The organism is uncultured Microbulbifer sp. (assembly GCF_947504145.1).
Lineage (GTDB): Bacteria > Pseudomonadota > Gammaproteobacteria > Pseudomonadales > Cellvibrionaceae > Microbulbifer.
Window position 1 is genome coordinate 575408 of the sequence record NZ_CANNGQ010000002.1, and the last position, 57290, is coordinate 632697.

Below are 57290 nucleotides of genomic sequence, written 5' to 3' on the forward strand. Positions count from 1 at the left end.
CAACGCGTTCGTAAAAGAAACCTTCGGCCTGGACGCCGACCCGGCCACCATTGAACCGGTGGATCTCACCAGTGCCGCCGAGGCCGATGAACAGCAACTGCGTTTTGCGCTACTGAATGCGGCGATCGAAGAGGCTGCAGTAGGTGGTGACGTTGCCGCACAGCTGCAGGGTCTGAGCGCCGGCTTCGCCTCCAACACCGTTAATGCGGAAATGCTGTCAGCCGTCACCGAAGCGATTGATGCAGTGGCCACCGCGACCAGCGTCAATAATGAAGACCTGGGTGGTGTTGCCGATGCCGCGGGCGCGGCACAGGACGATGCCGAACAAGCGGTTGCCGACAACTGCGGTGACAGTGCTACCTGCAAGCCTCCGGTGCAGGTGGTCGGTGAAGACGCGACCAACCTGGAAGCCGCAAAAGCGCTCGTAGCGACTGCGCGTAAGGTTTCTATCGAGGCCATCGAAGCAATTGAGTCCGAGCTGGACGAAGAATCCGAGTCGTACAACCAGGACAACATCATCGCCAAGCTGCAGGGCACGGAAGACCTGTTAGACGAATCGACACTTGATGTGATTACCGCTTTCCGCGAAGTCAGCGATGTACTGGTAAACCAGCTGTCTGCAGTTGAGCTGGGCGATGAACCGGAATTGAATACACCACTTGAGAGCCTGGGCGATGCCGCTGGCTATCTGTGGGATAAATACGACTATGAGTTCTACAACGACACCGACTACGCTACCCGGGAGGACGCGATTGCACACTTCCCGGCAGGTGACGTGGCCAATACCGGCAACGTCTGGAGTGTAACCAACGGCATATACGACCTGGATGGCGACGCGGAAACCACAACCGATCAGGTTGCCGTAAATATCACTATCACCATTCCGGAGCTGTCCGGTGAGCCGGGAAGTCTGGCGCTCGCCGCGGGTGAAAATGTGCTCGCCATTGAGGGTGAGGCAAGCCTTGGCGATTCAAGCTTTGCCCTGTCGCAAACGGCTGACTCACAGCTTACGCTGGTACTGAGTGAGGGCTTTGGTGAAGAAAGTGAGGGCGAACCTGCAATCGATCGTATCGGACTGCTGGTGAACGCCACCCTGGCAAACGCCGATTACAGCTTTGACGGTATCGTGGAACTGGGTGTTCGCAAGTCCACCGGCCTGGAATCACTTTCACCGCAAAATGATCATCTCTCCCTGTTGCCGGAAAAAGTCGCACTGCAAGGTGTATTCAGCGACCTTGGCGAGCAGACGTCTATCGAAGCTGCGGTATCGCTAACGCTGGACAATGTGGATGACTTTGCTTTCATTGCTGAAGGTCGTGTGCGCGACGATCTGACTACCTTTTCTTACGATGAAGAAAGCAATACGCTTACCTTGGTCCATGGTCTGGAAGGTAATCAGGCTACCGTCACATACGCGCACTCGAGCGTTGAGTACGAAGGCTACAGTGAGCATTTCGTTGATGTTTCCTGTGTGACTGAAGGTATCGCCTACTGTCCCGGCAATGGGCAATACGGAATCTGGGGCGTAAACACCCTCGTGCCTGAGGCGACAAACGCCTTTGACTGTGAGAGCGAACCGCATTGGGGTTGGTGGGACTACGACAGCGAGCAGTGTGTACGTGGCGCTACCCCGCAAGAGGCCGGTATCCCTGAAGATATCCGTATTCTCTTTACTGCAGACTATGAGTATTTGTTGTCCGATGTAGAAGCGTATGTTTCTGGTGAAGGCTGGTACAACCCGGGCCCGCAGAACTGGTGGGATGAAGGCTACTGGACTGAGTCCGTATTTGGCACGGCCGATAGCGGCTCGCTCACTTCCTATCTTGATGCGTCAGACCTCGATGTGGATGCAGAAAACCGTTACGCGAAAGCAACCCTGCGGGTAAACGCTGCAGGCAAACTTTCTGCCGACCTGCCGGAAATGGACATGGAGCTGGTGGCCAAGCGCACCGGATACGAGCTGGGTGAAGTGGCCCTGACCCTGTCCTGGGGCGCGGACCTGCTGCGCATCGATATCGACTACACCGGTGAAGATCTCTCCGAAGCCACCCTGACGGACGGCACAGGTGCAGCATTTATGGTGGAGTTCGCAGATAGCGACGAAGACGAAACCCTGCGCGGATATATCACCAAAGACGGCACCGTTTACGGTACCCTGACCAAAGAAAACGATATCTATCTGATTACCTGGATCGACAATGCAATCGAGACCCTGCTCTAAGCAGTGTGACTCACGCAGAAACGGAACGGGCCACCTTGGGTGGCCCTTTCTGTTTCTGGGGCTGATGAATGTGCCTCTACAGTCAGTCGCACTGCCCAGCCCCGAAGTGACACTGAATTTTTACAGCCGCACGGTAAGTGAGGCACTGCCGATTAGAGAGTTTGCCGGAAAGTGGGAAAACGCCCCGGAATCTGGAGACAGCACCTGGACGCGGAACCGCGTGGATGCCGGAGGCTGGCTCGGCGACTGGGGGATGAGTTACACCCTGCGCTATGACTATCAGTTGCAGTACAACCACGCCACCGCAGACCTCTATTACCGCGATGAAGCGGACCTTGCACCACCAGAAGGTGCCGTACCGGTTTACCTCGACGCGCTTCAGCTATTGGCCGATGGCATCAAGCTTCGCCGCCGCTGGAGTTTCTACAATGGTCTTTTCCTGCAGGCCGATCTGAGTGTGCTCAAGGCGCGGGAATTTCAGGACGGTACCATCGACGGCATGATGAGTGCCGGCGAGCAGTTTTTTAGCGGCAACGCCTCGCTGGATTACCGCTATACCGACGACCTGCTGCTGGAGCATCAGTTTGAGCAGCCGGAGGGCGAGGGCATCTCCGTGGATATTATCGCGGGCTATCGGGATAACGACCGGGTGCTTTCGCTGCAGGTTCAGGATGCCTATAACGTGATGCGTTTTGAGCGCGCGCCCTATACTCACGGAAAGTTCGATACCGCCGACCGGGATATTGAAGACGAAGTGCAGTTGGCTCCGGTATTTTCCGGCTGGCGCGAATTGGAAGACCACGAGTTTTCCATGCCGGTTTACGCGCTCGGCCATTACTCGGAACAGCGCAATGGATACCAATGGTCCATGGACCTGGAGTATTTTCTGGGCGATCTGTTTTACCGGCCCGGTATGCGATGGGGAACACTGCCCGGCAATCCGTATATCGGTTACGAGGGTAGCCGCGGACAATGGCTGTTGGCATTTACCGATGACCAGCAGATCTGGAAGCTCCAGCTCGGGTTTGATGACGTCAATTTCGCTGAGGCTCACAGTCTGACGGTCAGCATGGGAATGGCGGCACGCTGGTAACTGTTGTCAGTCGCTACAGGCGCCGCCGTCAGGACTCTTTGCCGCTGTGATCGGGTTCATCGTTTGATCGGGATAGGCTGCGTGTGCTTTGCAGCTGATATACCCAGCGAAGATTATTTTCGGCCGCCGTATTTTTGTCGTCCAATGCCAGCGCACGGGTATAACTGAGCTCCGCTATCTCCAGGTTGCCGGCCTGCCGGTACGCGTATCCCAGGCTGTTCCACAGCAGGCTGGCGTCCGGTGTCAGCGTCAAGGCTTCCTCCAGCAGCGACAGTGCATCGTCGTGCTGTTTCAGTTTGACCATTTCCAGTGCCCGGTTATTCAGGTAGAGCGACTGCACTGTCGCATCGCTCAATACCTGATGCCGGTAATTAAAGCGCGGTTCGAAGTTGAACTCGAATATCCGCGTGGTCCAGCCAAGCGAGACTTCTGCGTTGATATGCAGGAAATTCTGAACCAGTAGCTGGCCGCGGCCACTTGAAATGGTTCGGCGCTCCACTGGTGCATGTACCTGATTGAAGTGCGCTTCCAGTCCCACCTCTCGTGCCAAAGCTACGATCAAAGCTGCAAACGAAATACAGTTCCCGCGCTGTAGTGCAAACGCTTCCGACGCAGTGGTGGTGCTATTCAGGTCGTACTCTAGTTCAAAGTGCTGCATTTTCAATGTGCGAAGAAGTCGCCGAAACCGCTGCTTTGGGCTAAGCGATGGGTCGATCGAATCGACCAAGGCTTTCATTTCCGGGCTGAGCGACAACAGTTCTCGCGCATGGGTAGTACTTCCGTTTGTAGAGCGGGTGCCAGCCCGTTCTACGGGTTTCGGCGCGTCCAAATTTCTCGCCAGCACCGTATCCAATGAAGTGGATGTGCGCTGCTCAGGCGTCGGAAAGGTCGCTGGCAGTTGACCGTTTGCGCAGCCAAACTGGAATACCGCCATCAATACCGCCATCCATCGCATTGGTTGATCCTCCTGTTGATGCGACTATAGACGCACAAAAATTTTGCTAAAGATGCATTCGGTCGATGAACCTACCGATAAATCCGTTGAGTCGCACAGGTGGCACGGTGGTACCAATTTCTGCTGCGGCGAATGGAGGAGGTGGGTCGGTGGACGGTAAAGCCGATACAGTGCGCTAGCGCGGATATTCAGCGGTTTTGTGCCCTGCTGAACAAAATCCAAATAGTTCACCTGCACCGTGTAACTTTTTTGGTGGTAAATCTTGTGTAGGATGGTCGCCGCTTGGCGGTACACACACTCTCAGCAGCGCTGGCTATTCGCGAACTGAATGGGGCCTGGCTGACTGTTTAATTCGTAGATTTACAAGGATGAGGAAATGTTGGTTGAAAACCTGAAAGGAATGCCTGGTTTTATCCTAGTGTGGGCATTCATCGCGGCGGGGAGCTTGATTGCTGGTTGTGCACCAGACACCGATACGCTGGACGAGATCAAAGCGTTCTCTCAGCGCACCGAACAACTACTGGAGCAAGATCGGGCGTTAACTGAAGAATACAGCGCACATATGGCGGAGCTGACACGAACGCTGGAAGAAACCGGCAGCGCAAAGGCCGCGGTAGAGTCTGGCGTGTACAGCCGTTTGGCCAACAATATGGATAAGGCGCTGGCCTTGGGTACCCAGTACCAGCAGGAACTTGAAGTGTTATTCGGAAAGCTCGACGAAGAATCTCCGTGCTATTTCCCTGAAATTGCTGCGAATCTAAAGGGTGTTATCGCGGAGAAGCAACGGGTGGCCAATACCTTGCGAGAATTCCAGAGCGCCGGTCTGGAAGAGGGCGGTGCAGTACTGGCAGGCCTCAGTGGCTCGACCGCCTCATTCGCAGCGGGCATGAGTAACTTGACCGAAATGTTCAAAATTTGCATGGTGCCGGCAGCCATGGGGTTGACCAAGTCGGAGATGGAAGCGCGCTCAGAGCGGGCGGCAGATGAAGAAATTTCAGACGACGATCGTTTTGAACGAGGCGCTGAGCCGCTGGAAGTTGAAGAGTACACCCGCAAGCGCAGCGTCTTGCCGATGCGTCCGCTATGGTTGGGGCGACAGCTGCCGATCGATGTCAGAGATCCATCTGACATAAAGAACGTCGAGTTCAGTGACGGTGTGACTGTAGACGAAAATTTTGAACTGGTACTGCCAGAGCCCTTTCGCAGTGATTCGAGCAAGCTCTTTAGTTTTCGTATCACTGGCACGGTCGCCGATGAGTACAATAAGTATATTCTGGATGTGGAAGTGAGCCGGGTTGGTTATACACCTATGGCATCGCTGCGCGTCAACAATGCAGCCTTGGCAAATTGCATCGATACGATTGTCGCGAAAGAAGGCTTCCAGTTTATGGAAGAGTTCACCGAAATATCCTGCCTGGCTCAGGAGAACTCACAAATATCCTTGGATGAACTTTTTCAGTTCAAAAATCTGGACGAAGCCACGCTGACTAATTTTGATATCGAGGGTATTGCAAAAACATCGTTGCCGGAAAAACTCTCAGCGCTGATGTTCTACCGCTCCAAACTCGATGGGTTGCCCAGGTTTACCAATACCAGTGCGCGCATGGAGCTGTGGGATTCCGAAGTGAAGGACTGGTCGGGGATTGCGCAAATGTCCATCGAACATCTGATGGTGGATACTGAAACCGCTGATTGCGACCTGGTGCGCTCCTGGGACCAGGATCGTTCAGACCTGGTAATCGTACACGACGGCTTGAGCGTCGAAGAGAAGATGGCGCGCAGAATTCGCATACAGGATGATGACGCGGTTACCGGTGTCCTTTCGCGGTGTACCCTGTAGCAGGATCATGCGCGACACCTTTAAAAACGCTCTATAGAAAGGCCACGCACGCCGGGCTGCGTACGCGCAATATGGACTCCTGATTGAAGGTGGTTTTGTAGGCTTCGACCGCGGCAGTGATGGAGGTTTCCGTCTCGGGCGTTCCGGGGTGAACGAGAGATAGTACGTGGCTGCCCTCGCGCACGATGGCCCCAGAGCTGGAACGCCACTGCCCGGTACCCGTCAGCACGGTCAGGCCGTCGGGGAAGTGGCGGGTCAGCACTTCCCCGAGAAAGACATTCCATTCAGCCGTGGTGACAGTGTGCTGCCCGCCATCGCCTCTCGAGGTGCCGAAATACAGCAGATCGTGAAACTGTAACCTTTGCCCCGATTCGCAGCGCAACACCGCCTGAGAACTGCAGCCCGCAAGGGCTGCAACCATTATTACGCTCGCCAGCCTCTTCATCCGTGCCCTGTGCATGGTTCTGTGTAAGACTCCTTCGACATCGTTGCGCACGGCCTACTCGGCGGCGCCCTATCAAGTTAGCCCACAATCTGCGAATTTGTATGCCCGCCACTCCCGAGCCAGACACTGCCCGCCAAGTAGAAAATGCCAAATCGGATACTGCCGCCAGCATGAGCGCAGGTCAGATGATGTCGGCACTCTGGCATTTCATGCGCCCCTATAAATCGGTTCTATTGGGTGCCGGCGTGGCGCTGGTGTTTACCGCTGGCGTTACTCTCGCCATCGGACAGGGTGTTCGCCTGCTGGTCGATAGAGGGCTGACCGGAGATTCCAGCGAAGCTCTTGCGCATGCAGTAGTGATCCTGCTGATACTGGCTGGCTTGATGGCCCTCGGCACCTACGCGCGCCACTATCTCGTCTCCTGGCTGGGGGAGCGGGTGGTTGCTGATCTACGCAAGGCGGTGTTCGATCATATCGTGACCCTGCACCCGAGTTATTTCGAGACCAACCGCAGTGGCGAGATCATGTCGCGCCTCACTACTGACACTACCCTGCTGCAGCATATTATCGGTACCTCATTTTCCATGGCGTTGCGCAGTTCGCTGATGTTCGTGGGCGCACTGATTCTGCTGCTGATTACCAATCTGAAATTGAGCCTGATCGTGCTGATTGGTGTGCCGCTGGTGCTGTTGCCCATCGTGCTCTACGGCCGCCGGGTGAGAAAGCTTTCCAAGGCCAGCCAGGACTCCATCGCCGATGTGGGCAGCTACGCCGGTGAAATCATCCAGCACATCAAAACCGTGCAGAGCTACACCCGCGAGGGTGCAGAGATGCGGGCGTTTGGTGCGGAGGTGGAAACGGCATTTGATGTGGCCAAACGGCGCATACGTCAGCGCTCACTATTGATTGCGGTAGTGATCCTGCTGATGTTTGGCGCAGTGAGCGGGCTATTGTGGGTTGGTGGCAACGATATGATTGCCGGGCGCATGTCCAGCGGCGATCTGGCTGCGTTTGTGTTTTACGCGGTGATGATGGGTTCAGCCGTGGCTACCACTTCCGAAGTGTATGGCGAATTGCAGCGGGCTACCGGTGCCACCGAGCGCCTGATGGATCTGTTACATGTGCAAGCGGATATACCCGCCGGCAGTCTCGACGAGCCGCTTCTGCACCCCGGCGGCGGCCCGGGGCAGGTGGTGTTTGAGGCGGTGGACTTCTGCTATCCCGCGCGCCCCGATCACCCCGCGATCCAGAAACTCGAGTTGAATGTGCCCGCCGGTAAAAGCCTGGCATTAGTCGGCCCGTCTGGCGCCGGCAAGTCCACCCTGCTGGAGCTGTTGCAGCGTTTCTACGATCCCCAGGGCGGTCGTATTACGCTGGACGGTACGGATATCCGCGAACTGGATACCGGGGCCCTGCGCCGGCAGATTGCCGTGGTGCCTCAGCAGCCGGCCCTGTTTACTGCTGATGTCTGGTACAACATCCGCTACGGAAAGCCAGAAGCGAGCGATGAAGAGGTGATAGCCGCCGCCAAGGCCGCCCATGCCCACGAATTTATCGAACAGCTGCCGGGTGGCTACAACAGCCATCTCGGGGAGCAGGGTACGCGCCTGTCTGGTGGCCAGAAACAGCGCATCGCCATCGCCCGCGCGATTCTCAAAGACCCGAAAATCCTGCTACTGGACGAAGCCACCAGCGCGCTGGATGCGGAAAGCGAGTACCACGTGCAGCAGGCCCTGCAGGCCCTGATGGAAAACCGCACCACTATCATCATTGCCCATCGGCTGGCGACCATTCTGCACGCGGACAGCATTGCCGTTCTGGCGAATGGGGAACTGGTGGCGCAGGGCAGTCATCGGGAGCTGGTCAAAATGTCGCCGCTGTACAAGCGGTTGGCGGAGCTGCAGTTTCAGGACTCGGAGCGGCAGGTATCACCGGGGGCGTAGGTCGAGGGGGCAGGGAAATAGAGCGGTGGAAAGAAAATCGAATCGAGCACAAACAAAAACGGGCCCCGAAGGGCCCGTTTTCACATCCGAAGGGTAATTAAACCACTACGATGTTTTCAGCCTGCGGGCCTTTTTTGCCTTGAGTTACGGTGAACTCAACGGCTTGGCCTTCGGTCAGGGTGCGGAAGCCAGTGCTGGTGATGGCGCTGAAGTGAGCGAATACGTCTGGACCAGACTGCTGCTCAATGAAACCAAAACCTTTTGCTTCGTCGAACCATTTAACGGTTCCAGTAACTGTATTAGACATAACTAATTCCTGAATTAAAAAGAGTGTTGCCTCGAAAGGCGGGTAGTGCTTGATGTAAAGGCTCTTAATAACTGCAGGACGTAGTAAAACCAAATCTGGTAAAACCAGATCATGGGATTACAAATACGACAGTGATATAGCGGTATAAATAAAAGTCTTTCTTTCTAGCAGGGCGTACTCTATACGCATATCGCCCCCCTGTCTAGAAATCGTTCAGAGACTGTCCAGTGTTGTTCAAGTGGCGGGGAGTGGCTCCCCCGTGGTCTGCTAGGCTGCTATTCAGCGGATTGCCTCGCCGCATGGCTCAAATTGCGCCAAACGGCGTGGAAAAGCTCGTAAACATGGCCCATCAGCAAAGTCCGTAAACGAAACCCGTAAACAGAGGCCTGTGGGTATCGGTAGACGGTCGGAACCGTTCATACAGACAAGGGATTATCGTGAAAGCATCGGATCTGTTCGTGCGTGCGCTGGAGGCGGAGGGCGTCGAGTTTGTGTTCGGGATCCCCGGTGAGGAAAACCTGGACCTGCTGGAATCCCTGCGCGGCTCCAAAATCAAACTGATCGTCGGCCGTCACGAACAGGCCGCGGGCTTTATGGCCGCTACCTACGGCCGTCTCACCGGCAATGCTGGCGTCTGCCTGTCGACACTCGGGCCTGGCGCTACCAATCTGGTCACCGCCGCGGCCTATGCGCAGCTGGGCGCCATGCCTATGGTGATGGTCACCGGCCAGAAACCCATCAAAAGCTCCAAGCAGGGCCAGTTTCAGATCATTGATATCGTCGACATGATGCAGCCGCTGACCAAGTTCACCAAGGTCATCGTCAGTGGCGACAATGTGCCCGCCCATGTGCGTGAAGCATTTCGCCTGTCTGAGGAGGAGCGCCCTGGCGCCACCCACCTGGAGTTGCCGGAAGATATCGCTCGCGAACAGTCCACCATGCCGGTGCTGGAGCCCACCTTCACCCGTCGCCCTATTGCCGAGTACAAAGCCGTGTGCCAGGCCGCCCAGGCGATCGCCGCTGCACGAAAACCACTGCTGTTGATTGGTGCCGGTGCCAACCGCAAGCTCACCGCGAAAATACTGCGTGAATTTGTCGCCAAGCTGGGTGTGCCGGCGGTGACCACGCAGATGGGCAAGGGCGTGATTGATGAGGTGAGCGCACACTTCATTGGTAACACCGCGCTGTCCGATGGGGATTTTGTTCACCGCGCCATCGACCAGGCCGACCTGATCATCAACGTCGGTCACGACGTGGTAGAAAAGCCGCCGTTCTTTATGCGCCCCGGCGGTCCGGCCGTGGTGCATATCAACTTTAATTCCGCCCAGGTGGACCCGGTGTACTTTCCACAGATCGAAGTAGTGGGGGATATCGCCAACAGCTTATGGCAGCTGAAGGAGAAGTTGGAGCCGCAGGAGCACTGGAGCTTTGCCGACGCACATCGCATTCGCAATGCACTGCAAAAACATATTCACGAAGGGGCGCAGGACGACAGCTTCCCGGTTAAACCGCAGCGGCTGGTCAAGGAAGTGCGCGAGGCGGTGCCCGCCGACGGCATCATCGCGCTGGACAACGGCATGTACAAAATCTGGTTTGCGCGCAACTACCAGGCTCACGCGCCGAATACCGTGCTGCTCGACAATGCGCTTGCCACCATGGGTGCCGGGTTACCCTCTGCAATGGCGGCGAAGCTGGTCTATCCAGGGCGTAGTGTGCTCGCCATCTGCGGCGACGGTGGCTTTATGATGAACTCTCAGGAGCTGGAAACGGCGGTGCGGCTGAAGTTCGACCTGGTGATACTGGTGCTGCGGGATGACGGTTACGGCATGATCAAGTGGAAGCAGGCGCAGATGGACTTTCACGATTTCGGGCTGGATTTCGGCAACCCGGATTTTGTCGCTTACGCGCAATCCTATGGTGCCAGTGGTCACCGAATCGAGGCCACCGCGGAAGTGCGCCCCACCATCGAGCGCTGTATGCAGGAAGGTGGGGTGCACCTGATCGATGTGCCGGTGGATTACGCGGACAACGACCGCATCCTTAACCGGGAAATCCGCGAGCTGTCGCGCAAGCTTTAGGCTGCCTGGGCTTCCAGCCTCGCACGGTCCGCCAGGTACTCGTTATAGGTTCCCTGGAAGTCGTTCAGCTTGTGATCCTTGATTTCCAGCACTCGGGTCGCTAGCGAGGACACGAACTGGCGGTCGTGACTGACGAATATGAGTGTGCCTTCATACTGTGACAGCGCCTTGTTCAGCGCCTCGATGGATTCCATATCCAGGTGGTTGGTGGGTTCGTCCATCACCAGCACATTGGTGTCCATCATCATCAGCTTGCCGAACAGCAGGCGGTTCTTCTCACCACCGGAGCAGACCCGTGCCTTCTTGTTGGCGTCGTCGGCGGTAAACAGCAGGCGGCCGAGCATGCCGCGCACGGCGAGGTCATCGTGCTTGGGGGTGCGCCACTGGGACATCCATTCGAAGATGGTGAGGTCGTTGTCGAACTCCGCGCTGGCGTCCTGCGGGCAGTAGCCGATGGCTGCATTCTCCGACCACTTCACCACGCCACTGTTGGCCTGTAGCTGGTCCACCAGGCAGCGCAGAAAGGTAGTCTTGCCCACGCCGTTCTCGCCGATTACTGCCAGGCGCGCGCCTGCTTCCAGGATCATCTCGCCACCGGCAAACAGCGGCTCGCCTGCAAACCCGTGGGACAGGCCTTCGAGGGTCAGCGCCTGGCGGTGTAGCTTCTTGCTCTGCTGGAAGGTGATATAGGGTTTTATCCGGCTGGAAGGCTTCACCTCGTCCAGCTTGATCTTCTCCATCTTTTTCGCGCGCGAACTGGCCTGTTTGGCTTTGGAGGCGTTGGCGGAGAAGCGGTTTACAAACGACTGAAGCTCTTCCAGTTCCGCTGACTTCTTGGCGTTCTCCGCGTGCAGTTGTTCCTGAATCAGGGTGGATGCCGCAACGAAATCCTCATAATTGCCCGGGAATACGCGCAGCTCGCCGTAATCGATGTCTGCCATATGGGTGCAGACCTGATTGAGGAAGTGGCGATCGTGGGAAATGATGATCATGGTACTTTTGCGCTGGTTCAGCACTTCCGCCAACCAGTGAATGGTGTGGATATCCAGGTTGTTGGTCGGTTCGTCCAGCAGCAGAATGTCCGGGTCGGCAAACAGTGCCTGTGCCAGCAGCACCCGCACCTTCCAGCCCGGTGCTACCTGCTTCATCGGGCCGAAGTGCAGGGATTCTTCGATCCCGGCTTCCAGCAGAATCTCGCCCGCGCGGCTCTCCGCACTGTAGCCGTCCAGCTCTGCAAACTGGACCTCCAGGTCGGCCACACGCATACCTTCTTCTTCGCTCATTTCCGGTAGCGAGTAAATACGGTCGCGCTCCTGCTTGATCTCCCACAGGCGGGTGTCGCCCATGATCACCGCATCGACCACCGAGTACTCCTCAAACGCAAACTGGTCCTGGCTCAGAACGCCGACCGTACAGCCGGGCTCGATGGACACATTGCCTGCGCTGGGTGCCAGCGCGCCGCTCAGGATCTTCATAAAGGTGGACTTGCCACAGCCATTGGCCCCAATCAGGCCATAGCGGTTGCCGTTGCCGAACTTGGCAGAGATGTTTTCAAACAGCGGCTGTGCACCAAACTGCATGGTGATATTGGCGGTGGTGATCAAGAGAGTCTTCCCGGGGGCTTGCAGGTGAATGGAGCGTGGCTGTGTACGCGCGCGGATAGCCAGCGTCGCCATAACGCAGAGGTACGGCGGGCCGCGCACTATAAGGGCTTGGGGGTGGTATGTCGAGCAAGTTGTCTATAAAGCATCCAGCTCGGGTGGGTGACAGTTACTTTTTCCACACTCCCGTATGAGGTATTTTGCGCTGCTCGATTTCACTTACATAGTCACAACCTGACAGGAGTCTCCATTGAACCGATTGGCCCATCTGGATGCGCTGCGCGGTATTGCCGCCTTGCTCGTGGTCTGGCAGCACACATCAGAATCTTTTGTGAAGCTCCCCGGTGTTGCCGAACGAGGCAGTTGGCTCGCGGATGTGGCTTGGAGTGTGGACTTCGGTCGAATCGGTGTCGTCTGCTTTTTCCTGATATCGGGATTTATCATCCCGTACAGTTTTTCGTCTGGACCAGGCGCTGTGCGAACATTTGCTATCCGCCGTTTTTTCCGCCTCTACCCTGTGTACTGGGCTTCCGTGGTGCTGGCTGTTTTGGTGGGTTCCGCCTTCGCCGCGCACAGTTGGGATACGGCGACCCTGGTCGCTAACTTCACAATGATACAGAAAATCATCGGCTACTCGCACATCCAGGGACTGTACTGGACGTTGCAAGTCGAGTTGATCTTCTACCTCTTGTGCGGGGGGATATTTTACTTTGGAAAAATGCGGAGTGTGCCATTTCTAATTTTAGCGACGGCGCTGCTATTGGTATTGTTTGTCGGGGCTGAGTTGGCTTTTCGGACAGTATTGAAAGGCAGTGATTTCCCATCCGAACTGCAGTATATCCCTTACTTTCTTTCGATCATGTTCTGCGGGGCGATTATTCGAGAGATATTCCTGGGTGAGCATTCCCTCCATAATCGACTCATATTTGCGCTTGCACCAGCGGCCGTATTTGGTATCCCCGCGATGGTGCTCTTTCTTTATTCGCTCGGGTTTCAATTCACTCAAGAGCCGATACGATTCGGCGTATCTTATTTGATGGCACTGGGTATTTTTATTGCGGCTATGTTTGTCAGATGGCCTGTGCCAAAACCGTTGGCGTGGCTTGGGTTGATCAGTTATTCCATTTACCTATTTCATCCGGTTTCCATGGTGCTTATTCGTTGGGCGCAGAGGCAACCTTGGGCTGGGTTTACCGAATCATGGGGACTCTGGATGTACATGTCAGTGGCTGCTGCGATAACAATCGTGTTGGCTACCGTCACTTATTACGTCATTGAGCGACCTTCTATTCGCCTGGGGCGATACTTTAGCCTGCGAGGGGCAACCCCCTCGACTCATATGATCGTGCAACGTGGAACCTAGTGGTCTGGAAATCTGTACAGTTACTTGGGTATGTCTGGCTGTATTCGATTTTACGTATCAGCATCCACCATCCTGGTGAAAATATTTCTGTTGGTGGTATCCGCGGAAAGCAAAGAGTATGGCGGCGGGGCAGTAAAATTTGTCCGGTTTTTGAACAGCTGGGGTGTGGGCTTTGCTAGTATTGGGACAGCTTGCATCGGTCCAATCTGGAGACACCATGAAATCCAACTGTATGCATCTCGCCATCCCCGCCGGAGATCTGGATACTGCCAGGAGGTTTTACTGCGACATACTCGGCTGTAAAACCGGCAACAGTGAAGCGGGACACTGGGTGGATATCGATTTCTGGGGCAACGAGCTCACGCTGCACCAGAGCAGTGAGCAGTTGCCCAATGTGCGCCACGAAGTGGATATGGGGGCCGTAGCGGTGCCACACTTCGGCGCGCATTTACCCGATGATGAGTTTCAGGCGCTGAAAGCGCGGATCAATGCCGCCGGCCTTGAGTATCTGGATAAACCCTACCGCCGTTTTGTTGGTGACGAATACGAGCAGGAAACGTTCTTTATCAAAGACCCCAACGGTAACGTGCTGGAAATGAAATCCATGGTGAACCCGGAACTGATGTTCAGGACTTAGCTTTGTCACTGCGTTCACCGCTATCGTTCTGAATAAATACACTGCCTGCCTACGGCCTTCGAAATAAATAACACGGTGGTGCCAGTTATCGACGCGTTTTCTGTGATCAAAAGACACCGAATGTAATCGCGTGTAAGACGATGTACGCCAACTGTTATCTGCGTGTTTATTCAGTATTTCTTATCGATATCAAACAGTTGCCGCTCACCAATTTTTAGTTTGATTCGCTTCGAGAATATCTGTCGCTAATCCCATTTTTGAACTGTTGTCTGGAAAAATACTTCACTGATACTCTCCCCGCGCGCTCTGGTTGTCCAGGAAGGATACAGAAGCCTGGGTAGCGTAAATGCCTGTCAATACTCAACCGTATTCATTTACCGCAAAAAGGAATTTAGTGATGCCAGATACAAATAATGAACCCAAGGCAATTCAGTTCAGCGAAGCGGGTCAGCCTGCGAAGATAAACTATCAGGTACCTCTGCCCGGTGCCCATACCGGCCGCCGGATAATGGAGCTGGATCTTGGCCTTAACGCGAACGATTTCACCACCCAGGCCAAATCGGCGGGAACCTCATATAAAGACTCACTCGGTATCGACCCGAAAGTGAAAGAGAACCTGATTCCCAATGACGCCAAAGTGAACAACTTTCTCAGCGAGAGTATTCACCGCATCAGCACTCGGGTTACCCGGCTGCCACTCGACGTCAAACCTGCCCGGGCAGCAGTGGAGTCGACCGCCACCGCAAAAAATGCAAGCCCTAAAATGCATACCATTGCGGCACTCAACTACGCTATTGACCCGGAAGTCTTCAAGGAAAGTATTCAAACCGGTATTGTGCTGGTACCCACGGTTGGCTGGGCTGGAAACCTGCTCTATACCCCGCACCCGGTTGATGCACCGGAAAAGCCGAAGATATTTCTGGTGGAACGTTACGGCGTCAGCTCCTTCCTCGGCGATTACGGCATGGGGAAAACGGTGAAAACCTTCACCCTGCTACCCGGAGAAACCACGCGTATTTCCATGCGCACCTGGCAGAGTACCAAGGAAAGCCGTGAAGAATCCTCCAGCATCATCGACTCCCACGAGCAGTCCGCGCGCGAGCGCTTTGCCGACAAGATTCAGAACGAGACCACTGACAAGCAAACCAAATCCAAAACCGAGGAGTGGCACGTGGAGGCTGAGGTCTCCGCCAGCTGGGGCTTCGGCAGTGCCAGTGTGTCTGGTGGTGGTAGTGGAGAGTATTCCAGCGGGCGCGAGCAGTTTGCCAAACAGGCTGCGGAATCGGTAAAAGAGCATGCTGCTGAGTCATCCAGCAAGCGTGAGATGTCCGTGACCAGCAGCTCCGAACGGGAAGAGGAGTCCGGGTCAGAAACTATTATCGAGCGCACCATCAGCAATGCGAACATGCGCCGGGTTCTCAATTTTGTGTTTCGCGAACTCAACCAGGAATATATTACCAAGCTGCACCTCAAAGACGTCCGTGTGGCCTTCACTAACGGCCGCCGCGACTCCTGGCGCGAAGTGCCGATCTCCGGGCTTTTGGGCTTTCTGGAAGAGTTTGTTGTTGCCAGCAAAATCCCACAAGTGGCTGGCGCCATCCTGAAAATTGCCGGCTATATTGCCGACAACGAAGATGTCATGGTCCCGACGCTCGAGCGTGTAAATCTGGTGGACCACGGTACGCGTATAGAAATCGAACCGGCAACCCTCGACAGTGATGGCGAATTCCCTGTTCCCACGCCCACCAGCTACTACCGTTTCAAAACCGGTCCCCTCCGCCAGGAAGAGTCCAGTAATCCTGTGGATGGTGTATTGCTGAATGATTCACGAATCACCATGCGCACTGACAGCGTCCTCGTCGAAGCGCTGCTCGGGCAGGCCGACGCGCTGGATGAATATGCGATGGCGATTCAGCGCGCCGCGGCGAACAAAGAGACCCTGGCCAACGAGCGCGAGCGGATTGTGCAGCAGGCAATTGCCGACGCGAAGCTTGAGGACCGTCTGGAAACCATTGTCGACCTGAACCGCCTGTGTGCCGTAGAGCCGGCAGAATAAGGAGGGCCACACGATGGATCCAAATCATCCAGTCACTGATGTGGCCCGGTTCCTCAATGCAACGGAGCTGACGCAGACGCCGGTGGCAGACACCAAAGCGGCCAAGGGGAGCGGATCATCCGCTGCCAAGGGGCCGTCAATTAATACGCTGATGCTGTACGACAGTGGCGACTCGGGGATTGGCAAGTTCGCACCGATACTCGCGCGCGCCTATTACCCGAACGCAAAACTGGTGGGCGTAGGCTCACTGGCTGAACTCGCCGCGGCCCTGAGCAAATACGGCAAGATTGATACGCTGATCATCGACGTGCACTCGGGTCCAGGGTTCCTGCTGATTGGTGGTGCAAGTCCCACCACGAAAAAAGTACGTCAAGCGCTGGCGAAAACGGGAGTGATTGTACAATCGAAGATCGTCTTCGAGGGCTGCCAGATTATGCAGGACCCGATCGATACCTGTCAGATGGTGGAGTCAATCTGTGGGCCGAACGCACAGGTCTCGGGCTTTACCTATTTCAGTATCTCCAATACATTCGAGATTGATTTCACCGAGTTTGATGATCCTGCGGAGATTCAAGCGTTCTACGATGATTTCACCATGGACTATATAGTGCCCGGTCTTCCAAGTGCGAAAGCATCTGTGGGGCGGGTCATTACCCACGGTCGGCGCTGGTTCCGCAGTGATTTCAATGAAACATTACCCGAAGATGCCGGCGGTGCGCGAATCAAGAGTTTGCAAGATCTTAAGGATTACCAGATCAAAAACGCTCAGGATGCATTAAAAGCCAAGGCAGACTTCTCGGGGCCGGTAGTGCCGGGGGCAAAAGTAACTGTGACGGATGTAGCTGTTGTAGCGCAGGCGAATAGCCAGAAATCGTCAGCGCCCGTGCCTGTCGCGCCCTGAGTGGTCCAGGTTTTGTAAGCCAACCAGGGGGCGCGGTAAGAGTTACCGCGCCCCCTTTTTACATACATATACGGAGTTCGTGGATTCATCGCTCAGAAAAGGGTTGTAGAACGACACCACATGGGACTCGACGGTTTCAAACACCGTTCCCAGCAGCCGCTCAAAGTCTGGTTCGGGGAGGTTTTGCGACCACATGGCGAATACCCCGTTCGGTTTGAGTTGTTCCGCCATCAGCGCCAGATTCTCGGTGGTATAAAAGCTCGCATTCGCCGCGTTCAGATACTCCGTTGGCGAGTGGTCGATATCCAATAATATCGCGTCGAAGCGTCTGCCCGCCCTGTTTGGATCAAAGCCCGTTGCCGGATCAGTAGCCAGATCGAAGAAGCTGCCGTGTACATAGCGGTGCCTGCTATCGGCGTTAAGGATCTTACCGAGCGGCACCTTTTCATCTTTGTGCCAGTTGATTACCGTATCCAGGGCATCGACCACCAGCATTTCATCAACCCGCTCATCCTTCAGCGCGGCCACAGCGGTGTAACCCAGTCCCAATCCGCCAACCACCACCTCGAGATCGTCGCCCTGACAGGCTGCCAGGCCAAGCGTAGAGAGTGCCTCTTCAGCTTCCACAAACATGCTCGACATCAGGAACTCATCGCCGAGCTTCACTTCGTAAATATCTCGCTCGCCCAGTGCGGGGATACGCCGCCTACGCAGGGAGATTTCACCCAGTGGTGAAGGCTGGCTATCAATTTCTTCAAATAAAAGCGACATCGCGGGCTGTCCTATGGGAATCTGTTGTGTCCGTTTGTCGACATACTAGAGTGAAATGCTCAGAGGGTGAAGGCCGACTACTTTCTCTCATCGTGCCTGTTGATGTGAGGGCGATTATGAGCCTGTTTGGGCGCCGTATCCAGCGCTCGCATCAGGGCCTGATCTGCTACCAGTCAATCGCCCCTCCTGGTCCGATGAAGATCGTTGTGAGAGTTGATGTTTAACGCTCGCTTGCTTCAATGTGTATTTTGCTGTTGAGTTTTTTCCGGCTTATGTCTGTTTACTCATCAAACGGAAAGCGGCTGTAGCTGCCGAGCAGCGCATGCAAAAAATCTGAGCCCGCGTCTGTATACATCCAGATTGTAGCCGCTGTACTCGCCAAAACAGTAACCCAGTAGATGAACTGGAACGGCTGTTTGCGCGTTTTATGCCTGAGCCGCTTTTGCGCCAGTAGAGCACCGGGCCAACCGCCGAGAAGTGCGCATAAATGCAGAGTACTTTCCTGGGTGCGCCAGCTATCGCTGCGCGCTGCAGACTTGTCCCGATAATAGAGTAGATAGGTAAAAAGGCTCATAGCGATGAAAAAGCTGGGTATCAGCGGGGGTAGCTTCCCGAGCCCTACGGAGATTGCGAGAGAACCAAAAAATAACAAGGCGACTAGCATTGGCCAGGTGCTATGTGAATTACGTTGAGCGTGGGGTTTATACCCAGGGCGGAGCGCTTTGATAGCGCGCGGCCGCCCTTGATGGTCGGAAGAAAGTTCGTAGGTGACCAGCTCACCCGGTTCGGGCCGGCGCTGGCGCTTGTCGAACGCCTTGATATGGATGAAAGCCCGCTTGCCCCCAAGCACCGGCTCAACAAAGCCGAATCCTTTATCGTCGTTCCAGCTGGTGAGTTTCCTTTGGTTCGATTGCCGACCGGAGACTTTCTATTTGCCATATCGCGCCAGCGACTACTTAAATCATTCAATATTCTTACGTTGTTGATTGGGCGGCATTGTCCTGCAGCGGTCGATACTATCCTCCGTACGGCAAAGTGCGGCCAGATAAATCGAGCTGGCTTCCGTGTAACCATTCTCGGTTAAGTAGTCAACGATCTCGACAAATGGCGCGGCTGACACGTTGAGGTCACGTAGTGCATAGTGAAACATGGGCTGGAGTTTGGCGTGAGATTCTGGCGAGCCTCCCACAGAGTATCGGGCAGTAATCTGTTGCAACATCTCAATCGAAGGAAGGGCGGACAGGCCGTAGCGATTAGACAGAGTGTCATAATGTTTCTTGATCCCTGCTGCACCGGACATTTTTACTGGGCCGGAAGGTGCCCACTCAGGGAAGCTCTCTTGAAGAGCAAACTTCAATGACGGATGTTTCGTGCTGCGATGTGACTCCTCGGGGAAGTGGCTGGATGAAAATAGGAAACCACTGTTGCCTTTAAGAAGTGATTCGATCTTGGTGTATGGGGTATACATGTGCTCGCCTTCACTCGCCATAGTCAGTGTCAACGGCTTAAGCTGTATATCTTTGGCGTTCGGCAGTCTCTGAATCTTATCGAGAAGGTAGCCATCATCCAGAGAGGGGCTGAAGGCAAAGTATTGGGTCAGCGGCAAGGCGTCCATCAGCCACTGATGCATTACAAACTTACCAGCGTGTGAGTGGCCCGAGAGAATCCGGTAGTCTGCGGCAGGATACTCTTCCTCTATCAGTGGAAACAGCTCTAGTTGCAAGAAGCGGGCAAAGGTGTCTGCACCATCAGATACATTTAGCTCTGGCCCTCGGCTGTCGATACCGACCACCATGAACTCTGGAACTGTTGTGGCTATCAGGTCTAGAGTGGCTACTGCGGGTAGCATGTCCCACTGTCCATGCAGTAAGTACAGTACCGGGAACTTCTGGTCTGGATGACCTGTTTCCGCAGGTAGGTAGACTTGAATGGACTTCTCTTTCCCTAATATTTTTGAATTTAATGTGCGGGACTCTCCAATAGAGCGCGGCTCAGAAAACGCTATGGTTGTCAGCGTCATTGAAGAAAGCAGGGCGCATAAGGTAATTATTTTTTTCATTTTCCAGTCCTTAGGATAAGGAGACCTGCGCGATCTATACGAGATTACAAGGCATAGCGAGCAATATAGTGCGCGATATCCAAAAGTCGCGATTTTCCGCTAAATTCAAAACGTACCTTTCCTAGGGCAGAGAAATTCAGCTCCAGCTCACTGTCGATATCGAAGGTTCCGCTCGTCTCCACCGAATAGGCCACGATATTCTTGTACGGCAGGGAGGTGAAATCCTTCTTGCTACCGGTAATACCCTGCACGTTGACCGCAATAATGCGCTTGCTGGTGAAAACCACGCCGTCACGCATGGATTTGAACGAGTCCAGAACTTCCTCTCCTTCCAATAGCAGTGGCGCTACTTTTTCAGCGAATCCGGTATTCTGCTTGAGTTTGAACAGGCTCTTGTTTTCGAAGTCGATCATTTTAACATTATCTATTTGTGTGGTGGATCGGTAGAGAATGCCATATCTTCGCCATAGTAAATAGCCTGTTCAATTGCGTCGAATCCAACAATAACCACGTCTATGCCTGAATCAATTCAAGTCCGGCTGCAGGAAATCTATCAGACCGAATCCCGTCAGGTGCTGGCCACCCTGATCCGGCTGCTGGGTGATTTCGATCTGGCCGAAGAAGCACTGCAGGAATCCTTCGCCGCCGCGCTCTGCCAGTGGCCCGCGGACGGTATACCAGATAACCCTCGCGCGTGGCTTGTCTCCACCGGGCGCTTCAAGGCCATCGACCAGCTTCGCCGCAAAGCGCGCTTTGACGTGTCTTACGAGGATGTGGCCGATCGCCTGGAAAACGAACTCGCGACCGAAGACACGTTGGAAACTCACGCCATCGAGGACGACCGCCTGCGTCTGATCTTTACCTGTTGCCATCCAAGCCTGGCGCCGGAGGCGCAACTCGCGCTGACATTGCGGGAAGTGTGCGGTCTCACCACGGAAGCGATTGCCAGTGCCTTCCTCATCTCTCCCCCGACACTCGCTCAGCGCATCGTGCGCGCCAAGGCGAAAATCCGCGACGCGAAAATTCCCTACGAAGTGCCGCGGGCGGATCAATTGGCGGAGCGCCTTGCGAGCGTACTGCACGCGATTTATCTCATCTTCAATGAGGGCTATTCCGCCTCAAGTGGCGACAGCCTCGTCCGCCGGGAACTTGCCGCAGAAGGCATCCGCCTCGCGCGCCTGGTGTGCCAGCTGTTGCCGGAACCCGAAGTGGAGGGCTTGCTGGCGCTTTTGCTGCTGCAGGATTCCCGCCGCAAGGCGCGGGTAACGACGGAGGGCGATCTCATACTGCTGGAGCAGCAAGACCGCAGCCTGTGGGATCAGGCGCAGGTCAATGAGGGCTGTGCGCTGGTGCTGCGCGCGCTGGCCAGCCGTCGATTCGGCCCCTATACCCTGCAGGCCGCCATCGCCGCGGTACACGCGGAAGCGGCGACGGTCGAAGCGACAGACTGGCCTCAGATCGTCGGCCTCTACGATGCTCTGCTGGAGCGAATGCCATCACCGGTGATCCAGCTCAACCGCGCCGTTGCCCTCGCAATGCGTGATGGCCCGGCACAGGGCCTAGTGTTGATCGATGACCTGCTGACGCGGCCGCCCCTGTCCGATTACCACCTGGCACACGCGGCACGAGCTGACCTCTGTCGTCGTCTTGGTCAAAAAACTGAGGCACAACAGGCGTATCAACGGGCCCTTGCGCTGGCGCAACAGGGCCCGGAACGGCGCTTTCTCGCCCGGCGACTGGCGGAGCTGGATGACGATTGACCGGGCGGGCAGAAATTATCAAAAAATTTTTGCCTGACTGTCGAATTCCGTCATCCCCAATCGACTACCTATTGAAACCACGGATTTCGGAACTGCTTTTACATCAACAAGGAGCACAAGATGAAGTATCTCGCGCTGGTCTATTACGACGAAAAACGCATGGAGCAGAAGACCCAGCAGGAGTGGGATGCACTCAATCAGGAGTGTATTGCCTGTGTGGAAGACCTGAGCAAGAGCGGCCACTTCATCACCGGCAGCCCGCTGATGCCCACCAGTGCCGCGACCACCGTGCGCGTGCAGGACAAGCGAGTCACCGTGACCGATGGCCCGTTCGCGGAAACCAAGGAGCAGCTCGCGGGCTTTTACATGCTCGAAGCGAAGGATCTCAATCAGGCCATCGCCCTGGCCGGAAAAATTCCACCGGCCCGCTACGGCTCGGTAGAAGTCCGTCCCGCCCGCGAGCTGATGGAAACCGGTAACACGGCTGGCGGCAACGCTGGCTGAGTTAACGAAACGCGCTAATAAAGAAAATAGAGGAGAATCACCATGCCCGGCACTGTCCGTTTACATCGCGTATTGCGCGCGCCCGCCGAGCGCGTCTACCGCGCATTTATCAACCCCCACGCCATGGCAAAATGGTCCCCGCCCGATGGCTTCTATGGCATTTACGAGGATTTGGAGGCAAAGGTAGGGGGTACCTACAAGGCTTCCTTTGTCAACTTTACCACCGGCGAGCGGCACTCTTTTGGTGGCGAGTACATCGAGCTGGTAGAGAATGAACGGATCCGCTACACGGATACCTTCGACGATCCGAATATGCCCGGTGCCATGACAATGACCGTCACCTTGAAGCCTGTTTCCAGCGGAACCGAACTCACCATCGTGCAGGATGGCATCCCCGATGTAATCCCGGTTGAGATGTGCTATCTCGGTTGGCAGGAGTCCATGTTGGCCCTGGCTCGCCTGGTCGAACCGGAAATCAAACAGTAACCACGTTCAAACAAGGAAGGGACTAGCTATGAAAAACTATCTGGCCATGTATCTCGGCAACCCAAAAAGCAGCAAAGCATGGGATAACCTCACCGAAGAAGAGCGACAGCAGCGGTTAGAGCAAGGCATGGCCGCCTGGGGCGGCTGGATGGAAAAGCACAGTGACATTCTCGTGGCTGAAGGCGGTCCGCTCGGGAAAACAAAGCGCATCGATGCCAGTGGTGTCAGCGATACCAGTAACGACATGACCGGCTATGTCATCGTCAAGGCGGAGAATCACGAAGCGGCCGCGAAGCTATTCGAAAGCCACCCGCACTTCAGCATCTTCCCCGGGGATTGTGTGGAGGTGATGGAGTGTATGCCGATGCCGACTCCCTGAGAGCGGCGGCACAACTGCCAGCCTGGACCTGCGATTTCAGGCTGGCACCATTCAACGATCCAGTAACATTTAAATCTAAGACAGCTGAAATACTTCGTTATTCAAGCCTTCGTCATTGCCAGCAGCCTCTTCGCATGCCGCCGCAGTTCGTCTTTAAGATCGGGCGGTGAAAGCACTTCAAAAGTAAAGGGCATTTGCACCAGCTGCAACGCAAACCAGCCCAGGCAGCCGGTTTGGGCCCGCCACAGAACCGAATCTCCTTTAGGCGTGAGTAGGCCCACTTCATCACCGAGCCTTGCGCTCGCGCTGGCGAGATCCGTGTGCAGCAATAGCTCCGCTTCAATAGCCGAATCCATATTGGAAAAGCTTTGGGTCAGATAGGCGGCGGCGTCAAAATCTTGTGGCCGTTGAAAGGGAGTGTCCAGCTGGTGGAGCTGCTGTATACGGTCGAGGCGGAAGGTGCGCAACTCGGCACGCAGGTGGCAGTGGCCCACTGCATACCAGCGGCTGCGGCGAAAAACCAAACCGTATGAATCGAACTCGCGTCGCGTTCGGGCTTCGTCACCGTTTGCATCGGGGCTACTGCCCACATAGTCGAACACTGTTCGGCGGCGATCCTGCGTGGCGGATGCCAGGGTAGCCAGTGTAGCGCTCGCCGGTGCAGGAGACGGTAAAAAATCCAGGGTGATGTTCTCGTCCAGTGCGCGCAATTGCTGCTTTAATTTCTGCGGCATTACCCGTTCGAGTTTCGCCTGAGCACTGGCCACAGCCGTGGTCATATTCCCCATATTAAGGCTGCGTGCCGCCAGCAGGCCGAGCGAGATCGCCAGGGTCTCCTCATTGGTAAACATCATCGGGGGCAGCTTGTAGCCGGAGACCAGCCGGTAACCACCGTAGCGCCCGCGCTCCGCTGTCAGCGGAATACCGATTTCTTCAAGAATGTTGATATAGCGGCGCAGCGTACGGCCGTCCACACCCAGCTTTCTTGCCAGTTCGCCACCGCTGGCATGGCTGTGAGACTGGAGCAGTTCCAGTAGCGCCAGTACCCGCGTCGTTGGATTCGACATGAAGTGCTTTCCGTTTGTTTTTAATAGGGCGGAATATAGCCTAATTGCCCCTTACAGTGCTTGCCAGATTTCAACGGAAGAACGGGAGACTACCCATGACGAACGAAGTATTGCTTTACACCAACCCTCAGTCCCGCGGGCGCACCGCGCGCTGGATGCTGGAGGAGCTCAATGCCCCCTATCAGGAAAAAATACTCGATTACGAGAAGGCGATAAAAGCGCCTGAATATCTGAAACTGAACCCCATGGGCAAGGTGCCGGCGATCGTGCATCGGGGCCAGGTAGTGACCGAGTGCTCCGCCATCTGCGCCTATCTGGCAGACGCTTTTCCGGAGGCGGGACTGGGGCCGTCGCCGGAAGAGCGTGCCAGTTACTACCGCTGGCTGTTCTTTACCGCGGGACCGCTGGAGGCAGCGATCACCGATAGCAAGATGCTGGGCATCGAGGTCGATGCTGAAAAGCAGCGCATGGTTGGTTACGGTAGCTACGCAGCGGTGCTGGATACCCTTTCCAGCTGGTTTACGGAGCACAGCTATGTCACCGGCGAGCGCTTTACCGCCGCCGATGTGTACGTGGGCGCGCAGATCGCCTGGGGGCTACAGTTCGGCACCATCGAAAAACGTATTGAATTTATCGATTACGCGAAACGGGTAACCGACCGCGACGCGCACAAGCGTGCCAATGCCAAAGACGATGCGCTGATGGAGCCAGCTCAATGAAGAAAGCCTAAACCTGCGAGTGGGGCGTCATCATCAAACCGGCACCTGTAACCGCAATTTAGTCTGACCCGCTTTTCCATTTTTCGAAAGGCCGGCAGCCAAGCCTGCCGGTTATTTTTTAACGGAGCCCCAGGGGCTTTTGGGCGCGGTACTTTTCGTTGCCGCCGGTGTCTTTTTTGTACCGCGCTCCTTAGCGGGGGCGCTTTTCTTTGGCTTGCCGCCCTTCATGGAAAAGTTCAGGTTCGACGCCGGCAGGTCTTTTACCACCGGGAACGCTTCAATGGTTACCCGGTCGAGGATCTTGCCCAGCCGGCGTTCCACCGCACACAGGCGTTTGAAGTCATCCTTGGACACCAGCGATACGGCCTCACCGGATGCGCCCGCGCGGCCGGTGCGCCCGATGCGGTGGATATATTCATCGGCATCGTCGGGCATATCGTAATTCACCACCCGTTCCAGCTCGTCGATATCGATACCCCGTGCGGCAACACCGGTGGCGACGAGAATACTGATCTCACCGGATTTAAACGCTTCGAGAATCCGCGAGCGCGACGCCTGGCTGCGGCCGCCGTGGATCGATTCCGCGGCAATACCGCGTTTTTCCAGCTGGCTCACCAGCTTCGCCGCGCCGTGTTGGGTGCGAATGAAGATTAACGCCTGGGTCCAGTTGTGCTCTTTCACCAGATGGCTGAGCAGCGCCGACTTGTTGTGCTTGTCGACGGCAATCAACCACTGGGAAATTTTTGGTGCGGATTGGGTATCGCCGCCAATGGAAACCTCAAAAGGGTTTTCCACCACAGTGCTCGCCAGCGATCTCACCTGGGGCGACAGAGTTGCGGAAAACAGCAGGCTCTGGCGCTGTTCTGGCAGGCGCGCAATGATCTTGTTGAGGTCGTCGATAAACCCCATGTCCAGCATGCGGTCCGCCTCGTCCATCACCAGCATCTGCAGCTCGTCAAAATGGAGTGCGCGTTGGTGCGCCAGGTCGAGCAGGCGCCCCGGTGTCGCCACAACAATATCCACCCCGTCGATCAATTGCTGCTTCTGCGGTTCCAGATCAACGCCTCCCACCATGCACATCGAAGCTACCTTCAGATGTTTTCCATACAGCCGGATGTTGTCCTCCACCTGCATCCCCAGCTCGCGGGTGGGCACCAGGATCAGCGCGCGCAGGCGTTTTGCCCGCCGCTTGCGCTCACCACTGAGCTTATCCAGCATCGGCAACACAAAGGCTGCGGTCTTGCCGGTACCTGTCTGCGCAGTCGCAATTACGTCCCGCCCTTGCAGAATGGCAGGAATCGCCTTTTGTTGGATTTCGGTGGGGGTTGAATAGCCTTTTTCTTCAAGGGCTTGCAGGATCGGGGCGCTTAATCCCAGGGATTGGAATGACATCTGAACTCTCTATAGGGGCACTGGCCGACAAAGCACCGGCGGTTAGCTTCAGCGCGGCATGGTAACAGTAAAGGCCAGAATCAGTGTCTATCATTGATCTAAACCTTTCTGTCGCCTTCGCAACAAATCTACCCCCTGAAAAACCTGGAGTGATTCATGAAGCCTGCGGTCATCTTCTCCGTGTGCACGCTGCTGCTTGGTGCTGCGCTCACCACTGCTCAGTCTAACGATTCGATCCCTCCCGCCATTGCCACACCGGGTCAGGTCGAGACGCGCATTGGCACGCTCGAATTTGACGACGGTGTGCCCAGCAAAGCGACGCTCGATAAAGTGTACGACAACCTGGACTTTACCCACGCCTTCCGGGCGTTCACAGATACCCTGCAAGGTGTCAGCATTTATGCAGTCCGCAAAGGTCTCCGGGATATCGGCGTGAAGGACAACGAGGTGATCGTCTTCTCGGAACTGATGGATTCCAAATCCCTGTTCCTAACGGCCAATGCAGACACCATCTATATGATCGGCGGGCTTGACCTCAGCAAGGGCCCGGTGGTGATTGAGGTGCCACCGCAAGTGCTCGGCACGGTGCAGGATGCCTGGTTCCGCTGGGTCATTGACGTCGGCCTGCCCGGGCCCGACCGTGGTGAGGGCGGCAAATACCTGATCGTCCCACCGGGTTACGAGGGCGCGCTGCCCGAAGGGGAGTTCAATGTTGCGCACTCCAAAACCATCCACGGTGTCTGGTTTGCCCGCGCCTTCCTCGACAACAACGACCCGAAACCGACAGTCGAACGAATTCGCAAGTTCACTAAAGTCTATCGCTATGAAGCAGGCGGGCTCGGCACTCCCATTGCCGAGTTTCTTGCGGGTAATGCCAAGCTCGGCAAAATTACCCCGCCACCGAAGACCATCTTCCATGAAGGAAGCGGGAAGGTGATGAACACCATTCCCCCCAACGATTGGACGTTTTACGAGATGCTGAACGAGGTAGTACAGCAGGAGCCCGCTACCGCGCTGGATCCGGAACTGATGGGGCCCATAGCCGCGATTGGCATCGTTAAAGGCAAGCCGTTCAAGCCCGACGCGCGCATGAAGAAGATCCTTACCGAGGCGCTGAAACTCGCCAATGCAACCTCTCGTAGCCTGTTCATGAATCCGCGGGACCGCTCCTGGTATTACTACAAGGACGCCAACTGGCAGAACATGCTATTTGCCACCGGCCACGAATTCGAAACTCCGATCCCGCTCATTACCAAGGAGGGGGTCAAACCCTTTCCGACTACCGGCTATCGGAAACTGGATGCACGCTCTGCTTTCTTCTACGGCGTCACCGGTATCACACCGGCAATGGCGATGCGCCTGCCAGATATAGGCTCCACCTATCTTTGGACCATGGTGGACGCCGATGAGAATTATTTTGATGGAGCCAAGACCTACAAGGTGATGCTGCCGAAAGACATCCCCGCTGGAAAATTCTGGTCATTTACGCTGTACGACACAATGAGCCGCTCCATGCTCGTCACACCGCAACGCTACCCGCGCGCCGGCAGCCAGAGCTATCCGTCGCCCGCCGCCGAAGCCAATGCCGATGGGACGACCACCATCTACTTCGGGCCTGAGCAACCCAAGGGTATTGGGCGGGGTAACTGGATCCAGACGGTGCCGGGCAAGGGTTTTATTCCGGCGCTTCGGCTGTACAGCCCGCTGGAGCCGTTTTTCGAGAAGACATGGCGGCCGAGTGAGGTTGAGCTGGTGCGATAAAACCTGGCCCACTAAAGAACCGATAAGCGAGCGGGGGCATCGGCCAGTCTGCCTTTTCCTCCCTCTCGCTCTATTTTTTCTCGTCTTTTCTTCTTGAAGCTTTCACTATTTTCTCCGTATCTTTCTCCGCACAATTTCTGACCGGCCATCCCTGGGTCAGTAAGACAGCGTCTCGCGAACCTGCGGCAGTCGTGATATAACCCCCGCCTTAGAAAAGTGTGCGGCAGGTCACAGCCCGCTTCGCCCTACGGGAGCACGCTTATTTCAGTCACAACACAAAAACCGGCACACCCTGACTGTCCGGTTCTGCGTTTAATGCCGTTCAGGAGGTATCAATGGCGTTCGATTACGGATCGATCGACCTGGGTCTCAAAAATCCTTTCAAGACCGAAGGTAAAGTCACCGCGATACGCGGGGGTGTGCAGGCAATTGCCGGGCTGACCCTGCTGATCTCTGCAGCCGCCACAGTCAAGGACAACGCCGGTGCCGGCTGGATTCTGATGGCTTTTGGGCTGGTCATGCTGGGCGCGGGTATCACCGTGGTTACTGGTGGTGTCTATGCGGTGCTCAGATACTTTGTTGGCCGCAACCACCCAACCTCACTGGCCGCGAACCACAGCCGTTCTGAAAAGTCGACGGCACAGGAAGAGGCCACTACCGTCGCGTACAACGCCAAGCAGCTGGAAGAGATGCTGATCGGGCGCAAGAACACGACTTTCGCGGAACCCCAGGGCTTTCTCGCACGCCTGCTGCACACCGTCATGCCCAAGCTGCTGTTCATGCCATACCCGGTACGGAACTTCGCCCAGCGGGTATTCGGCGCCTGGACCAGCACCCTGGTCGCTCTGGTGGCCTACGCCCTGGTGGCGTTCGTCTCACTGGCCGGATTTGCCGGCGCTGCCGGGGAGCTGCTGTTCCCGGTCTATTCCGTACTGCTGATGGTGTATCTGCTGGTCATCTGGCGGCGGGCGGGCAAGCCCATCAACCGGGATGCCGAACGCAACATCGAATCCCTTGGCGGCGGTGCGCTGTCCAGAACCATTACCCAGGCGCTGATACTGCCAGTGCTGGCGGGCCTCGTGGCGTCCTGGGTACTGAACAAAAGCGACGTTACCCCGGCCCAGCTGGACGCGTTCATGGCGCAGATCCCGGACCTCAACCCGGGCTTCTATATCGCCTCGGTATTGCTGCTGGGTGTCGCCTCCAGTGCGCTGGCCTTTGTGCTGCTGCGTCAGCGCCTGACGGCCACCGACCCGGTGGCGGAAGTTTCCGAGCTGCGGGAGAACTGGCAGGAATCCGTGCACCCGAACGAGATCTTTATCAATCTCGACAATCTGGTGATGGCTAACCGCCGCTACAAGGAAGTGCCCAACCGCGTATACCGGGAGCTGGATCCGCAACTTCAGGAACAGACCGACGGTAAAGGTGGCTTCCGCGGTGAGATGATTCAGGAAGTCCAGCCACGTGTGAAAGAGATGGACCTCGGCGAGACATTCCGCAAAGCGCGTCTGGCGGCACTGTTCGGCGGCAACCTGCTCAGCATCATCGCCCTGGCATTTACCGTGATGCTGGCGTACCAGTCGGTGGATATTTACAACTTCATTGCCAGCCCCGGATCCGGCTCGCTGGAGCAGATCATCAACAGTGAGCAGATCATCACTCTGCTGGGCCTGGCGATGAGCGCCCTGCATATTCTGCTGATCGGCTTTCTGCTGAAATCCTTTGGGCAGCTGCTGAGCAATGCCGCACACCTGCACTTTGCCGAGATCCAGTTCGAGTCGCTGCTGGTGTACTTTAAGTGCGAAGGCACCTTTACCGAATCCCGGATTTCCACCGGTACCGGCATTCACGACAGTACCCGTTCGGAAAATACCCTGATACGCAGTAGCATAACCCCCTGGGTGGTGGTATCCCGCATCGTTACCACCACATTCGCCTCCACCGGTATGAAAAACCTGGAGCACCCGCGGCATATCCTCGAAATGCACCGGGACGATCAGGAGCTACAGGCGATCAAAACCGATGTCATTGGCTTCCTGAAAGACCGCGAATCCATCGCTTCGATCACCAGCAGCCGCGACCTGGGTAACGCCTCTCAGATCCACCAGCTGAACGAACAGACCCGGGCCATGCCCAATCAGCAGAGTCTGCAGCAAGACAGCGAGCAGGCTGGCTATCTGCGACGGGAAGAGGAAGTCTCCCTGTCTGAGCCGGAAAAGGGCAAGTAGTTTATTTGCGCCGGTCTTGGCCGCGACAAAATCCGCGGCCAAGGTCTCGTGTGCTGCAGGGCAGCCACCAGGTTCAGCAACGGCGCAGTACACCGGCTTTCAAACGGTTTGGAACGTTTCTTTCGCGCTCTTGGGTGTCGAATTCGTCGTCGAGTCCGCGCTCTCGGTGTGTGGTAGCAACACCCGCAGCCGGTAGTGGCGCCCCGGCTGCACCGGGCTGATCAAAGGTTCCGCAAGGTGTTCGCCATCGGCATACACCTGTACGCCCGCCTCTTTTTGCTCCCAACCATCATGCCTCTCGCCGCCTTGCCCTTCGCCGCAGGGGCGGCGCTCAAATTGCACTTCAAACACGGCGCCGCGGAAGCGGCGTTCCACCCGTGCCTGCCGCCAGTGGGAGGGCAGTTGCGGAGCAATGCGCAAGCCCTCGCCCTCACCTTTTAACCCGAATAGCGCCTCTACCAGGCAGCGGTAGATCCAGGCCGCGGTGCCGGTGTTCAGCAACTGGCTGGAGCGGCCCGCGTGTTCGGGGTACTGGTGCCAGGCGCCGCGATAGTAGTTGGGAACAAACACCGGTAACTGCCCGCGTTTTATCAAATCCTCTCGATCGGGGCCGGGGATCATCTGCCGCAGTGTGTGCCAGGCCCGGTCACTCTCGCCGACGGCGTACAGACTGTAGATGTAAAACGCCGCAGCATGGTTGTACACAGAACCGTTTTCAGCGGAGCCCGGATGTTTCTGGGTGACGCGACCCACATCCTCGCGCATCGCGGTGTACGCGGGGGCCAGCATCATTGGCCCGTAGGGAGTTTCCAGTTGTTGCTCCACCGCACGCAGCAGGCTTTTCTGCTGCGCGGCAGTGGCGGCGCCGCTCAGCAGCGCCCAGCTCTGGGGATTGAGGAAGATACGTCCCTCGCGATCTTCGCGCACACCAAAAACAGTGTCGTCGTCGGTGATGCCGCGCGCGAACCACTCTCCATCCCACAGGTGGTGATTGACCACGCTGTTGATCTCCGCGGCGATGCGGGCATATTTTTCTGCGGGCGCTGTCTGTTTCTGCTGCGCACAGATTTCCGCCCACAACTTCAGTGCATAGGCGGTGGCGAGGGAAAGCCAGCCAGATACGCCGCGCCCCCGGTAGCCCACCATATTCATCGGGTCGCACCAGTCTCCCTGGCCGATGTAGCTGAGGCCGCGTTCGTCGCGCGCCGCTGCCAGCCAGTCCAGAGCGCTGTTCACACGCTCAAACACACTGCGTTCCTCACACCCGCTTTCCGCACTCACCCGTTCGTCGAGTAGCGCGTAATCGCCGGTTTCATCCAGGTAGGCGTGCAGAAAAATCGGCAGCCACACACAGTGATCCGTATGCGGCACCTGGTTGATATATTTCAACTCTGCCTCAGCGCTGAGCAGAATGCCGTCGGGCAGGGAGCCATCCGGCTTTTGCTGGCTGAGTGTACGCAGTAGGGCGGCGCGCGCAGTTTGTGGCTGGATATAGGCCATGCCCAACTGGTCCTGCAAATAGTTGCGGGTTTGCGGGTCTGTGGTCAGGCGGTTGACGTCGCCGTGGTAGAACACCTGACGCGGCAGCCAGAGGTTGGCAAACTGATCCAGTTCCCGGTCCGGGGTTTCGATCTGCAGGCAGCCGCGCCCCTGTTCCAGATAGCACTGATATTCGCTTGCCGCCGCGGCGAATCCGGCGGCCGACAGGTACCGCTCGCGCAGTGCAAGGATTTCCTCATCGTCGCGGGCCGGGCCGAATAGAAAGCGCAGTGTGCGCTCCTCGTCGGGAGCCAGTTGCAGGCGGTATTGCAGCGCGGCCGCCGGCACCTGATAGCGGGCCTCGCCGCCACCTAATAACGGCTGGCGCACAGCGTCGGGATTGTGCAGCCCGCCCTCGCCCTCGAAGTTCGCCTGAACAGATTCCCAGGCGTCCGGCGCTGTTTCATGCAAAAGAAACGTTTTGTCTTTCAGATGGCGATTTTTGAAGTAGTCATCAACCTTCTGGTAGGGCGTAATACTGGAGCAGACGATGCCTCCCAGGTCCGCACGGTATTCGCCGGACTGGTTCATCCAGCTCATATAACCAGCGGGAAAATAGGGGTAAACAGAAATACGTCGCGGCCTGCCGGAATAATTGCGCAGGGTGCATTCCCACAATTCCACTGCGTCGTCCACAGGAACACGCAGTGTCATGCAAACTTCCAGGTCGGCGTTGTGCACGCGCCAGCTAATATCGCCACTGCCGGCGGAAAAACAGAATTGCTCGGCGCTCGCGCGCACCGGCTCGTAGGGAGCGGAAAACAGTTCGCCGGTATCCTCATCCTTTAGATACAGGAAGCGGCCCGGGTGGTGTGCATAGAACGGCTGCTCCGGCTGCATAAACGTTTTGGCTTCGAGATTGGGGGCGTGGGCGTAGGCGGCCGGCTCCGGCTGCATATGGCGCGCTACCACGAAGCCGCGGCAATTTACCTGTACCAGCATGCGCCGGTTCCACAAAAAGGCGCTGGCGGCGGGCATGGTCGTGGGGCTCGCAAGCTCGCAGCGTGCACCATCCTCGGAACTGGTGAGCAGTGCGGAATGATCGGTTGTGTTGTTCATACGGTAGCTTCCTTTACGACGTCGCGGTCCCCGCCGGCGGGTTTCCACCGGGCGCTATTGGTTGCGTATCCAGTGCTCCGGGGGTGTCCCGTTCTCCAGTCGCGGTACCTTTTCCCAGCTCCTCCTGAATGCGCTCGAGGCGCGCATTGTTCAGTGGATAGAAACTTGCCACGGCGGCAGCGAGCAGCGCGAAGGCACCGGGTATCACCGTCTGCAACATGGCGATACCGGTTTGCGAGGCACCGCTCTGCGCCTCCCGTGCCACATACCCGATGGCTGCCAACACCCACAGCATCAGTGCAGAACCCATGGCCCCGCCCAGTTTCATGGAGAAGGTGGCGGCGGAAAACGTCATGGCGGTGGCGCGCCGCCCGCTGCGCCACTCGGTGTAATCGGCGCAGTCTGCGAACATGGACCAGGCCAGCGGTGATTTGGGCCCCAGTGCCAGGCTGATCAGAATGTTCAGGGTAAACATCAGCCATACCGCATCTTTTGGTACGAAATAGAACGCCAACGAAAGAGCGCCGACAATCCCCATCAAAACTACGATCAGACGCGCTTTATCTACATAGCGGGTCAGCAGCGGTGTGATCGCCGCACCCACGGCCAATGCGAGCGCCTGCACGGCCAGATAATTGGAAATGAGTTCCGGGCGCTCCACGTAATACATCAGGTAGTAATAACTGGAGCCGCCGCGCAGGGTAATGGTCAGCATGATGACCATCTGCAGCCCCACCAGAATTAACCAGGGACGATTTCGCAGCAGATCCTTGATGTCGTCCAGGGGGGCGGTTCTCTGCACTGCCGGCGGCTCGATACGCTCGCGGGTGGTAAAAAAAGTCACCGCGAATATCACGCAAGCCAGAGCGCCGTACACCATCATGGTGAGCTGCCAGCCGAGTTGTTCATCCCCCCGCCCCAGCCATTCCACCAGCGGCAGGGTGTACTTATTGACGAAGGTCATGCCGATAAAAGCGGCGATAAACCGCCAGCTGATCAGGGTATTGCGCTCCTGCGGGTGAGCAGTCATCACCCCGGAGAGAGACGCGTAGGGGGTGCTCAGCAAGGTGTACCCCAACATCATCGCGCTGTAAGTGATATAGGCGTAAATGATTTTGCCGGTTTCATCGAGATCCGGAGTGGTGAAGGTGAGCACCGAGGCCGCGGCCATAGGAACGCCGGCGAACAGCAGGTAAGGGCGGAACTTGCCCCAGCGGGTCTGGGTACGATCCGCAATGGCGCCCATCAGCGGGTCTGTCACCGCATCGATCAGCTTGGTGATCAGCAGTAACGTACCCGCGATGGCCGCCGGCAGGCCAAATACATCGGTGTAAAAAACCGCAAGAAAAGAGGCGATACAGGTCCAGTAGAGGTTGAAACCGAAATCGCCGATGGCGAAGCCCGCTTTTTCACCGGGGCCCAGCCGTGCGAGGCGCGGGTTGTGGTGCTCCTTACCAAGATTCTGAAAGTCAGGCGAAGACATGGCCGGCTCCATTTTTATTGTTGTTGTGAGGCAGATAAGTGACGTAAATACGCATGACGCCAGTAACAACGGGCGCGTCATTCAGCAGGTCAGCGGTAGATACTTTGTGCGCTGATATTAAGTAGTCGTATGAGATGGCCTAAAAGAAGCGGAGATCTGGAGAAAATGGCGGGCAATGCATCTTAAGGGGCTGGCCGTCGTGGGGGGGCGTCGGGGGGCAGGCCGTAGATGAGTAGTCGATTTTCGAGAGTTTGGAAGCCAGAGGAGCTACTGGGCTCGGCTGTACTGTATTTTGATGGTCGCAATGACAACTGGATGAATATACCGACGGAGATGCGGCATCTCTGGAGGTCTGAGTGGCGCTTCCAAAGATTGGGCCGCTTAGTACTATCGTTCGAAATTAAGCGGATTTTTAAGCGCCAAAGCCCATTCTTTTGAGAGTTGCAAATACCAAATCTCTATGGGATAACCCTGATCTACTCAAGAGGCCGGCATATTTTATTCGGCACAATTGGTACAGAACTAGTAATTACAGTGAGTGAAGATATCGAGGTTTTAGTGAAGGGATTAAATTGTGACTGACAAACGAAATTTTGACGACTTCTCCATGGGCGAGATAACGGAAGCCGCCTCTGAAGCCGGGCTGAAAGCCCGTAAGGAAAGTCTGGAAGCCGGGCTGGAAGTCTTGTCTCAAGACCTGGAAACAGGTGAGTTTTTTTACGAAAAGCTGGATAAAGACGGCAACGCCGTCAAGCGCAAGCTGACCAAGGAGGAAGTGGAGGCGCTTAAAAAATGACGAAGCCTAGAGTAATCCTGATTGCCGGGCCAAATGGATCAGGGAAAAGCACCCTAACTGAAATGTTCATGAATAAAAACATGGACTTTGGTGAGTACATAAATCCCGATGAAATTGCCGAGGAATTAGGCGGGGATTACGATGCCGCAGTCCGTGAAGCGCAAAGAATCGCCGAGTCGCACCGCACAGAGCTTTTGAACAGTGGTATATCTCACAGCTTCGAAAGCGTTATGTCTCACCCTTCAAAAATTGAATACCTGGTTACCGCCAAAACGAAAGGCTTTGATATTCTGTTGCTATTTGTGGGCATCAATGATCCTCACGTAAACGTGAAGCGGGTGGCCGATAGGGTCGCTAAAGGTGGGCATGATGTACCGACAGAAAAGATCGTCGAGCGATACAAGCGCACCATGGAGATGCTGTATGACGCGGCAATTACAGCGGACCGCGCTCTAATTTTTGATAACACCGATTCTTCCGCAGGGATAACGCCTGCCGCTGAAATTGAAGCCGGAAAACTCATCAACTGGAACCCTCGATTCCCGTGGATTCGAAAGTACCTTGTCAATAAGTTTGAGGGCTTTTGATAATTCACCAGCGAGATTAATCTGCTAGGCAGGATCTAGGGTAAGAAACTATCAAGGCGGCCATACATGGCCGCCTTGATATATCGTAGTACAGTGAGTTAAACGTCATTTTTCTGAGCCGCAGCCGGATCCATCCACATAAACTCCCAGATATGCCCATCCAGATCCCGGAAGCTGCGGCCGTACATAAAACCGTAGTCTTCCGGTTCCCTGTAGCTGGCAGCGCCTGCAGCTAGGGCCTTTTCTAGCAGCGTATCCACTTCAGCACGGCTCTCGGCAGAAAGGCAAACCAGTACCTCGGAATGCTTGTCGGTATCGCAAAGCTCAAGGCCGGGGGTAAAGCTGCCAAACTTTTCGCCGGTAAGTAGCATGACAAAGTTGCTTTCCCCGACAATCATGCAGGTGGCGGTTTCATCGGTGAACTGGGGGTTGAAGTCGAAACCGAGCTGCGAGAAGAACTCAACCGACTTCCCAAGATCCGCCACAGGCAGATTAACGAACATCATTCTGGACATGGTATTTCCTTCGTTTGGCCAACGATGAATTGCGTTGGTATAGGGTAGTCGTCTCAGATGGTTCGTATTCGACAGCACCCGGAAAATTATTGAAGATTTCGGATATGCGCTTTCACCCTAAAATTTAATGCCAAGCCCGATTTCAGTGATATCCGAGCTCTCCCGAGTGATCGCATTTTCGCCCTTCGAATAACTTACCACTACCGCCAGATTCTCATTATTGGCGATTGGAAGGTGCAGGCTTACTTTAGTCTGTTCCAAGTCTTCATAGTCGTCGTTTAACTCTTTGACCCAGTCATGGGTGACTTTCAGGTTGGCACCGCTGGTGGTTAAAGGCGGAAAGAACGTGAGGGAAGACTGGTAACCCCAATAACGATAGGAGCGATTGCTTTCAATGTCCTGTGAATCACCGGGATCGCTGACATCGCTGATTGCCAGTGATGTATTTACATCAAGCATGACCTGGAATAGAGAAAAGACCTCTTTCGGGATGCCGGTATATCGGGAGAAAACCGGGCTGTAGCTTGCCGACAGCGTATTAATGTTCCGGTCAAAGTCGAAATCTGTATTTTTGGCAATGTCGACAGTAAAGGAATGCTCCATGGAGCAAGTGCTGGTTACTGCCGGATCACAATTTTCATTGAGCGTGATCCAGGACCATTGTGATCCGACCTTGAAAGCAAGGGTGTTGATGTCGCCCTTTTCATTGTCTGAATCCACACGATTAAACTGAACTCCGCCGTACAGCCCCTGTTTAACCGTGCCATCCACTATGGATGGCTCCAAATCCTTACCGTAGAAGAGGGCGCCACTCAGTGAAATGATCTGATTGCTGGCTTCCCGATTGTCGGTAAAGCTGATTGTTGCGGATTCAGATTTTTCGAGCTTTTTGACCGGAGTTTCAAAGTTCTTTCGCAGGTGGATATTTTTTAAGATTGGAGGCTTGCCATTCTTTGCTGTTTGCTCCGCTAGATAGGCGGTTACCTCTGAGTATGTCATTGGTACTCGCTTCTTGATCTCGGCGATCTCTGCCAGCCCACCATGTTCGTCACATACAGAACCATAGGCCGCATCGAGTTCATGCCCGGCCGAGGTTTCAAGAAAGTATGCGCACGGGTCAAGCGATTCAACCCCCTCCACTGCTTTGAGGAAATCCTCATGCCGCCCACCGCTCGGTAGGGTAACCCAATCCAGGTAGCCATCGTGATTCTGGTCCCGGTCTCTGTATTCATCAGAGAAGTTGGGCAAAATTATCGAGCGGAGCTCTATCGCAGATATCTGGCCATTATTGTCTTTGTCGAATTTGGCTGGGTCGACTGTTTCATCAGTCGCGAAAGTGGAGTTGCTTAAGGCGGCGATAGAAAGTGCCAATAAGCCGATTCGATAGTCTGTATGAGTTCTATTTTTTGACATGGTTGAACAGTATTTCCCTGGCAAACGCCCAAAATGTTTTGGAGTTGTCTAGATTCTTGTTGCCCAGCGCTATCTCAAGGCGGTCATTCAGTCGCCTTGCAAGCTCTCGCAACCCAGCGGCATTGGGAATTTCCGACTTTAGCTTTTTATTAAAAGGTAGCGGTCTGGTCGACTCGTAACTTTTCATTATGCAGACCTCTTCCCAGATAATTCTGCATATATCCCCGGTATCATATTCTGATGGCATATGGGGCTCTCGTTTATTGGTTGGTTGATATTCTGACGTATATTTGCGTGGCGTCTTTTATAACACGGTAGTCTTTATTCGGGGAGGTACTGTAAGCGGCTGTAATTTGGGAGTTTGTGCTTACTTACCCATGCGGTGCGGTAGGAGTGATGCATATCTCCAAAATGGGGCGAAGATATGCATCTAGCTATTTCACTGAGATTTGACGGGGGTGTATCAGCAGCTAGAAAGTACTACAGAGAGGGTCACTGCTTTTCTTTTTTGCGCAACTGGTACTGCGCTTTGGCCAGTTCGTTGTAGCGCTCAAGCAGGCTGCGGTCTGACTCTTCCGCCGCCAGCGCGATCAAGTCGATCTTGAGCTCACCGTGCTGGTCGAACTGGCTGGCGTAGGTACCCATATCCGGCATATCCGGCATATCCACTTCCCAGTTGGTCAGCTTGCCAAATACATAATTGCCGAACTGGAACGCCTCGTATTCATTTAGCAATGTCAGGAAATCACTGAAGGAGAAACCCTTCAGGCTTTTCTGTGCTTCGAACGCCGCGGCGTAACCGCTGATTACCGCGTTTTGCGTATCTTCCGTTTCGCCAAACGCGTGCTGGAACTGAAACGAGTGGCGGGTCTCATGGATCAGGAACGCCAGCGACTCATATTTGGGCCGCTCGGCCAGTTTGGCCGGGTTCAGGTACACGGTACCGGTGGAGGGATTCTTCGGATCGAAATCGAAATACACCATGCGGCCGGGATAGCTGTGATCGTCGATCAGCAGCTTGGGTGCCTCTACGCCCATGATCGCGATTTCCAGTGCAAACACCCGCTTCAGGTAGGGAATCTGCTGCTCCATAGTCAGGCTCGGCCAGCGCGCAATCGCCTCTGCCAGCTCCTTGTCCGCGCGGATCGCCGCCACCAGTGCATTGCCCTGTTCCACCGTCTGCTGAAAAGCTGGTTTCAAGAAACCGCGCGCCTGCGGTTGCAGCGCGAAGGCAGAGGGCATCTGCTCTTGCAATTCCGGGTTGGCAAAAAACTTGGCGTCCGCGACGGCCGCAGTGCTAAAGAAGGCGCAGGAAATGGTGCTGATCACCGTCAGGGCGAGGGCGGGAAAGCACATCGTTACTCCAAATGGCTTCGAGGTGTGGCTGGGCATTATACGTATCTCGCGAGGGTGGCCCGCCGGTCTGCTAGGGAAGTTTCACTTTGAATACGTGGCCGGTGCCAGGCCTGCAGTATGTCCACATCCGGCAGCTGGAGCTGGCAGGGGTAGGCCCTCTTTATCGCTACGGGGCAAATCTGTTCAGGTGATGGCCCATGCCAAGAGTGATAGCACTAGTCCTGCCAGCAGGAAAATCAGGCCCTTGATCATCAGTGATTTCGGGTAGCTGGCTTCCTTGTGAATCAGGGCATAAGGAAGTCCCGTTATCGGGCCGAGCACAATCGACAACAGCCCCCAGGCCCAGCGGTTATTACCCAGCGCTGTCAGCGCAGCCATCAGGCCACCGAACCAGAACAGCGTAACGCCGATTACCAGGATGATGAATATCGGTATGGTCAGCCATTGGTTGGCCAGAAATACGTTTAGGATTTCATGTTCCATAATGCTTCCGGGTGAATATTTTGGCGCGATTGTAACAGGATCAGCTGAAATATCGCGCGGCCATCAGAGCTGGTTCCGTGAAACTCTTGACCTATGCCAGTGATCCACTGATACGCTAGTTTACAGCCGCTTGCCGGCGCAACCTGTCAGTGGAGACCTGATATGAAGAAACTGTTTTCGATCCTTGTAGCCCTACTGGCGCTATTGTCCGCAAGCCTGGCCCAAGCCGCGCCGCGGGTGCTGATTGTGGCCACCAGCCACGAGCAGATGGGCGACACCAGCGAGAAGACCGGTCTGTGGCTGTCGGAACTTACCCACCCCTACCACGAGCTCAAGAAAGCGGGCTTTGAAGTGGAGATCGCCAGCATCAAGGGCGGCGCAGTACCTGTGGACGCGCGCAGCCTGGCGGATGATGATGCGGTGAACTTTGAATTCCTCGCCAGCCGCAAACCCGCAGCCTGCTGGACAACACCCGCAAGCTCGCGGACGTCAGCCCCAAGCGCTTCCAGGCCATCCTGTTCGCCGGCGGCCACGGCACCGTGTGGGACTTCCCCAAGAGCCCGGCGGTAAACAGCGTTGCCTCTGCCATCTATGAGAGCGGCGGTTATGTGGCGGCACTGTGCCACGGCCCGGCCGCGCTGCTGAACGTCACAGGCCCAGACGGCAAGCCGATTATTGCCGGCAAGAAAGTCGCGGGCTTCAGTAATGTGGAAGAAAAAGCGGTAGGCCTGGTAGAGTTAGTGCCCTACCTGCTGCAGGACGAGCTGATTGCACTCGGCGGCGACTACCAGGAAGGGAAAGCTTGGGAAAGCTTTGTGGTGCAGGACGGTCGAATTATTACCGGCCAGAATCCGCAGTCTGCAGCGGAGCTGGGTCGGGTGCTGGCCAAGGCTTTGAACAAGTAAACGCTAGCTCGTAAACGCAAAGAGCCCGGTGACTGCCTGTGTTGAGACTTACGCAGACGGTCACCGGGACCTCCTGCCAGACTCGACAACATATAGAATACGAGCCCCGTGCCCTTTCTCGGTTTTTTTCGATTCTTGCAAGAACATCTTTTCTAGCGAAGTTTTTAAAGAAAGGCTTTTTTTGATTTAGCGCTTTAGTAACCGGCACCGTTTTGCTGCGTCCGGCGCCTGAAAGGCGCGTAGTTGATTGACTTGTTACGCATTTACGCGCCTCATTAACTTTCTTAAGTTAGTGTACCAGTGCTGTTCAGCAATATTCTTCAGCTCGTCTACAAGCTCACTAGAAAGCTCACCTTTTCTGCATTCAAAGGTCCTATTTGCTTGCCAAGATTTACCGTGTCCATCATCCACATAGTACCCCACACGCTGTAAGGCATAAGCGCAGGTTTCAAGTAAAGCAGGTGGGATTTTCTTAAATTTCAATGTTGTTAATATGTCTAGAAGAACTGTGAGGCCTTGATCGTATGCTTCGAATGCTCCATGAGGCTCGGCTCTAACCCAAGTTTCATCGATGCAGCTGTTTAGGAATGATACAAACCCAGAGATCAGGTTTGTTGAGAATGTACTTAGGGTTTTAAGTAGTTCAATCCTAAATTCTTTATCGTCGATAAACTTGTTTATAAGATCCTCGTCAGGAGATTCCAGTTGAGCAGAAAGGTTGTGCAATGCAACATTCTGCTTATCCTTCTCTTCTTTTAGTCTTTCATGAGTATCGGAATACTCCTCGAAAAATTTAGTTAGCGCTGATGTTTCGATGATGAGAATCCCATTCCGGTCGCGATAGGGAGCGTCTTTAGGGTTTTCTGTACGGTATATTTGAATTACATCATGCGGGTAATTTTCTTGTTTATTTACGAAAACATTTTTAGACCAGTCGATGGCTGTCAACACATTTACATCACCTAATCCATAACCAAGGAGTAAGGTTGTAGATTCTTTTATCGTGAGTGCTAACTTTATTTGGCGATACTCATTAGGCCGAAAGAGAGATACGTAATCTTCCTGAGCAATTATGATTCCTTCAGGATTGGTTCTGATGCCATGTAGATGATAAACAGGAACTTGATCTTTTGGGGAGGTGAGGGATTCGTCTGGCCCAAGCGGAATTGACTTTCCTGTCAATAAGCTTTCGATAATTAAGTCATAATTAGTAGTAACTATCCATTCGGCATCTAAGTTATTCAGGTAATTCGAGTACTTTTCTCGGTTTTCTTTATCTGGGTACCAGCTGGTTAATAGAGCGAGTTGTCGCTTTAGTTTAGAAAGTGCTTCGTTGTAGGTGCAATCATTATTTTCGCTATACCTTACACATATACTGGATGCCACATCTGGATAGCTGACACCTTCTTTCCATATGTCTCCGTAGTCAATATCGAGCTTTTCTGAGGCCTTTTCTAGAAGCTGGTCCCATGATAATGCAATTTGATCAAAGTCATTATTCATTACGGCCTTGGAAAACCCTGCACCGATAAATAGACCAAGATTTCCATACATGCTCGACTCAGAAATAAATTCAATTGCTTCTTTCCGAGTTGGTTCTTCACCAAGCTTAGCGTTCACTTCTTACTACCCATTTATATGTGTAACATTTTATTCAATAGCCCCAGATTTAGGCGTAATAGCTCGATCTGGAACTGAATGCCTATATCTAGGCATTCTGCCTAAATATGTTCGGTCTCTGTCTAAAGATACAACGGCACTAGTTTACCTGGCATGGCGTTAGCTATGCTGACTTGGTGAGGGATCTGCAGCTCTCATCGGCTCCCCAGCTTTTATTTTTTGGAGGGTAAAAGCTCTGTGAGCAACGGAGAGCCTCTAAAGCGAAGTGTGACGCACTTCTCTTTTTCCGGTGTGGCGCACTTTATAGCACGCTTGTTTCGGGCAGGCGAGATGCTGTAATCAGCTGTAATTTTCGAAGTTTGTACTTACTTACTCTATGCGTTTCGGGTTCTTGGGTGTTGCCGATCGTTAAGAAGTTCGCGGTATGGATTCTTTCGCCAGCTTAATGAGTATTCGCTAGCGTGTATCCGCTAAGGCATTTCGGTCTTTCAAGGAGTCACTCCTCAAAGCCGTATCTCCACTATCCATACCCAATTTAACCTCTGCCTACCTACACCCCGTCGCCCAACCCCACCACTCCTGCTATCTTCCTCTGCATAACAATGCAAAGGATCGCCCCATGCCCCGCAACCTTACCGCCTCCCTGGCGCTGCTGACCGCACTTTCCATCCCGGCTCCCGGCCTGTTCGGCTGCGACCGCTCCAATGCCCAGTCCGAGCCGAAGCCACAAACAGAGGCGGCGTCAAAAGCCCCGGCCGAGCAAGAGACCAAGCCAGATTTCTCCATCGACTACCAGCAGTTCCAGCTGGAGAACGGCCTCAATGTGCTTTTCCACATCGACCGCTCCGATCCGGTGGTGGCGGTGTCGCTGACCGCCCATGTCGGCTCGGCGCGGGAGAAGGAAGGGCGCACCGGCTTTGCGCACCTGTTCGAGCACTTGCTGTTCCTGGAGTCGGAGAACCTGGGCAAGGGCGGGCTGGATGCGATGAGTGCGCGTATTGGCGGTTCCGGGGCCAATGGTTCCACTTCCCGGGATGTCACCAATTACTACCAGACGGTGCCCAAGGATGCACTGGAGAAGATGCTGTGGGCGGAGGCGGACAAGCTGGGCTGGTTTATCAATACGGTGACCGACCCGGTGCTGGCGAAAGAAAAGCAGGTGGTGAAGAACGAGAAGCGCCAGGGTGTGGATAACCGCCCCTATGGCCACAGCCAGTATGTGGTCGATCGCAACCTCTACCCGGAGGGCCACCCCTACAGCTGGCAGGTGATCGGTTCGCTGGAGGATCTGGACAATGCCACCCTGGACGATGTGAAGACCTTCTTCCGCCGCTGGTATGTGCCCAACAATGTGACCTTGGTGGTGGCCGGAGATTTTGATCCCAAAGAGGCCAAGGCGCTGGTGCAGAAGTACTTTGGTGAGATCCCCGCGGGGGAGGCCATCGAGCGTGCGCCCAAGCAGCCGGTCACCCTGAAGGAAACCAGGCGACTGTATTACGAGGATAACTTTGCCCGCCAGCCCCAGCTGAGTATGGCCTGGCCGACGGTGCCGCGTTACAGCGCAGACAGTTACCCGCTGGCGGTACTGTCGGCATATCTCTCCGTCGGCAAACGCGCGCCTCTGTATCGGGTGCTGGTGGAAGACGAGCAGCTGACCGCGTATGTGGCCATGAGTGCCTATGAATCGGAGCTGGCGGGACAGATGCAACTGGAAGTGCAGGCGTTTGCCGGTGGCAATCTGGACGATGTGTATAAGGGTATCGAGAAAGGCTTTGCCCTGTTTGAAAAAGAGGGTATTGCGGAAGAGGACCTGGAACGAATCAAGGCGGGCCAGGAAGTGGCGTTTTATAACAGCCTCTCCAGTGTGCTGGGCAAGGGCTTCCAACTGGCCCAGTATCAGATTTACGCGGATGACCCGGGTTATGTGAGCAAGGATATCGAGCGGTTGCTGGCGGTCACCGGGGAGGACGTAAAGCGGGTGTACGACAAGTACATCAAGAACAAGCCCTATGTGGCGACGAGCTTTGTCCCCAAGGGGGAAAAGGCGCTGGCGCTGTCCGGTTCCACGGCCGCGCAGGTTGTGGAAGAGAAGGTTGTCAATGGCGCGGAAGCACAGTTCGATGCCTCCGCCAGTGCCGAGTACGAGAAAACCCCGTCGAAGATCGACCGCTCCAAAGAGCCGGCGTACGGTGATCCGGCGCAGACCACAGTGCCGGACGTATGGCAGGGCAAGCTCGAGAACGGGATCGAAGTTTTCGGTATCGAAAACAGTGAAGTGCCGGTTGTGACCTTCAGCCTGGTGATTGACGGCGGTATGTTGCAGGAGAGCATCGACAAGACCGGTGTTGCCAACCTCACCGCCATGTTGATGGAGCGCGGGACCAAAAATCGCACTCCGGAAGAGCTGGAAACGGCGATCCAGAAACTCGGCGCCAGCATCAGTGTTTCTGCCGGGCAGGATGCGTTCCGCTTTGATGTGACCACCCTGGCGCGCAACTTCAATGAAGTGTTCGCGCTGTTGCAGGAAATGCTGCTGGAGCCGCGCTGGGACGAGAAGGAGCTGGTACTGGCGAAGAAGAGTGTTACCAGCCAGATCAAACGCGCGGAAGGGGAGCCCAATGCCATTGCCCGCAAGACCTTTGCACGCCTGCTGCACGGCAAAAACAGTATCCGCGGATACAGCGGTCTGGGCACCGAGCAATCCGTGGCGGCGATTACCATGGATGATCTCAAGGCCTACTACAAAAATTACCTGTCGCCGTCTGTGGCTAACGCCCATGTGGTGGGGGATATCACCCGCGGTGATTTCCTGAAGTCTGCCGGGCAGCTGGCCAAAGAATGGCCGGCTAAACCCGTAAAAATCCCCAATCCCGCATCCGAACCGGCTGCGCCAGGAATCTATTTTGTGGATGTGGCGGATGCCAAGCAGTCGGTACTGCGCATCGGCCGCCTGGTGATGCCTGTAGTGTCGGAGGATTACTATCCGGCGGTGTTCACCAATTATATTCTCGGCGGTGGCGGCTTTGCCTCCCGTCTTACTCAGGAGCTGCGCGAGGGCAAGGGATATACCTACGGTATCGGCTCCAGTGTCAGCGGCGGAAAGACGGAAGGCCAGTTCGCCATCGGCACCGGTGTGCGCGCCAATGTTACCGCGGATTCCACACAGCTGATTCACGACATTCTCAAGCAGTACGCGCCAACCTATTCAGAAAAGGATCTGGAAACCTCCCGCTCCTACCTGGTGCGCGCTAATACCCGCGCGTTTGAAACGGCGCGGGCCAAACTCGGCCTGCTGGAAAGCATGAGCGAATACGGCTGGCCCGCAGACTACGTGCGCGAGCGCGAAGCGACCGCCGAGGCGATGACTATTCCGAAAGTGCAGAAGATTGCCGAGGAATATATGCAGCCAGATTCGATGATCTGGCTGGTAGTGGGCGACCGCGCAACCCAGTTCTCCGGCCTGGAAAAACTGGGATTAGGGGAGGTGACGTTGCTCAAGCCAGGTGAGGATACGCCGCATTAAACAGGTGCTTCAGATCCAGCCTTTTGATCAGCGTTTTACCCAGGGATTGTCGTCGGTAAAGGTCGTGATATACAGCGCTTCCACCTTATCTCTTGCCCAGGGCGTCTTGCGCAGAAATTTGAGGCTGGATTTTATCGACGGGTCTTTTTTGAAGCAGTTGATGTCGATTCGCTCAGCCAGCCCTTCCCAGCCGTAGTGTGCTTCCAGCTCTTCCACGATAGTGGCCAGCTTGATGCCGTGGAGGGGGTTGTTGGGCTGGGAATCGTGCATACCGTGAATACTCTTTGGTGTGGGAGCGTATACCTTGAGTAACTCCCGGAAAATGATCAGCCCATTATCTCATTAGTGCATGCATAAATCCGCTGCACCTGGGGATCTGGGCAGGCGTGAGATATTGCCACTGGGCGCGACCGGTTAGAAGTGCGTATTGACGGCGGTATCGGGTATGTCATCGCCTTTGCGCTCCGGCACAGAGTAGGCCACACCCCGGCACTCCATATAGGTTTGGCAGGCCCCATAGGCGGCGGTGCCGCAAGCCTCAACAACCAGGCCATTTCCCCCCATTTTTTGCGTGCGTACTTTCAGGTCCCGAACCAGAGCAGATTTGCTCGCCTTGCGCTCGTTGATCTTTTCCTGGCAGTAGGACGCTTCCACAAAGCCCAGGGTAGTGGCGTTGTACTGGCTGATTTCAGAAATTGTATATTCCCGAACAATTGAGGCGCCGATACGGTCGGAAACATAGGGCCCGGCGTTGGTATTGAATTGAATGCCATTGCAGCCGGCAAAGGAAAGTGCGCATAACGCAATTCCTGCGAGAGTGAGTTTGTGGTGCATCTGGCCTCCGTTATCGGTCGTTATTATGGGGTTCACAGCTTGGTCCGGTTAATCCTATAGACCTGAACGGGGCATGCAAGTTTCCCGCCCGCCACGTAGTTCGGAGAGTAGCGGACTTCCGGTCGAGTTGTACGGCGCTTGTCTGGGCATTCAGTATCGCGATGCACCATAAGTTCAATATTCTGAATCGACCTAACCGGATGAATTTACTGCCGTACACTGTTGAGAGTGGTTCCAACAAACACGGCCGCAAGGCTCGTAACCGCAACGCAATCGCGAGGTACACAAATGGCTGACAATCTATTGGAAATGGCGGTACGCCATTTGGGGGCATCGGGTCTGAGTTCGCTGGGCAGCGCTCTGGGGCTTGGTGATGGCAAAGCCGAGTCCGCATTTACAACCGGCGCCGCCTCGGTGCTGGCAGGTATGTTGAACAAGGCGGGCAGCGAAAGCGGCCTTGGTGCGCTGCTGAATATGGCCACCAAAAGTACCAGCATGGATCTGTCGTCACCGTCTGACATATTTGCCAGCGCGGACAAGATGACCAGCCTCCAGGATGTGGGCGGTAGCATGCTCGACTCACTGTTCGGTTCTAACCGCGGCGGTGTGACGAACGTGATTTCGAGTGCACTGGGCCTCGACAGTACCAAAAGCGGCTCGCTATTGCGTATTGCCGCACCGGTAATCATGTCGCTGGTGGGTAAACTGGTGAAAAGCAAAGGCCTGAATATGGAAGGCCTGGCGGCACTGCTGCTGGGGCAGAAAACCCATATCAAAGATCAGTTACCCCCCGGCCTGATGAAAGAGTTGGGCGCAAGTAATCTGGACGAGCTGGCGGAGCGCACGGTGGTGGAAACCACTCCGCGTCAGACTGCTCAAGCCGCGCATACGCCTCCTCCGGTCAAGAAAAGCGGTATGGGGAAATGGCTGTGGCCATTGCTGATAGCGCTCGGTGTACTGTGGGCGCTGAACATGTGTGCCAAGAAAGAAAAAGTGGACGATGGTTCCGGTGTGGTGATGGAGCAGGACGAGGTGATCGTGGAGGAAACACCGGCGGATCCTACGCTGGATGACGGCACCACCGCGGCCCCGGATTCCACAACTCCCGATGCCACCACAGACAGCGGCGATTTTGGTCAGTCGTTCCAGGAGTACCTGAACAACGCCAATCGCGATCCGAACCGCGAATTCGCGCTGAATATCGAGTTCCCGACCGATGGCAGCATGCCGAACGCGGCGTCACTACCAGACGTGCAGACGCTGATTAAAATCATGCAGGATAACCCGGGATTGTCGGTCGCTATCGAAGGGCATACCGACACGGACGGCGATGCCGGCGCAAACCAGAAATTGTCGGAGTCCCGCGCCCAGGCGGTGATGAAAATGCTGGTGGATGCCGGTATTGATTCCTCCCGCATCAAGGCGGTAGGCATGGGCCCAGCGGATCCAGTCGCCGACAACAGTACCGAGGAAGGCAAGCAGAAGAACCGTCGCATTGCGGTGAAGGTGACTTCCTTCGATCAGCAATAGCTTCTGGTTACTGTCCTAAACAAAAAAACCCGCGGCGTGCCGCGGGTTTTTTTATGGGAGGCGAACCTGTTCCGGTATACGGTATTCCCGCGCTGTTTTTATTATCCGCGATGTTTGTCCCGGTAGGCGCCGGGGGCGAGCCCGGTCCATTTCTTAAAGGCGCGGTTGAAGGCGCTGGGTTCTGAGAACCCGAGCCGCTCGGCAATTTCTGCCACCGCGGTTTCCTGTTGTTTCAGCTGGTACATGGCCATATCCCGGCGCACGGAATCCTTGATGTCCTGCCAGCTGTTGCCTTCGTCTTTGAGGCGGCGACGCAAGGTTTGTGGAGAGGTATAAAGGCGCTCCGCTACATCGTCCAGAGACAGGTTTTCGATCCCGTTATCCCCCTGCAGCATGCGGCGGATACGGCCGGTAAAGCTGTTGTCGGATTTGTACTGGGTCAGCAGGCACTCGGGGGCGCGGGCGAGGAATTCACTGAGCTGCTGGGCGTCGCGCGCCAGCGGCATACTCAGGTAACGGGTGTTGAACACCAGGCAGGTTTCCGGCTGGTTGAAGTAGTGCCGACACGGGAACATATCGTTGTAGTCTTCGTCGTAATCCGGCGGTGGGAAGGCGAGGTGAACCCGCTCCAGCAAAATGGTGCGGTCGATCATCCAGCTGAAAAAGCGCAGCCAGATTACCGCCATGGATTCTACAAAATTCTGGTTGGGGAGTTGCTTGTGGTTTTCGTGATGGAAGATCAGCTGCGCTTCCTCGCCATTTTCTACCAGCTTGATGTGAATGTCGTCGCTCACCATGGCCACAAAGCGGCTGGAGCGCAGTAGTGCGCGGCGCAGGGTGGGGCAGGTGATGGTGGCGTGGCCCATCATGGCAAAGGTGCCCGGGAGCCAGGGGCGGGCAAGATAGCCGCCCGATTCGTCGCCCAGCTGATCCCACAGCAGTCGCAGCAGTCGCGCCAGTTGTTCGCGGCCAATACGCGCGCCGGGAGCAGTGGTTGCGGCGGGTTCGATACCGGCGTCGCACAGCAGCTGGTCGCAATCGATCCCGGCGGCGCGGGCACCGGCCAGATGGGCAAATACCGCGGCGGCCAGAATGCCCGGTGCGGTGTATTCCTTTGCTGGCTGATCCGTGTTCTGAACGAGGGCTTCGGTTTCCACAGGCACGCTTCCACTGTCAGTGAGGTGTGATCCCGGGGCATGTAGCGCGACCGGAATCCGAGTCATGAAAAAGTGGGATGATTATGCAAAAAGGTGCATAAAAAGTCCCGCGTTGTGCGGATTGGAATGCGGGGGGATTTGGAAGTACGGGCGCTGTATGTGCTACAAATGCATTCGACTACCCATTCACTGCGAGACAGGAAGGCGCCATGGCCGATCTCCACACCGATTCCAGCCCCGGGCTCAACCTCAACCCCACCATCTGCCGCCGCCTGCTGGTGGCCTACCTGATTGAAAGGCTGCCGCGGCCGAACAATCCTGCCCTGGAAGACATCACCGGCTGGCCGCGCCGTACGATTCAGGATGTGATTGCCAAGGGGTTGCCGGGGCATGGAACGCTGGTGGAATTTGTGCAGCAGGGGGTGCGTAACAACGATGGATATTACGAGCTGAGTGACTGGGGTTCTATTGACGGGGAATGGGTGCGTGCGCACCTGGCAGATATCGCCAGGGTGCTTGAGCTGGCGCCGGATCAGATTCCGGCACCGGACTCGGGCGTCTAATCGTGGCCGATGCGGTTACTGCGCGCTGGCCGATTCCTGCAGAATATTATTCACCCGTTGCAGCAGCGCAGGGTCGTTGCGCAGTTGGGTGGCAATGCCTTGATACTCTTCCTTGCTCAGGCCGGCACCTTTTACCGCGGCGACCATTTTGGACTGGGCTTCCACATTGATGGCTTCGGCAGCGGCGGCATCGGCGGCAGCTTTGATTTTGGGTGCGTATTCCTGGCTCAGGGTAACGATGGAGCGGTAGGCGTCGGCAAACTTGTGCAGCTGGGTATCGCTCACTGCGGTTTCGGCAAAGGCACTGGAAACGGCGAGAGCCAGAGCAAGTGCGGCGGAATAGATGGCGGTCGGCTTCATGGAGCACCTCTCATTATCGAAAAAAACGCATCTGTGCGGAGTTGCACGCCCAGCGTAGGTTGAGGGCTACAGAGCCTTGGCATTGATCGGGTGCTGCAAAGCGCTGTCTGCAAAGGGTAGTTGGTATTCCGAAGGGTTTGCGCAATTCGCCGCCAGATCAGGCTGGCGGCGAAGATTTTGTGCGCCGGTATCGGGGCGGGCTCAGAAGATACCGAGGAATTTTTTACGCTTCTTGAGCGAGGCTTCGCAACTGTTCAACTGCCGCTGATAGCTTTGTGCCCGCGCGGAGACCTTGTGGGCCACATTTGTTAGCCATTTTTTATTGCGGTAAGTGCGGCGGTTAAACCCGCCCTGTCCTTCGTGATAGGCGAGGTACAGGTGGTAAGTATCGTTAGGCTTGATTCGGCACTGGCGCTGGCTGGTGTTGTGGTACCAACCGACAAAGTCGATGGCATCCTCGAAGTCGTCGCGGTCACCGCGGTAATTGCCAGTGGCCCGCTGGTAGCCTTTCCAGGTGGACCCCAGGGCCTGTGAATAGCCGTAGGCATCGGACGGGCGCGGGCCGGGAATGATCCACAGGATTTTGGTGCGCGGCGGTTTCGCATCGTGCACAAAACGGGATTCCTGGTGCAGGGTGGCCATCATGGTGGCGATGGGGGTGTTCCACTTGCGTGCGGACTTGGCGGCGTCGTGATACCAGTCGTCTTTCTCGCGGAATATTTCACAGAGATCGTCGGTATTGCTGGGCGGTGTGGTGGCGCAGCCCGCGGCCAGCAACAGCGGCAGGGCGAGCAGCGCCAGTTTCAGTTTCTTATTCTTGAAAATCATCAGCTCTCAAACAATGGCTTAAACTTTTGACTTCACCGTCTTCACACCGTCGGCGGTGCCGAGCAACAGAATGTCGGCGGGGCGCGCTGCGAAGAGGCCATTGGTAACTACGCCGGTGATATTGTTGATGGCGTCTTCAAGCTCCAGCGGCTTGGCAATCTGCATATTGTGCACGTCGAGGATGACATTGCCATTGTCGGTGGTCACACCCTCGCGGTACACCGGGTCACCACCCAGCTTGACCAGTTCGCGTGCGACATAGGAGCGGGCCATGGGGATGACCTCCACCGGCAACGGGAAATTGCCCAGAACCGGCACCCATTTGCTTTCATCGGCAATACAGACAAACTCTTCAGAGCAGGCAGCGACGATTTTTTCGCGGGTGAGCGCGGCACCACCGCCCTTGATCAGTTGCAGCAGCGGGTTGGTTTCATCGGCGCCGTCCACGTAGACACGGATGCCGTCTACCGCGTTCAGGTCGTAGACCGGGATGCCGTGGGACTTGAGGCGTTCCGCCGAGGCATCGGAGCTGGCGACAGTTCCGTCAAACAGGCCCTTCTTCTCCGCCAGAAAGTCGATGAAGTAGTTGGCGGTGGAGCCGGTACCCACGCCTACAATGGTGTCGGCGTCCAGCATGGGGGTGATGTACTCCACCGCGGCGCGGGCGACGTCCTGCTTGAGTTGATCCTGATCGATGGGCTCTTTCATGTGGAAAAGCTTCCTTGTGCAATATTTGCGATAAAAACGCCCGTTCGCGAAGCATTTTTCGCGTAAAACCGGCCTTCGTGTAGCTTTGCTGCTGCGTAGCGATTAGACTGGCGGGCTCCCTAACATCTACCGGCTGCCGATTTCTGTCATGCCCAAGTCCTATATCAAGCGCATTTTAGACGCGCGCATTTACGATGTCGCCATCGAAACCCCACTGGAGCCGATGCGCCAGTTGTCGCACCGCCTTGGCAACCGTGTTCTGCTGAAGCGGGAAGACCTGCAACCGGTGTTCTCTTTCAAAATTCGCGGCGCCTATAACAAACTCCTGCAGCTGGCACCGGAGCAGCGCGCCAAAGGCGTGATTGCGGCCTCGGCGGGCAACCATGCCCAGGGGCTTGCCCTCGGCGCCCAGCAGTTGGGGGTGCGTGCCACCATCGTAATGCCTTCCACTACGCCGGCGATCAAGGTGAACGCCGTGCGCATGCGCGGCGCGGAAGTGGTGCTGCACGGCGATACCTTCGACGAGGCAGCGGCACTGGCCAAGCAGCTGGTGGAGGAGCGCGGCCTGGTGTTTATTCACCCCTACGACGATCCCGATGTCATTGCCGGCCAGGGTACGGTAGCGATGGAGCTGTTGCGCCAGCATCCGGGTAATCTCGACGCCGTGTTCATTCCTGTGGGCGGCGGTGGCCTGGCCGCCGGTATGGCGGCCTATATCAAGTACGTGCGCCCGGAGATCAAGGTCTACGCGGTGGAGCCGGAAGATGCGGCCTGCCTCAAGCTGGCGATGGGCGAGGGCAACCGCGAAGGGCGCCTGCCGCAGGTGGGCCTGTTCGCCGACGGTGTGGCGGTGGCGCAGATTGGCGAGGAAACCTATCGCGTGCTGCGCGAGACCATCGATGGTGTGATCACCGTAACCACCGATGAGATCTGCGCGGCGATCAAAGACATCTTCGAGGATACCCGCTCTATTGCGGAGCCCGCTGGTGCCGTGGGCCTGGCCGGGCTGAAAAAATACGCGGATCAGAGCGGCGAGCAGAACCAGGCACTGGCGACCGTGTGCAGTGGCGCCAATACCAATTTCGATCGCCTGCGCTATATCAGCGAACGCACAGAAATCGGTGAGAAGCGCGAGGCTGTGCTCGCGGTCACCATTCCGGAAAAGGCCGGCAGCTACCTGCAGTTTTGCCGGGATCTGGGCGACCGCTCGATCACCGAGTTTAACTATCGATACGCCAACAGCGGCGAAGCGCATATCTTTGTGGGCATCCAGGTGACCACCGATGTCGACCGCGCCCAGTTGATCGCTCAGCTGGAGAGCGGCGGCTACCAGGTCACCGACCTCACCGACAACGAGATGGCCAAGCTGCATATCCGCCACCTGGTCGGCGGGCGTGCACCGGGGATTGAAGACGAGGTGGTGTACCGCTTCGAATTCCCCGAGCGCCCCGGGGCTCTGCGGAAGTTCCTCGAGCAACTGGCGGGGCGCTGGAATATCACCCTGTTCCACTACCGCAACCACGGTGCCGCCTACGGACGTGTGCTGGTGGGGCTGGAAGTGGCCAAGGATGAGCGCCCAGCGCTCAGGGCACTGCTGGACCAATTGCACTACCCCTTCTGGGAAGAAACCGAGAACCCGGCCTACCGGTTCTTCCTGTCGCGGACGCGCGAACCTGAGAAAAGCTGAGGAAAATCGGCGACTGGCGGGTGCTACCTCTTAAAAACAGTGCGTCAGTCGCTATTTTTTGCGGCGAGTAGATCACCCCTGGGGATCTGTCGAACTTGCAATTCTCAAAGTGTGAGCGTTTTCTCAAAAAAAAGATCTTGACGGGTTACTATTTGGGCATCGATCGAGTATCTTTTGACCGGTGATTTGCCCAGTTGGGTTAGCCTGAAAGCAGATTTCGGGGATTCACAGGGCTCATGAGAGCTTTGTGCTTCTGCCGGGAACTTTCCGGTTGTCTGTGGTCCAAATCGCCACTGGCGGCAAAGATCGCCGGTTTAATAAAAAGAGTTCGCGAACAAAAAGAATTCAAATCTTACAGGATGGTCCCCATGAAACCCGATGCATTGACACTCGCTGTAGTTGTCTTTGTTGCGGGCGTACTGCTGAGCAGTTCCGGTCTGACCGAGGTGTTCTCTTCCGACCAGGAAGAAGAAGCCCCGGCGGCCCTGCAGCAGGGAGTGGTCACTCGCTGACCCCTTCGCTCGCCGGCTGATGCCAAAGCAAAAAAGCCGAACCCCTGGAAACAGCGGTTCGGCTTTTTTGTGCCTGTGGGAAAGTGGCTGGCGGCTAAGCGCGTCGGTACAGGCGCTGATCCGTAGCCACCAGCTTCAGCGGGATATCCCAGCTTTCCACCGGCAGGTGCTCAACGCACTGCAACTGGTGGGCGACTCCCACAAGGTGCGGGCCAGTGCCCGGACGCTGGTGTTTGAACGCAAAGGTGCGGTCGTAATAGCCAGCGCCCATACCGAGCCGCGCGCCACTGGGGTCGAAAGCCACCAGTGGCAGTAGCACCAGGTCCAGCCGCTCCGGGCTGATCGATGTGCTCCGTCCCACCACCGGCTCCGGTATTCCGTAACGGTTGCGAAAGCGCAGTGTGGCGCCGGGCCAGTGTAGAAAGGTCATGGCGGTGCGCGCAGCCCGCGGCAGAGCCGGCAGGTAGAAGCGCTTGTGGGGAAAGCGCTTTAGCAGCGGGCGCGGATCTATCTCGCCGTCCATCGGCCAGTAGAGGCCGATATGGCGGGCGCGTTTCAGTTCCGGGCACAGTGCCAGCCGGGCACACAGGCGGCGGCTGGCCATTCGCTGGCGGTGCGCACTGAGTGCACGACGCGCGGCGCGAATCTTGCGACGCAGCTGTTGCTTGGACGCCGTCTGAGTGGCTGGTGTGTGGCTGGGTGGCGCAGTCAAGGAGTCTGGCATTGGTAGTGCTGTCAGAGCGGGCTGCCCGGGTCGGACGACCACTCCCGAAAAGGAATATTAGGGGAAGGGAAATTAGGTGCCCCGAAAATGCGGCTGATGACATAGCCTTGAACCGTAAGGCTCAAGGTGGGGGTTTCCGGAATGCATAAGGCTTTCCGCTGCATGGCGGACTTGCACACCAACATCCGCTGGGAACCTCCAGGGTAGAATTATCGGCTCAGGACATAGTCAACTGGCCAACACTTCAGGGCGAGGAATAAGTATACCCCTTGTGGCAATCATTGGCTAAACGGACTTTCCCGCCAAAATGTGCATTTTGACGATAGTCAAGTGACGAGGGTGCCGCGCATCGGTCGCGACAAATCAGGATGCGTCGGGCGAGTGCGGGTGGAGAGTTGCGGGGAGGGAGAGACCGGATTACAGGTTGTCGAACTTTTCCAGCGCGGCCTGTACCTTTTCATGCAGGCGGTCGAGCATCTGTTCTTCTACTGGCTGCCGGGCGAGTTCGGCCTTGGCCTGGATCAGCTCGTGAGCAATATTCAGCGCCGCCATCACTGCGATGCGTTCGGCACCGATGACACTGCCGCCATTGCGAATTTTGGCCATGCGTTCGTTGAGCAGTTTTGCCGATGCCTGCAGGCCGGCCTGCTCTTCTTCCGAGCAGGCAACGCGATACTCTTTGTCGAGGATCGTTACCGCGACTGTCGCTGGGTTGTGCGCTTTACTGCTCATCGATTTTCTTGGCCCAGGCCCTTGAGCCGGTTGATCATGGTTTCAACTCGGCTGCGAGCCACTTCGTTGTTTTTTATTAGCCGTTGGCGCTCTTGCAGCCACTGGCCTTCCTGCTCGCGCAGCACGCGATTGTCTGCAGCCAGCTGCTGGCACTGCTGCAACAGTGAGTCCAGCTTAAGTTCTAACGCCTGTATTTTATCCATAATTCCTGCGTGTTCCGTGGTCCTCCCATTCCCGTGACAGATCCGCAACTGTCCTGCGACCTGCGCGAGGCGGGGGATTCCGCTACTATATTGCCGGTGTATTTGGGGGTCAATTGCCCCCGTTGACTAAGTGCGTGCCAGTGTGGCGTTGATATGGGTTGAGACCAGTCAATATTTCGCCACTTTGGTGATTTATTCGCACATCCGTGTTGCGTGTGCCCATTTTCCGCGCTGATCGTGTAATTTTCCCGGGCGCCGTTCAAATTTTCAGCAGAACGTAAATTATTTTACGGTGCCGGGTATTCCTTTTGCCCGGTCGCGTTCGCAGAAGTCTTCAGGAGTTTTTATGTCCGCAGTGCAGGTTTCGTTCGACGATCTCGCCAACCAGATAGTCGCCGCAGGCGGCAAAATCGGGCCGAGCGAATTGCACGGATTTATCTGTGGCCTGCTCGCCGCCGGGGCGCGCCCGGAAAAGAGCCGCTGGCAAAAAGAGATCGCTGAATTTCTCGACCTGGAAGCGCTGCCAGCGGATCTGACTCGCGACAGCCTGGCGCTTGCGGAGCAAAGCAAGAAAGACCTTTCCAGCAAAGACTTTTCGTTTCAGCCGCTGCTCAGTTCCGGCGATGATCTGGCCGAGCGCGGTCAGACACTCTGCCTGTGGTGCGAGGGGTTCCTGCACGGTTTCGGCGTCGGTAAATATTCCGGTGAGCTCCCGCCCACCAGTAGCGAGGCGCTGAAAGATTTCGCCGATATTGCCCAGCTGGATGCCGCCTCCCTGGAAAATGACGCAGAGCAGGAACGGGAGCTGTTTGAAGTGCAGGAATATGTGCGCATGGCGGCACTGAATATTTTTGTCGAGTGCAATCCGCCTTCCACAGCGGACGACAGCCAGAAACCCGCGGGCCCCACCCTGCACTGAGCGCCATACTGAAGTTCTCCTCATGAATATTTCCAAAGCCGAATACGCCCGCCGCCGGCAGCGTCTTATCGAGGGGCTGGATGAAAACAGCCTGGCGATTGTGCCCGCCGCCCGTGAGCAATTGCGCTCGCGGGATACCTACTTCCCGTTCCGGCAAGACAGCGACTTTTCCTACCTGACTGGTTTCGACGAGCCGGAATCCCTGCTGGTGCTGGTGCCCGGGCGCAAGCAGGGGGAGGCTCTGCTGTTCTGTCGCGAGCGGGATGCGGAAAAAGAGATGTGGGATGGCCCGCGGCGTGGCCCCGAGCAGGCGGCCGAATATTGCGGCCTGTGCGATGCCTTTCCCATCGGCGATCTCGACGACATTCTTCCCGGGTTGCTGGAAGGGCGCGATCTCATTTATTACACCATGGGCCGCTTCCCGCAGCTGGACCGCCGCCTGCAGGGATACCTGCAGACGATCGAAAGCGCGCCCGCCAGCAGTGGCGCGCCGGAAATGTTGAGCCTGGACCCTCTGCTGCACGACCTGCGCCTGTTTAAAAGTGCCGCGGAAATCCGCCTGATGGCAAAAGCCGCGGAGATCAGCGCCGAGGGGCACAAGCGAGCCATGCAGCGCTGCCGCCCGGGGATGTTCGAATACCAGCTGGAAGCGGAGTTGCTGCACACCTTCACTGCGGCCGGTGCCCGT

At 56.0% G+C, this 57290-nt stretch carries 53 protein-coding genes, 1 other RNA gene and 1 pseudogene (2 of these 55 running past the window's edge); 27 read left to right on the top strand and 28 right to left on the bottom strand.

Going from position 1 to position 57290, the window contains the following annotated elements:
- Together Q1A74_RS08985 and Q1A74_RS08990 are read left to right on the top strand one after the other, a co-directional pair.
- On the top strand, positions 1-2221 hold the 3' portion of the coding sequence (locus tag Q1A74_RS08985) for a hypothetical protein (protein ID WP_299594857.1). It extends 644 nt beyond the left edge of the window; 2221 of the gene's 2865 nt are visible here — the last part of the coding sequence; its start codon lies off the left edge, out of view; the stop codon is at positions 2219-2221.
- A 70-nt stretch (positions 2222-2291) separates the two neighbouring features.
- Positions 2292-3314 carry a hypothetical protein gene (locus Q1A74_RS08990; RefSeq protein ID WP_299594859.1) on the top strand — a complete coding sequence of 341 codons (1023 nt, stop codon included), beginning with the start codon at positions 2292-2294 and terminating at the stop codon, positions 3312-3314.
- A 28-nt stretch (positions 3315-3342) separates the two neighbouring features.
- Here Q1A74_RS08990 and Q1A74_RS08995 read toward each other — a convergent pair whose 3' ends face one another.
- Positions 3343-4269 carry a transglutaminase domain-containing protein gene (locus Q1A74_RS08995; RefSeq protein ID WP_299594861.1) on the bottom strand — a complete coding sequence of 309 codons (927 nt, stop codon included), beginning with the start codon at positions 4267-4269 and terminating at the stop codon, positions 3343-3345.
- A 376-nt stretch (positions 4270-4645) separates the two neighbouring features.
- On the opposite strand from Q1A74_RS08995, the gene Q1A74_RS09000 reads away from it, so the two are divergent.
- Positions 4646-6109, top strand: coding sequence for a hypothetical protein (locus tag Q1A74_RS09000; RefSeq protein ID WP_299594863.1), 1464 nt, complete (start codon positions 4646-4648; stop codon positions 6107-6109).
- Positions 6110-6140: 31 nt separating this feature from the next.
- On the opposite strand, the gene Q1A74_RS09005 is transcribed toward Q1A74_RS09000, so the two are convergent.
- Positions 6141-6530, bottom strand: a complete 390-nt coding sequence (locus Q1A74_RS09005; RefSeq protein WP_299594865.1) for a DUF3574 domain-containing protein — start codon at positions 6528-6530, stop codon at positions 6141-6143.
- Positions 6531-6742: 212 nt separating this feature from the next.
- Here Q1A74_RS09005 and Q1A74_RS09010 point away from each other — a divergent pair, with 212 nt between their 5' ends.
- A complete protein-coding gene (locus Q1A74_RS09010) occupies positions 6743-8497 on the top strand; it encodes an ABC transporter transmembrane domain-containing protein (protein ID WP_299595580.1) in 1755 nt (584 codons plus the stop codon).
- Positions 8498-8594: 97 nt separating this feature from the next.
- Here the strand turns inward: Q1A74_RS09010 and Q1A74_RS09015 are convergent, their stop codons facing one another.
- Entirely contained in the window at positions 8595-8804 is a 210-nt protein-coding gene (locus Q1A74_RS09015; RefSeq protein WP_299594901.1) for a cold-shock protein, read from the bottom strand.
- Positions 8805-9241: 437 nt separating this feature from the next.
- On the opposite strand from Q1A74_RS09015, the gene Q1A74_RS09020 reads away from it, so the two are divergent.
- Entirely contained in the window at positions 9242-10882 is a 1641-nt protein-coding gene (locus Q1A74_RS09020; protein WP_367275374.1) for an acetolactate synthase large subunit, read from the top strand.
- Here the strand turns inward: Q1A74_RS09020 and Q1A74_RS09025 are convergent.
- A complete protein-coding gene (locus Q1A74_RS09025) occupies positions 10879-12486 on the bottom strand; it encodes an ABC-F family ATPase (RefSeq protein WP_299594903.1) in 1608 nt (535 codons plus the stop codon). The genes Q1A74_RS09020 and Q1A74_RS09025 overlap by 4 nt on opposite strands.
- A 247-nt stretch (positions 12487-12733) precedes the next feature.
- Between Q1A74_RS09025 and Q1A74_RS09030 the strand changes: the two genes are divergently transcribed.
- The 4 genes from Q1A74_RS09030 (at position 12734) to Q1A74_RS09045 (ending at position 17440) form a co-directional block, all read left to right on the top strand.
- On the top strand, positions 12734-13846 hold the full coding sequence (locus Q1A74_RS09030) for an acyltransferase (RefSeq protein WP_299594906.1): 1113 nt from the start codon (positions 12734-12736) through the stop codon (positions 13844-13846).
- 217 nt (positions 13847-14063) lie between these two features.
- Positions 14064-14483, top strand: a complete 420-nt coding sequence (locus Q1A74_RS09035) for a VOC family protein (protein WP_299594908.1) — start codon at positions 14064-14066, stop codon at positions 14481-14483.
- Positions 14484-14880: 397 nt separating this feature from the next.
- The gene (locus Q1A74_RS09040; protein ID WP_299594910.1) at positions 14881-16539 is read left to right on the top strand and encodes a hypothetical protein; all 1659 of its coding nucleotides are present in this window, start codon (positions 14881-14883) and stop codon (positions 16537-16539) included.
- Between the two features lie 13 nt (positions 16540-16552).
- A complete protein-coding gene (locus tag Q1A74_RS09045) occupies positions 16553-17440 on the top strand; it encodes a hypothetical protein (protein WP_299594912.1) in 888 nt (295 codons plus the stop codon).
- A 42-nt stretch (positions 17441-17482) separates the two neighbouring features.
- Here Q1A74_RS09045 and Q1A74_RS09050 read toward each other — a convergent pair whose 3' ends face one another.
- The 5 genes and pseudogenes from Q1A74_RS09050 to Q1A74_RS09070 all read right to left on the bottom strand — a co-directional run bounded on the left by Q1A74_RS09050 (position 17483) and on the right by Q1A74_RS09070 (position 20683).
- Entirely contained in the window at positions 17483-18211 is a 729-nt protein-coding gene (locus tag Q1A74_RS09050) for a spermidine synthase (RefSeq protein WP_299594914.1), read from the bottom strand.
- Positions 18212-18491: 280 nt separating this feature from the next.
- Positions 18492-18875: a DUF1294 domain-containing protein gene (locus Q1A74_RS09055; RefSeq protein ID WP_367275381.1), complete on the bottom strand. Its 384-nt coding sequence runs from the start codon at positions 18873-18875 to the stop codon at positions 18492-18494.
- 69 nt (positions 18876-18944) lie between these two features.
- A pseudogene (locus Q1A74_RS09060) lies at positions 18945-19085 on the bottom strand (cold-shock protein); the annotation flags it as partial.
- Positions 19086-19172: 87 nt separating this feature from the next.
- Entirely contained in the window at positions 19173-20270 is a 1098-nt protein-coding gene (locus Q1A74_RS09065) for an alpha/beta hydrolase-fold protein (protein ID WP_299594916.1), read from the bottom strand.
- Between the two features lie 44 nt (positions 20271-20314).
- A complete protein-coding gene (locus Q1A74_RS09070; RefSeq protein ID WP_299594918.1) occupies positions 20315-20683 on the bottom strand; it encodes a PH domain-containing protein in 369 nt (122 codons plus the stop codon).
- Between the two features lie 102 nt (positions 20684-20785).
- On the opposite strand from Q1A74_RS09070, the gene Q1A74_RS09075 reads away from it, so the two are divergent.
- The 4 genes from Q1A74_RS09075 (at position 20786) to Q1A74_RS09090 (ending at position 23399) form a co-directional block, all read left to right on the top strand.
- Entirely contained in the window at positions 20786-22030 is a 1245-nt protein-coding gene (locus Q1A74_RS09075) for an RNA polymerase sigma factor (RefSeq protein WP_299594920.1), read from the top strand.
- Between the two features lie 120 nt (positions 22031-22150).
- Complete coding sequence (locus tag Q1A74_RS09080) at positions 22151-22534, top strand: YciI family protein (RefSeq protein ID WP_299594922.1); 384 nt, start codon at positions 22151-22153, stop codon at positions 22532-22534.
- A 42-nt stretch (positions 22535-22576) separates the two neighbouring features.
- Complete coding sequence (locus Q1A74_RS09085; protein ID WP_299594924.1) at positions 22577-23020, top strand: SRPBCC family protein; 444 nt, start codon at positions 22577-22579, stop codon at positions 23018-23020.
- Between the two features lie 28 nt (positions 23021-23048).
- Positions 23049-23399, top strand: a complete 351-nt coding sequence (locus Q1A74_RS09090) for a hypothetical protein (RefSeq protein ID WP_299594926.1) — start codon at positions 23049-23051, stop codon at positions 23397-23399.
- Positions 23400-23500: 101 nt separating this feature from the next.
- Here the strand turns inward: Q1A74_RS09090 and Q1A74_RS09095 are convergent, their stop codons facing one another.
- Positions 23501-24466 (bottom strand): YafY family protein, encoded by a 966-nt coding sequence (locus Q1A74_RS09095; protein ID WP_299594928.1) that lies wholly within the window; start codon positions 24464-24466, stop codon positions 23501-23503.
- A 95-nt stretch (positions 24467-24561) separates the two neighbouring features.
- Here Q1A74_RS09095 and Q1A74_RS09100 point away from each other — a divergent pair, with 95 nt between their 5' ends.
- Complete coding sequence (locus Q1A74_RS09100; protein ID WP_299594930.1) at positions 24562-25185, top strand: glutathione S-transferase family protein; 624 nt, start codon at positions 24562-24564, stop codon at positions 25183-25185.
- A gap of 111 nt (positions 25186-25296) precedes the next feature.
- Here the strand turns inward: Q1A74_RS09100 and Q1A74_RS09105 are convergent, their stop codons facing one another.
- Complete coding sequence (locus tag Q1A74_RS09105; protein WP_299594932.1) at positions 25297-26577, bottom strand: DEAD/DEAH box helicase; 1281 nt, start codon at positions 26575-26577, stop codon at positions 25297-25299.
- Between the two features lie 156 nt (positions 26578-26733).
- Between Q1A74_RS09105 and Q1A74_RS09110 the strand changes: the two genes are divergently transcribed.
- Positions 26734-28338 carry a DUF1254 domain-containing protein gene (locus tag Q1A74_RS09110; RefSeq protein ID WP_299594934.1) on the top strand — a complete coding sequence of 535 codons (1605 nt, stop codon included), beginning with the start codon at positions 26734-26736 and terminating at the stop codon, positions 28336-28338.
- 335 nt (positions 28339-28673) lie between these two features.
- A complete protein-coding gene (locus Q1A74_RS09115; protein ID WP_299594936.1) occupies positions 28674-30566 on the top strand; it encodes a hypothetical protein in 1893 nt (630 codons plus the stop codon).
- Positions 30567-30665: 99 nt separating this feature from the next.
- Here Q1A74_RS09115 and Q1A74_RS09120 read toward each other — a convergent pair whose 3' ends face one another.
- Both Q1A74_RS09120 and Q1A74_RS09125 read right to left on the bottom strand, forming a co-directional pair.
- On the bottom strand, positions 30666-33164 hold the full coding sequence (locus Q1A74_RS09120; RefSeq protein WP_299594938.1) for an NdvB protein: 2499 nt from the start codon (positions 33162-33164) through the stop codon (positions 30666-30668).
- A gap of 13 nt (positions 33165-33177) precedes the next feature.
- A complete protein-coding gene (locus tag Q1A74_RS09125) occupies positions 33178-34647 on the bottom strand; it encodes a glycoside-pentoside-hexuronide (GPH):cation symporter (protein WP_299594940.1) in 1470 nt (489 codons plus the stop codon).
- Positions 34648-35221: 574 nt separating this feature from the next.
- Here Q1A74_RS09125 and Q1A74_RS09130 point away from each other — a divergent pair.
- Together Q1A74_RS09130 and Q1A74_RS09135 are read left to right on the top strand one after the other, a co-directional pair.
- On the top strand, positions 35222-35443 hold the full coding sequence (locus tag Q1A74_RS09130) for a hypothetical protein (protein WP_299594942.1): 222 nt from the start codon (positions 35222-35224) through the stop codon (positions 35441-35443).
- Entirely contained in the window at positions 35440-36030 is a 591-nt protein-coding gene (locus tag Q1A74_RS09135; RefSeq protein ID WP_299594944.1) for a zeta toxin family protein, read from the top strand. Before Q1A74_RS09130 ends, Q1A74_RS09135 begins: the two co-directional genes overlap by 4 nt.
- Positions 36031-36128: 98 nt before the next feature.
- Here Q1A74_RS09135 and Q1A74_RS09140 read toward each other — a convergent pair whose 3' ends face one another.
- The 4 genes from Q1A74_RS09140 to Q1A74_RS09155 all read right to left on the bottom strand — a co-directional run bounded on the left by Q1A74_RS09140 (position 36129) and on the right by Q1A74_RS09155 (position 39797).
- The gene (locus tag Q1A74_RS09140; protein ID WP_299594946.1) at positions 36129-36545 is read right to left on the bottom strand and encodes a VOC family protein; all 417 of its coding nucleotides are present in this window, start codon (positions 36543-36545) and stop codon (positions 36129-36131) included.
- A 117-nt stretch (positions 36546-36662) separates the two neighbouring features.
- Positions 36663-37958, bottom strand: coding sequence for a hypothetical protein (locus Q1A74_RS09145; RefSeq protein ID WP_299594948.1), 1296 nt, complete (start codon positions 37956-37958; stop codon positions 36663-36665).
- Positions 37959-38450: 492 nt separating this feature from the next.
- Positions 38451-39314, bottom strand: coding sequence for a hypothetical protein (locus tag Q1A74_RS09150; protein ID WP_299594950.1), 864 nt, complete (start codon positions 39312-39314; stop codon positions 38451-38453).
- Between the two features lie 183 nt (positions 39315-39497).
- A complete protein-coding gene (locus Q1A74_RS09155) occupies positions 39498-39797 on the bottom strand; it encodes a hypothetical protein (protein ID WP_299594952.1) in 300 nt (99 codons plus the stop codon).
- Positions 39798-39959: 162 nt separating this feature from the next.
- Between Q1A74_RS09155 and Q1A74_RS09160 the strand changes: the two genes are divergently transcribed.
- Complete coding sequence (locus Q1A74_RS09160) at positions 39960-40367, top strand: hypothetical protein (protein WP_299594954.1); 408 nt, start codon at positions 39960-39962, stop codon at positions 40365-40367.
- The gene (locus Q1A74_RS09165) at positions 40313-40702 is read left to right on the top strand and encodes a type 1 glutamine amidotransferase domain-containing protein (RefSeq protein ID WP_299595587.1); all 390 of its coding nucleotides are present in this window, start codon (positions 40313-40315) and stop codon (positions 40700-40702) included. Before Q1A74_RS09160 ends, Q1A74_RS09165 begins: the two co-directional genes overlap by 55 nt.
- A 255-nt stretch (positions 40703-40957) precedes the next feature.
- Here the strand turns inward: Q1A74_RS09165 and Q1A74_RS09170 are convergent, their stop codons facing one another.
- Positions 40958-42322 (bottom strand): SIR2 family protein, encoded by a 1365-nt coding sequence (locus tag Q1A74_RS09170; protein ID WP_299594956.1) that lies wholly within the window; start codon positions 42320-42322, stop codon positions 40958-40960.
- Between the two features lie 619 nt (positions 42323-42941).
- Here Q1A74_RS09170 and Q1A74_RS09175 point away from each other — a divergent pair.
- On the top strand, positions 42942-45845 hold the full coding sequence (locus tag Q1A74_RS09175) for a pitrilysin family protein (protein ID WP_299594958.1): 2904 nt from the start codon (positions 42942-42944) through the stop codon (positions 45843-45845).
- A 27-nt stretch (positions 45846-45872) separates the two neighbouring features.
- On the opposite strand, the gene Q1A74_RS09180 is transcribed toward Q1A74_RS09175, so the two are convergent.
- Positions 45873-46115, bottom strand: a complete 243-nt coding sequence (locus Q1A74_RS09180; protein WP_299594960.1) for a VF530 family protein — start codon at positions 46113-46115, stop codon at positions 45873-45875.
- A 144-nt stretch (positions 46116-46259) separates the two neighbouring features.
- A complete protein-coding gene (locus tag Q1A74_RS09185) occupies positions 46260-46679 on the bottom strand; it encodes a hypothetical protein (RefSeq protein ID WP_299594962.1) in 420 nt (139 codons plus the stop codon).
- A gap of 288 nt (positions 46680-46967) precedes the next feature.
- On the opposite strand from Q1A74_RS09185, the gene Q1A74_RS09190 reads away from it, so the two are divergent.
- Positions 46968-48209 carry an OmpA family protein gene (locus Q1A74_RS09190; protein WP_299594964.1) on the top strand — a complete coding sequence of 414 codons (1242 nt, stop codon included), beginning with the start codon at positions 46968-46970 and terminating at the stop codon, positions 48207-48209.
- Between the two features lie 101 nt (positions 48210-48310).
- Here the strand turns inward: Q1A74_RS09190 and Q1A74_RS09195 are convergent, their stop codons facing one another.
- The gene (locus tag Q1A74_RS09195) at positions 48311-49366 is read right to left on the bottom strand and encodes an AraC family transcriptional regulator (RefSeq protein ID WP_299594966.1); all 1056 of its coding nucleotides are present in this window, start codon (positions 49364-49366) and stop codon (positions 48311-48313) included.
- Between the two features lie 209 nt (positions 49367-49575).
- Here Q1A74_RS09195 and Q1A74_RS09200 point away from each other — a divergent pair, with 209 nt between their 5' ends.
- Positions 49576-49929, top strand: coding sequence for a helix-turn-helix domain-containing protein (locus Q1A74_RS09200; RefSeq protein WP_299594968.1), 354 nt, complete (start codon positions 49576-49578; stop codon positions 49927-49929).
- A 15-nt stretch (positions 49930-49944) separates the two neighbouring features.
- Here the strand turns inward: Q1A74_RS09200 and Q1A74_RS09205 are convergent, their stop codons facing one another.
- The 3 genes from Q1A74_RS09205 to rpiA all read right to left on the bottom strand — a co-directional run bounded on the left by Q1A74_RS09205 (position 49945) and on the right by rpiA (position 51813).
- Positions 49945-50289, bottom strand: coding sequence for a DUF4168 domain-containing protein (locus Q1A74_RS09205; protein ID WP_299594970.1), 345 nt, complete (start codon positions 50287-50289; stop codon positions 49945-49947).
- Positions 50290-50490: 201 nt separating this feature from the next.
- The gene (locus tag Q1A74_RS09210) at positions 50491-51117 is read right to left on the bottom strand and encodes a transglycosylase SLT domain-containing protein (protein ID WP_299594972.1); all 627 of its coding nucleotides are present in this window, start codon (positions 51115-51117) and stop codon (positions 50491-50493) included.
- A gap of 18 nt (positions 51118-51135) precedes the next feature.
- A complete protein-coding gene (gene rpiA / locus Q1A74_RS09215; RefSeq protein ID WP_299595589.1) occupies positions 51136-51813 on the bottom strand; it encodes a ribose-5-phosphate isomerase RpiA in 678 nt (225 codons plus the stop codon).
- Positions 51814-51973: 160 nt separating this feature from the next.
- On the opposite strand from rpiA, the gene ilvA reads away from it, so the two are divergent.
- Together ilvA and Q1A74_RS09225 are read left to right on the top strand one after the other, a co-directional pair.
- Positions 51974-53512, top strand: coding sequence for a threonine ammonia-lyase, biosynthetic (gene ilvA, locus Q1A74_RS09220; RefSeq protein ID WP_299594974.1), 1539 nt, complete (start codon positions 51974-51976; stop codon positions 53510-53512).
- A 368-nt stretch (positions 53513-53880) separates the two neighbouring features.
- Positions 53881-54024, top strand: coding sequence for a hypothetical protein (locus Q1A74_RS09225; protein ID WP_299594976.1), 144 nt, complete (start codon positions 53881-53883; stop codon positions 54022-54024).
- Positions 54025-54118: 94 nt separating this feature from the next.
- Here Q1A74_RS09225 and Q1A74_RS09230 read toward each other — a convergent pair whose 3' ends face one another.
- From Q1A74_RS09230 to Q1A74_RS09245, 4 genes are all read right to left on the bottom strand, one after another.
- Positions 54119-54748: a 5-formyltetrahydrofolate cyclo-ligase gene (locus Q1A74_RS09230; RefSeq protein ID WP_299594978.1), complete on the bottom strand. Its 630-nt coding sequence runs from the start codon at positions 54746-54748 to the stop codon at positions 54119-54121.
- Positions 54749-54822: 74 nt separating this feature from the next.
- Positions 54823-55002, bottom strand: a non-coding RNA gene (gene ssrS / locus Q1A74_RS09235) — 6S RNA.
- Between the two features lie 163 nt (positions 55003-55165).
- Positions 55166-55480, bottom strand: a complete 315-nt coding sequence (locus Q1A74_RS09240) for a cell division protein ZapA (RefSeq protein ID WP_299594980.1) — start codon at positions 55478-55480, stop codon at positions 55166-55168.
- On the bottom strand, positions 55477-55683 hold the full coding sequence (locus Q1A74_RS09245) for a TIGR02449 family protein (protein WP_299594982.1): 207 nt from the start codon (positions 55681-55683) through the stop codon (positions 55477-55479). The genes Q1A74_RS09240 and Q1A74_RS09245 overlap by 4 nt, the downstream gene beginning before the upstream one ends.
- 346 nt (positions 55684-56029) lie before the next feature.
- On the opposite strand from Q1A74_RS09245, the gene Q1A74_RS09250 reads away from it, so the two are divergent.
- Together Q1A74_RS09250 and pepP are read left to right on the top strand one after the other, a co-directional pair.
- Positions 56030-56602, top strand: a complete 573-nt coding sequence (locus Q1A74_RS09250; RefSeq protein WP_299594984.1) for a UPF0149 family protein — start codon at positions 56030-56032, stop codon at positions 56600-56602.
- A gap of 22 nt (positions 56603-56624) precedes the next feature.
- Positions 56625-57290: the beginning of a Xaa-Pro aminopeptidase gene (gene pepP, locus Q1A74_RS09255; protein WP_299594987.1), read on the top strand. 669 nt of this gene lie beyond the right edge of the window; only the first 666 of its 1335 coding nucleotides appear in the window; the start codon lies at positions 56625-56627; its stop codon lies beyond the right edge, outside the window.

Coding starts and splice junctions, on each gene's coding strand:
- Q1A74_RS08995 (WP_299594861.1), bottom strand. CDS start 4,269: ATGCGATGGATGGCGGTATTGATGGCGGTATTCCAGTTTGGCTGCGCA.
- Q1A74_RS09000 (WP_299594863.1), top strand. CDS start 4,646: ATGTTGGTTGAAAACCTGAAAGGAATGCCTGGTTTTATCCTAGTGTGG.
- Q1A74_RS09005 (WP_299594865.1), bottom strand. CDS start 6,530: ATGGTTGCAGCCCTTGCGGGCTGCAGTTCTCAGGCGGTGTTGCGCTGC.
- Q1A74_RS09010 (WP_299595580.1), top strand. CDS start 6,743: ATGTCGGCACTCTGGCATTTCATGCGCCCCTATAAATCGGTTCTATTG.
- Q1A74_RS09015 (WP_299594901.1), bottom strand. CDS start 8,804: ATGTCTAATACAGTTACTGGAACCGTTAAATGGTTCGACGAAGCAAAA.
- Q1A74_RS09035 (WP_299594908.1), top strand. CDS start 14,064: ATGAAATCCAACTGTATGCATCTCGCCATCCCCGCCGGAGATCTGGAT.
- Q1A74_RS09040 (WP_299594910.1), top strand. CDS start 14,881: ATGCCAGATACAAATAATGAACCCAAGGCAATTCAGTTCAGCGAAGCG.
- Q1A74_RS09045 (WP_299594912.1), top strand. CDS start 16,553: ATGGATCCAAATCATCCAGTCACTGATGTGGCCCGGTTCCTCAATGCA.
- Q1A74_RS09050 (WP_299594914.1), bottom strand. CDS start 18,211: ATGTCGCTTTTATTTGAAGAAATTGATAGCCAGCCTTCACCACTGGGT.
- Q1A74_RS09055 (WP_367275381.1), bottom strand. CDS start 18,875: ATGCTAGTCGCCTTGTTATTTTTTGGTTCTCTCGCAATCTCCGTAGGG.
- Q1A74_RS09065 (WP_299594916.1), bottom strand. CDS start 20,270: ATGAAAAAAATAATTACCTTATGCGCCCTGCTTTCTTCAATGACGCTG.
- Q1A74_RS09070 (WP_299594918.1), bottom strand. CDS start 20,683: ATGATCGACTTCGAAAACAAGAGCCTGTTCAAACTCAAGCAGAATACC.
- Q1A74_RS09075 (WP_299594920.1), top strand. CDS start 20,786: ATGCCTGAATCAATTCAAGTCCGGCTGCAGGAAATCTATCAGACCGAA.
- Q1A74_RS09080 (WP_299594922.1), top strand. CDS start 22,151: ATGAAGTATCTCGCGCTGGTCTATTACGACGAAAAACGCATGGAGCAG.
- Q1A74_RS09085 (WP_299594924.1), top strand. CDS start 22,577: ATGCCCGGCACTGTCCGTTTACATCGCGTATTGCGCGCGCCCGCCGAG.
- Q1A74_RS09090 (WP_299594926.1), top strand. CDS start 23,049: ATGAAAAACTATCTGGCCATGTATCTCGGCAACCCAAAAAGCAGCAAA.
- Q1A74_RS09095 (WP_299594928.1), bottom strand. CDS start 24,466: ATGTCGAATCCAACGACGCGGGTACTGGCGCTACTGGAACTGCTCCAG.
- Q1A74_RS09100 (WP_299594930.1), top strand. CDS start 24,562: ATGACGAACGAAGTATTGCTTTACACCAACCCTCAGTCCCGCGGGCGC.
- Q1A74_RS09105 (WP_299594932.1), bottom strand. CDS start 26,577: ATGTCATTCCAATCCCTGGGATTAAGCGCCCCGATCCTGCAAGCCCTT.
- Q1A74_RS09110 (WP_299594934.1), top strand. CDS start 26,734: ATGAAGCCTGCGGTCATCTTCTCCGTGTGCACGCTGCTGCTTGGTGCT.
- Q1A74_RS09115 (WP_299594936.1), top strand. CDS start 28,674: ATGGCGTTCGATTACGGATCGATCGACCTGGGTCTCAAAAATCCTTTC.
- Q1A74_RS09120 (WP_299594938.1), bottom strand. CDS start 33,164: ATGAACAACACAACCGATCATTCCGCACTGCTCACCAGTTCCGAGGAT.
- Q1A74_RS09125 (WP_299594940.1), bottom strand. CDS start 34,647: ATGTCTTCGCCTGACTTTCAGAATCTTGGTAAGGAGCACCACAACCCG.
- Q1A74_RS09135 (WP_299594944.1), top strand. CDS start 35,440: ATGACGAAGCCTAGAGTAATCCTGATTGCCGGGCCAAATGGATCAGGG.
- Q1A74_RS09140 (WP_299594946.1), bottom strand. CDS start 36,545: ATGTCCAGAATGATGTTCGTTAATCTGCCTGTGGCGGATCTTGGGAAG.
- Q1A74_RS09145 (WP_299594948.1), bottom strand. CDS start 37,958: ATGTCAAAAAATAGAACTCATACAGACTATCGAATCGGCTTATTGGCA.
- Q1A74_RS09150 (WP_299594950.1), bottom strand. CDS start 39,314: ATGTGCTTTCCCGCCCTCGCCCTGACGGTGATCAGCACCATTTCCTGC.
- Q1A74_RS09155 (WP_299594952.1), bottom strand. CDS start 39,797: ATGGAACATGAAATCCTAAACGTATTTCTGGCCAACCAATGGCTGACC.
- Q1A74_RS09160 (WP_299594954.1), top strand. CDS start 39,960: ATGAAGAAACTGTTTTCGATCCTTGTAGCCCTACTGGCGCTATTGTCC.
- Q1A74_RS09175 (WP_299594958.1), top strand. CDS start 42,942: ATGCCCCGCAACCTTACCGCCTCCCTGGCGCTGCTGACCGCACTTTCC.
- Q1A74_RS09180 (WP_299594960.1), bottom strand. CDS start 46,115: ATGCACGATTCCCAGCCCAACAACCCCCTCCACGGCATCAAGCTGGCC.
- Q1A74_RS09185 (WP_299594962.1), bottom strand. CDS start 46,679: ATGCACCACAAACTCACTCTCGCAGGAATTGCGTTATGCGCACTTTCC.
- Q1A74_RS09190 (WP_299594964.1), top strand. CDS start 46,968: ATGGCTGACAATCTATTGGAAATGGCGGTACGCCATTTGGGGGCATCG.
- Q1A74_RS09200 (WP_299594968.1), top strand. CDS start 49,576: ATGGCCGATCTCCACACCGATTCCAGCCCCGGGCTCAACCTCAACCCC.
- Q1A74_RS09205 (WP_299594970.1), bottom strand. CDS start 50,289: ATGAAGCCGACCGCCATCTATTCCGCCGCACTTGCTCTGGCTCTCGCC.
- Q1A74_RS09210 (WP_299594972.1), bottom strand. CDS start 51,117: ATGATTTTCAAGAATAAGAAACTGAAACTGGCGCTGCTCGCCCTGCCG.
- ilvA (WP_299594974.1), top strand. CDS start 51,974: ATGCCCAAGTCCTATATCAAGCGCATTTTAGACGCGCGCATTTACGAT.
- Q1A74_RS09225 (WP_299594976.1), top strand. CDS start 53,881: ATGAAACCCGATGCATTGACACTCGCTGTAGTTGTCTTTGTTGCGGGC.
- Q1A74_RS09230 (WP_299594978.1), bottom strand. CDS start 54,748: ATGCCAGACTCCTTGACTGCGCCACCCAGCCACACACCAGCCACTCAG.
- Q1A74_RS09240 (WP_299594980.1), bottom strand. CDS start 55,480: ATGAGCAGTAAAGCGCACAACCCAGCGACAGTCGCGGTAACGATCCTC.
- Q1A74_RS09245 (WP_299594982.1), bottom strand. CDS start 55,683: ATGGATAAAATACAGGCGTTAGAACTTAAGCTGGACTCACTGTTGCAG.
- Q1A74_RS09250 (WP_299594984.1), top strand. CDS start 56,030: ATGTCCGCAGTGCAGGTTTCGTTCGACGATCTCGCCAACCAGATAGTC.